40 protein-coding genes and 2 tRNA genes are annotated in these 49,539 nt (G+C 63.1%); 30 read left to right on the forward strand and 12 right to left on the reverse strand.

Annotated elements, in window-relative coordinates:
• The first annotated feature begins 288 nt into the window (after positions 1-288).
• Complete coding sequence (locus ACOQFS_RS06945; protein ID WP_421562172.1) at positions 289-2,757, forward strand: YgiQ family radical SAM protein; 2,469 nt, start codon at positions 289-291, stop codon at positions 2,755-2,757.
• Between the two features lie 55 nt (positions 2,758-2,812).
• Here ACOQFS_RS06945 and ACOQFS_RS06950 read toward each other — a convergent pair whose 3' ends face one another.
• The 3 genes from ACOQFS_RS06950 to ACOQFS_RS06960 all read right to left on the reverse strand — a co-directional run bounded on the left by ACOQFS_RS06950 (position 2,813) and on the right by ACOQFS_RS06960 (position 5,111).
• Positions 2,813-3,322, reverse strand: coding sequence for a hypothetical protein (locus ACOQFS_RS06950; RefSeq protein ID WP_421562173.1), 510 nt, complete (start codon positions 3,320-3,322; stop codon positions 2,813-2,815).
• Positions 3,323-3,566: 244 nt separating this feature from the next.
• Positions 3,567-4,205 carry a DUF1294 domain-containing protein gene (locus ACOQFS_RS06955; RefSeq protein ID WP_421562174.1) on the reverse strand — a complete coding sequence of 213 codons (639 nt, stop codon included), beginning with the start codon at positions 4,203-4,205 and terminating at the stop codon, positions 3,567-3,569.
• Positions 4,206-4,220: 15 nt separating this feature from the next.
• On the reverse strand, positions 4,221-5,111 hold the full coding sequence (locus ACOQFS_RS06960) for a CoA transferase (protein ID WP_421562175.1): 891 nt from the start codon (positions 5,109-5,111) through the stop codon (positions 4,221-4,223).
• Positions 5,112-5,263: 152 nt separating this feature from the next.
• On the opposite strand from ACOQFS_RS06960, the gene ygiD reads away from it, so the two are divergent.
• Positions 5,264-6,169, forward strand: coding sequence for a 4,5-DOPA dioxygenase extradiol (gene ygiD / locus ACOQFS_RS06965; RefSeq protein WP_421562207.1), 906 nt, complete (start codon positions 5,264-5,266; stop codon positions 6,167-6,169).
• Positions 6,170-6,280: 111 nt separating this feature from the next.
• Here ygiD and ACOQFS_RS06970 read toward each other — a convergent pair whose 3' ends face one another.
• On the reverse strand, positions 6,281-7,477 hold the full coding sequence (locus ACOQFS_RS06970; RefSeq protein WP_421562176.1) for an amino acid aminotransferase: 1,197 nt from the start codon (positions 7,475-7,477) through the stop codon (positions 6,281-6,283).
• A gap of 109 nt (positions 7,478-7,586) precedes the next feature.
• Here ACOQFS_RS06970 and uvrB point away from each other — a divergent pair, with 109 nt between their 5' ends.
• From uvrB to ACOQFS_RS07045, 15 genes are all read left to right on the forward strand, one after another.
• On the forward strand, positions 7,587-9,677 hold the full coding sequence (gene uvrB, locus ACOQFS_RS06975) for an excinuclease ABC subunit UvrB (RefSeq protein ID WP_421562177.1): 2,091 nt from the start codon (positions 7,587-7,589) through the stop codon (positions 9,675-9,677).
• Between the two features lie 253 nt (positions 9,678-9,930).
• Positions 9,931-10,467: a Fe-S cluster assembly transcriptional regulator IscR gene (iscR, locus tag ACOQFS_RS06980; RefSeq protein WP_421562178.1), complete on the forward strand. Its 537-nt coding sequence runs from the start codon at positions 9,931-9,933 to the stop codon at positions 10,465-10,467.
• Between the two features lie 131 nt (positions 10,468-10,598).
• Entirely contained in the window at positions 10,599-11,819 is a 1,221-nt protein-coding gene (locus tag ACOQFS_RS06985) for an IscS subfamily cysteine desulfurase (RefSeq protein ID WP_421562179.1), read from the forward strand.
• A 33-nt stretch (positions 11,820-11,852) separates the two neighbouring features.
• Positions 11,853-12,254, forward strand: a complete 402-nt coding sequence (iscU, locus tag ACOQFS_RS06990; RefSeq protein WP_421562180.1) for a Fe-S cluster assembly scaffold IscU — start codon at positions 11,853-11,855, stop codon at positions 12,252-12,254.
• A 33-nt stretch (positions 12,255-12,287) separates the two neighbouring features.
• Positions 12,288-12,611, forward strand: coding sequence for an iron-sulfur cluster assembly protein IscA (gene iscA, locus ACOQFS_RS06995; protein ID WP_015013983.1), 324 nt, complete (start codon positions 12,288-12,290; stop codon positions 12,609-12,611).
• Between the two features lie 139 nt (positions 12,612-12,750).
• Positions 12,751-13,269, forward strand: coding sequence for a Fe-S protein assembly co-chaperone HscB (gene hscB / locus ACOQFS_RS07000; RefSeq protein WP_421562181.1), 519 nt, complete (start codon positions 12,751-12,753; stop codon positions 13,267-13,269).
• 81 nt (positions 13,270-13,350) lie between these two features.
• Positions 13,351-15,225 carry a Fe-S protein assembly chaperone HscA gene (gene hscA, locus ACOQFS_RS07005; RefSeq protein ID WP_421562182.1) on the forward strand — a complete coding sequence of 625 codons (1,875 nt, stop codon included), beginning with the start codon at positions 13,351-13,353 and terminating at the stop codon, positions 15,223-15,225.
• A gap of 42 nt (positions 15,226-15,267) precedes the next feature.
• Entirely contained in the window at positions 15,268-15,606 is a 339-nt protein-coding gene (gene fdx / locus ACOQFS_RS07010; RefSeq protein WP_421562183.1) for an ISC system 2Fe-2S type ferredoxin, read from the forward strand.
• A 27-nt stretch (positions 15,607-15,633) separates the two neighbouring features.
• Complete coding sequence (gene dnaQ, locus ACOQFS_RS07015; protein ID WP_421562184.1) at positions 15,634-16,347, forward strand: DNA polymerase III subunit epsilon; 714 nt, start codon at positions 15,634-15,636, stop codon at positions 16,345-16,347.
• 37 nt (positions 16,348-16,384) lie between these two features.
• Positions 16,385-16,459, forward strand: a tRNA-Val gene (locus tag ACOQFS_RS07020).
• 56 nt (positions 16,460-16,515) lie between these two features.
• Positions 16,516-16,590 (forward strand) — tRNA-Val (locus ACOQFS_RS07025).
• Positions 16,591-16,720: 130 nt separating this feature from the next.
• The gene (locus tag ACOQFS_RS07030) at positions 16,721-17,758 is read left to right on the forward strand and encodes a histone deacetylase family protein (RefSeq protein WP_421562185.1); all 1,038 of its coding nucleotides are present in this window, start codon (positions 16,721-16,723) and stop codon (positions 17,756-17,758) included.
• A 208-nt stretch (positions 17,759-17,966) separates the two neighbouring features.
• On the forward strand, positions 17,967-18,269 hold the full coding sequence (locus ACOQFS_RS07035) for a DUF883 family protein (RefSeq protein ID WP_421562208.1): 303 nt from the start codon (positions 17,967-17,969) through the stop codon (positions 18,267-18,269).
• 69 nt (positions 18,270-18,338) lie between these two features.
• The gene (locus ACOQFS_RS07040) at positions 18,339-18,734 is read left to right on the forward strand and encodes a phage holin family protein (RefSeq protein WP_421562186.1); all 396 of its coding nucleotides are present in this window, start codon (positions 18,339-18,341) and stop codon (positions 18,732-18,734) included.
• A 23-nt stretch (positions 18,735-18,757) separates the two neighbouring features.
• Positions 18,758-19,087 (forward strand): hypothetical protein, encoded by a 330-nt coding sequence (locus ACOQFS_RS07045; protein WP_421562209.1) that lies wholly within the window; start codon positions 18,758-18,760, stop codon positions 19,085-19,087.
• A gap of 86 nt (positions 19,088-19,173) precedes the next feature.
• Here the strand turns inward: ACOQFS_RS07045 and ACOQFS_RS07050 are convergent, their stop codons facing one another.
• Positions 19,174-20,232, reverse strand: a complete 1,059-nt coding sequence (locus ACOQFS_RS07050) for a quinone-dependent dihydroorotate dehydrogenase (RefSeq protein ID WP_421562187.1) — start codon at positions 20,230-20,232, stop codon at positions 19,174-19,176.
• A 37-nt stretch (positions 20,233-20,269) separates the two neighbouring features.
• Here ACOQFS_RS07050 and rpiA point away from each other — a divergent pair, with 37 nt between their 5' ends.
• A complete protein-coding gene (gene rpiA / locus ACOQFS_RS07055; RefSeq protein WP_421562188.1) occupies positions 20,270-20,965 on the forward strand; it encodes a ribose-5-phosphate isomerase RpiA in 696 nt (231 codons plus the stop codon).
• Positions 20,966-21,078: 113 nt separating this feature from the next.
• Here rpiA and ACOQFS_RS07060 read toward each other — a convergent pair whose 3' ends face one another.
• The 5 genes from ACOQFS_RS07060 to ACOQFS_RS07080 form a co-directional block, all read right to left on the reverse strand.
• Entirely contained in the window at positions 21,079-21,735 is a 657-nt protein-coding gene (locus tag ACOQFS_RS07060; RefSeq protein WP_421562189.1) for a DUF4124 domain-containing protein, read from the reverse strand.
• A gap of 19 nt (positions 21,736-21,754) precedes the next feature.
• On the reverse strand, positions 21,755-23,806 hold the full coding sequence (locus ACOQFS_RS07065; protein ID WP_421562190.1) for a M3 family metallopeptidase: 2,052 nt from the start codon (positions 23,804-23,806) through the stop codon (positions 21,755-21,757).
• Positions 23,807-23,882: 76 nt separating this feature from the next.
• Positions 23,883-24,737, reverse strand: coding sequence for a bifunctional methylenetetrahydrofolate dehydrogenase/methenyltetrahydrofolate cyclohydrolase FolD (gene folD / locus ACOQFS_RS07070; RefSeq protein WP_421562191.1), 855 nt, complete (start codon positions 24,735-24,737; stop codon positions 23,883-23,885).
• Between the two features lie 74 nt (positions 24,738-24,811).
• Positions 24,812-25,438, reverse strand: coding sequence for a response regulator transcription factor (locus ACOQFS_RS07075; RefSeq protein ID WP_218295105.1), 627 nt, complete (start codon positions 25,436-25,438; stop codon positions 24,812-24,814).
• On the reverse strand, positions 25,435-27,993 hold the full coding sequence (locus ACOQFS_RS07080) for a PAS domain S-box protein (RefSeq protein ID WP_421562192.1): 2,559 nt from the start codon (positions 27,991-27,993) through the stop codon (positions 25,435-25,437). Before ACOQFS_RS07080 ends, ACOQFS_RS07075 begins: the two co-directional genes overlap by 4 nt.
• Before the next feature lie 169 nt (positions 27,994-28,162).
• Here ACOQFS_RS07080 and aceE point away from each other — a divergent pair, with 169 nt between their 5' ends.
• The 4 genes from aceE (at position 28,163) to ACOQFS_RS07100 (ending at position 35,919) form a co-directional block, all read left to right on the forward strand.
• Complete coding sequence (gene aceE, locus ACOQFS_RS07085) at positions 28,163-30,880, forward strand: pyruvate dehydrogenase (acetyl-transferring), homodimeric type (protein ID WP_421562193.1); 2,718 nt, start codon at positions 28,163-28,165, stop codon at positions 30,878-30,880.
• A gap of 18 nt (positions 30,881-30,898) precedes the next feature.
• Positions 30,899-32,614, forward strand: coding sequence for a dihydrolipoyllysine-residue acetyltransferase (gene aceF, locus ACOQFS_RS07090; protein ID WP_421562194.1), 1,716 nt, complete (start codon positions 30,899-30,901; stop codon positions 32,612-32,614).
• 16 nt (positions 32,615-32,630) lie between these two features.
• Entirely contained in the window at positions 32,631-34,511 is a 1,881-nt protein-coding gene (gene lpdA, locus ACOQFS_RS07095; protein WP_421562195.1) for a dihydrolipoyl dehydrogenase, read from the forward strand.
• A gap of 217 nt (positions 34,512-34,728) precedes the next feature.
• Positions 34,729-35,919 carry a Fic family protein gene (locus ACOQFS_RS07100; protein WP_421562196.1) on the forward strand — a complete coding sequence of 397 codons (1,191 nt, stop codon included), beginning with the start codon at positions 34,729-34,731 and terminating at the stop codon, positions 35,917-35,919.
• 76 nt (positions 35,920-35,995) lie between these two features.
• Here the strand turns inward: ACOQFS_RS07100 and ACOQFS_RS07105 are convergent, their stop codons facing one another.
• Positions 35,996-36,934 (reverse strand): LysR family transcriptional regulator, encoded by a 939-nt coding sequence (locus ACOQFS_RS07105; RefSeq protein ID WP_421562197.1) that lies wholly within the window; start codon positions 36,932-36,934, stop codon positions 35,996-35,998.
• A 156-nt stretch (positions 36,935-37,090) separates the two neighbouring features.
• Here ACOQFS_RS07105 and ACOQFS_RS07110 point away from each other — a divergent pair, with 156 nt between their 5' ends.
• The 8 genes from ACOQFS_RS07110 (at position 37,091) to ACOQFS_RS07145 (ending at position 49,272) form a co-directional block, all read left to right on the forward strand.
• Entirely contained in the window at positions 37,091-37,672 is a 582-nt protein-coding gene (locus tag ACOQFS_RS07110) for a carboxymuconolactone decarboxylase family protein (RefSeq protein WP_421562198.1), read from the forward strand.
• 12 nt (positions 37,673-37,684) lie between these two features.
• Entirely contained in the window at positions 37,685-38,548 is an 864-nt protein-coding gene (locus ACOQFS_RS07115) for an NAD(P)-dependent oxidoreductase (RefSeq protein WP_421562199.1), read from the forward strand.
• Positions 38,549-38,930: 382 nt separating this feature from the next.
• On the forward strand, positions 38,931-42,026 hold the full coding sequence (locus tag ACOQFS_RS07120; protein ID WP_421562200.1) for a type I restriction endonuclease subunit R: 3,096 nt from the start codon (positions 38,931-38,933) through the stop codon (positions 42,024-42,026).
• Entirely contained in the window at positions 42,019-43,257 is a 1,239-nt protein-coding gene (locus ACOQFS_RS07125) for a restriction endonuclease subunit S (protein WP_421562201.1), read from the forward strand. The genes ACOQFS_RS07120 and ACOQFS_RS07125 overlap by 8 nt, the downstream gene beginning before the upstream one ends.
• Complete coding sequence (locus ACOQFS_RS07130; RefSeq protein WP_421562202.1) at positions 43,254-44,444, forward strand: anticodon nuclease; 1,191 nt, start codon at positions 43,254-43,256, stop codon at positions 44,442-44,444. Before ACOQFS_RS07125 ends, ACOQFS_RS07130 begins: the two co-directional genes overlap by 4 nt.
• On the forward strand, positions 44,441-45,451 hold the full coding sequence (locus ACOQFS_RS07135; RefSeq protein WP_421562203.1) for a virulence RhuM family protein: 1,011 nt from the start codon (positions 44,441-44,443) through the stop codon (positions 45,449-45,451). Before ACOQFS_RS07130 ends, ACOQFS_RS07135 begins: the two co-directional genes overlap by 4 nt.
• A complete protein-coding gene (locus ACOQFS_RS07140) occupies positions 45,448-47,055 on the forward strand; it encodes a type I restriction-modification system subunit M (protein ID WP_421562204.1) in 1,608 nt (535 codons plus the stop codon). Before ACOQFS_RS07135 ends, ACOQFS_RS07140 begins: the two co-directional genes overlap by 4 nt.
• 210 nt (positions 47,056-47,265) lie before the next feature.
• Positions 47,266-49,272: a methyl-accepting chemotaxis protein gene (locus tag ACOQFS_RS07145; protein ID WP_421562205.1), complete on the forward strand. Its 2,007-nt coding sequence runs from the start codon at positions 47,266-47,268 to the stop codon at positions 49,270-49,272.
• Positions 49,273-49,285: 13 nt separating this feature from the next.
• Here ACOQFS_RS07145 and ACOQFS_RS07150 read toward each other — a convergent pair.
• Positions 49,286-49,539: hypothetical protein (locus tag ACOQFS_RS07150; protein ID WP_421562206.1), on the reverse strand; the 254-nt coding region annotated here is incomplete at its 5' end.

Below are 49,539 nucleotides of genomic sequence, written 5' to 3' on the forward strand. Positions count from 1 at the left end.
CAGGAGTCTGCGCGGTAGAAGGCATCGAAGCGAAACGCGCGAAAACCGAGGATCGCGGGGTACTACCGACAAGCCCAGGGTGGCGCCCTGGGCACAGGCGGTAGTACCGCGTGAGACCGGTTTATCGTGCGTTGCAGCCGATGCTCCTTCTGCCGCGCAGACTCCTAAGTAGGGGCAAGGGTTTCAAGAGCGACAAATACAGCGTACCCACGTAAAATCGCGGGTTACCCACCACAGACGCGCCCCATGTCGCCCCCTCCGCCCAGGGGCCGGCGCGCCCCCCACTGCATGAACGCCCCCGTCGACGTCTCCTTTTTTGCGCGCGCCGCAAAGCCCTTGACCAGCTACCGTCCGTACTGGGCCAAGCGCTTTGGCACGGCGCCGTTTTTGCCGATGAGCCGCGCCGAAATGGAAAAGCTGGGCTGGGACAGCTGCGACATCATCCTGGTGACGGGCGATGCCTATGTGGACCACCCCAGCTTCGGCATGGCCGTGATCGGCCGCACACTCGAAGCCCAGGGCTTTCGCGTCGGCATCATCGCCCAGCCCGACTGGCAGAGTGCCGAGCCCTTCAAGGCGCTGGGCAAGCCCAACCTGTTCTGGGGCGTGACGGCGGGCAACATGGATTCGATGATCAACCGGTACACCGCCGACCGGAAGATCCGCAGCGACGACGCCTACACCCCCGGCGACGTGGGCGGCAAGCGCCCCGACCGCGCGGCCATCGTCTACAGCCAGCGCTGCCGCGAGGCCTACAAGGACGTGCCCATCATCCTGGGCGGCATCGAAGGCAGCCTGCGCCGCATTGCGCACTACGACTACTGGAGCGACAAGGTGCGCCGCTCCATCGTGGTCGACAGCAAGTGCGACCTGCTGCTCTACGGCAACGCCGAGCGCGCGCTGGTCGAGGTGGCCCACCGCATCGCCGCGCGCGAGCCCGTGGAGAACATCACCGACGTGCGCGGCACCGCCTTTGTGCGCCGGCCCGACGACGAGAGCGGCAAGGGCTGGTTCGAGATTGACTCCACCACCGTGGACGAGCCAGGCCGCGTGGAGCCGCACATCAACCCCTACATGACCACCAGCGAGCAGGCGGCCGCCCAGGGCGCCACCTGCAGCAAGGAAGACGGGGGTGCTACTGAATCAATAGCTATCAGCCCTTTGTCAGTAAGCGCTGAGGGCCAAAAAGGCCCCAATCCTGCCATCCAGCCGATCCAGTTCGTCGCCAACCCCGCGCTCAAGGCCCGGCTCAAGCAGCCCCCGCGCGACAAGACCGTGATCCGCCTGCCCAGCTACGAGCAGGTGAAAAGCGACCCGGTGCTGTACGCCCACGCCAACCGCGTGCTGCACCTCGAAACCAATCCCGGCAACGCCCGCGCCCTGGTGCAGGCCCACGGCGAGGGCGCGACGGCGCGCGACGTGTGGATCAACCCGCCGCCCATCCCGCTGACCACGGCCGAGATGGACCACGTGTTCGACCTGCACTACGCACGCGGACCGCACCCCAGCTACGCCGACGAGAACGGCAGCCACGACGGCGCAACCAAGATCCCTGCGTGGGAGATGATCCGCTTCAGCGTGAACATCATGCGCGGCTGCTTCGGCGGCTGCACCTTCTGCTCCATCACCGAGCACGAAGGCCGCATCATCCAGAGCCGGTCCGAAGATTCCATCATTCAGGAGATCGAGGACATCCGCGACAAGGTGAAAGGCTTCACCGGCACCATCTCTGACCTGGGTGGCCCGACGGCCAACATGTACCGCCTGGGCTGCCGCACGCCCGAGATCGAGGCCGCCTGCCGCAAGCCCAGCTGCGTCTACCCGGGCATCTGCCAGAACCTCACCACCGACCACGGCCCGCTGATCAAGATCTACCGCCGCGGCCGCGCGCTCAAGGGCATCAAGAAGATCCTCATCGGATCGGGCCTGCGCTACGACCTGGCCGTGAAGTCGCCGGAATACGTGAAGGAGCTGGTGCAGCACCACGTGGGTGGCTACCTCAAGATTGCGCCCGAGCACACCGAGCAGGGGCCGCTGTCCAAGATGATGAAGCCGGGCATCGGCAGCTACGACCGCTTCAAGCAGATGTTCGAGAAGTTCAGCGAAGAGGCGGGCAAGAAACAGTTCTTGATTCCGTACTTCATCGCCGCGCACCCCGGCACCAGCGACGAGGACATGATGAACCTCGCCATCTGGCTGAAAAAGAACGGCTTTCGCGCCGACCAGGTGCAGACCTTCTACCCCAGCCCCATGGCCACGGCCACGGCCATGTACCACTCGGGCCGCAACCCGCTCACCCGCGTGCGCCGCCAGATGCGCGACGTGGATGACGAATCCGTGGACATCGTGCGGGGCGAGAAGCGCCGCCGCCTGCACAAGGCGTTTTTGCGCTACCACGACCCGAACAACTGGCCACTGCTGCGCGAGGCGCTCAAGGCCATGGGACGGGCGGACCTGATCGGCAACGGCAAGCACCACCTGATCCCGACCTTCCAGCCGCTGACCGATGGCGGCTACCAGAGTGCGCGCAAGAAAAACAGCACGTCGGGCAAGGGCGGCTCGGGCTTGGGCTATGCCATCAACAAGGACGGCAAGGCGGTGGCGCTGCGCCCGCGCAACCAGGACACACAGGAGCCGAAGGAAGACGTGCGCTTCCGCACCAGCCAGCCCAAGCCGGGGCGCATCCTGACCCAGCACACGGGCCTGCCGCCGAGGGCGACCGGGGGCGGCAAGCCCTCGGCGCGCCGCTCCAAATAACGCGCCCCCGCCTCTTCACCATTCCTCAGGATCGAAGAACGGCGGGGCGCTGGCCCTATGGCGTCTTGCGGCCGGGCTGGTCGCTGGCCGCCGTGGGGTGCTCGCCGCCTTCGGCCGCATGGGTGCCCACAACCACTGACTGCGCGGCTCCATCCGCAGGCTGCGGAATCAGGTCTTCGATGATGAAGGTGCGGTAGTAAAACGCCGTCACGGCGCCGGCCGGTGTGATGGCGTCCACCAGCCGTTCGGGCGTGTCCTTGTCTGCCATTGCAATCAGCAGTCCGTGGTGTCCCTTGCCGGCCAGGTCGGCAATGCGGCGCACCATGTCGCCCTCGGCGCCTACGGAGGGCAGGGGGGCGTCGGCTGTGCCGAGCGTGCGAACGATCTCGGCCAAGATGACGTCGGGGCTGGCATACGAAGTGCCCCCTTCGTGGCCTGCGTTCTGCAGCTTGCTGGCTGCTTCGCGCAGGCAGTCCTCGTCGGGAAAGAGGGCGAACACATGGCCGGTGGGGTAGAAAACGCCACCCATGTTGGTCATGGTGGAATCTAGAACGAGGGGTTTCATGGTCATCTCCCGGTTGTGTTACTGACCTTTCGCATTGAAACGCAAAATGGGCACGACGGGGTGTAGGCCAGCGGGCATTTTTGGCGTCGGCTGGGTGTTCTGGCTTCCGGTGTTCGAATGAAAATGCCTTCCAGCGCTTTTCTGGTATGGGCCGGGTGCTATAAAAAAAGGATTTCGCGCTGCGATGGCAGCTGCTGCGGGGCCTGCAAGCTGGTTCGTCCGCAAGCGGGATCAAAACGATGGGCTACGCGCTCAGCCAGCCGCCCACCCATGCTGCCAACGCCGCGCAGTGGATCACGACCGTGGCCCAGTACACGGCACGGAACTGCACCTTGCGCGATTTGTGCCGCAGCCACTGTTGTGCAAACCAGGCGCCCGGCCAGCCACCCGCCAGGGCGAGCAGGTGCAGATGGCTTTCGCGGGTGCGCCACTGGCCGTTCTCGGCGGCGCTTTTGTCCATGGCGTACGTCGCAAACGTGAGCAGATTGACGGCCACTGCCGCGCCCAGGGCCCACAGCGGCAGCCGGCCCGCCCACACCCCCCAGCCCATCAATGCTGACCAGCCGAGCATCAGCAGGAAGGCGGCCGATTGGCCTGTGGGAACGCTTTTGCGCTGCCGCGCCTGCGGGCGCATGGATCCGGGCGCTGGGTGCGCTTTGCGGGCGTGGGCTCCGCCCTCTACGGGGGGCGCCTTCCCCCGGCGCGCGGACGCTGCAGGTCGTCCTGCGGGAGCCATTGCCGACCGCACTGCCATCGCGCGCGGGCCTTTGCCGCCCTGGTAGTCCCTCACATGAAAGAACACCTCGGCCGCAGTGTCGGGGCTGCGGATGAAGCCGAATGCCCGTTCGGAGTTCCAGCGGATGACCGTTCCCTGTTTCTGCATGGGTGAGATCTGCGTTCAGGGCAGCGTGTGCAGTGGAATGTCCTGTGCCACGGCCAGCGCGTCCAGCTGCGCGCGCGTCTGCGCCTGCAGAAACGCCGCGATCGCCGTGTGGGTGGCTGTGGCACGCATCGCCTGCGGGTGGCCGTCGGCCGGCAGGCCCGCTGCCGCGCACAGGCGCGCGGCAAAGTGCGGCTCCAGCGCGGCCACGGCCACGCGGCCGTCGGCGCAGGGGTAGATGCGGTAACCGGCGTGGGCGCCGCCGACGTCGCCCTCCGGCGTGGTCAGGCCCCAGTCGTGCGGGTGGGCCAGCCAGGCGGTGGCGTCGGCCAATGCGACCTCGATGCACACGCCGCTGCCGGTGTGGGCGCGCTCCAGCAGAGCCTGCAGCACGGCCTCGCTGGCCATCAGCGCGCCGCCCATGTCTGCGTACAGCGTGGGGGGCATTTCCGAGCCCGTGACCAGACCGGCTTCGGCCAGGTACGTCAGGTCGTGGCCGGGCTCCTCGGCCCGCTCACCCGCAGCGCCGACGATGCGCACCAGCGACAGGCGCGGGTATTTCGATTGCAGCGCCTCCCAGGCCAGGCCCAGCTTGGCCAGCGCCGACGGGCGAAAGGAGGTGATGAGCACGTCGGTGCGTTCCAGCTCTGCATGCAGCGCGGCCTGGCCTTCGGGCGTCTTGAGGTGCGCATGCACCACACGGACCCCTTCATGCAGCGTGGCGTAGGCGGGGGGGCTGTAGATGCCCATGGGGTCGGCGCTGGGCATGCCCGCTGCCGGGGGCGGCTCCAGCTTGGTGCACTCCGCTCCCATCCGCGCGCAGCGCATCAGGGCGGCGGGGCCGGGCAGATTGAGTGCGAGGCTCAGGACACGGGTGTTGCGCAAGGGCTGGGGCGGGGTGGCGGGCATGGGCGGGGTTGTCTCCGGAATGTCGTTGTGGGGCAAGGCAGGGCGGGGCGGGGCAGAGCGGGCGCTGGAACTTCGCGGCGCGCCCAGGCTCCGTTCCTGCGTTATACATAATTTGTTACGCTCCCTTTCACGCCATGCAACGCAGAACTTCTTTGGCCGCTCTTGCCGGGCTGGCCACCTTTCCGGGAGCTTTCATGACTTCGTCCATCGGCAGTGCCGCCACGGCCGCTGCGCTGCAGGCGCTCAAGCCCTCGCCCCGCATGCCCGTGCTTTTTGTGGGGCACGGCAGCCCGATGAATGCCATCGAGGACAACGCCTGGCGCCGCAGCTGGCAGGCGATGGGCGCCGAGCTGATGGCGCGTGCCGAGCCGCCGCAGCTCATCCTGTGCGTGTCGGCCCACTGGCTGACGCGCGGCGGCTGGCAGCTGACGGGCATGGCCCGTCCCAAGACGATTCATGACTTCGGCGGCTTTCCGCAGGCGCTGTTCGACCAGCAGTACCCGGCACCCGGCGCGCCGCACGTCGCGCGCAGCCTCGCGGCCCAGCTGAAGTCGCCCGCCACCGGCACGGCCCTGGGGGTGGATGAGGGGGAATGGGGCCTGGACCATGGCACCTGGTCGGTGCTCAAGCCCATGTTCCCCCAGGCGCAGATCCCGGTGATGCAGCTGAGCATGGACTACAGCCGCGCCCCGGCTGAGCACTATGCGCTGGGCCAGCAGCTGAAGGCGCTGCGCGAGCGCGGCGTGCTCATCGTGGGCAGCGGCAACATCGTGCACAACCTGCGCCTCACCCGCCGGGGCACGGCCGCCAACGAGGCTTATGACTGGGCGGCAGAGTTCGACACCGTGGTGCAAGACCAGATCAAGAAGGGCCAGCTTGGCGCCCTGCACGATTTCCTGAAACTCGGCGCGGTGGCCCGGCAGGCCCATCCGACGCACGAGCACTATCTGCCGCTGCTGTATGCCGCCGGTGCCGTCGATTCCAGCGAGATGCCGCGCTTCTTCAACACCGGTTACCAGTCGGCGTCGATCTCGATGCGGTCTGTTCTCTGGGGTTGAACTTCAAAAAAGATAGCTGCTAGCGCTTATGCAGTAAGCGCTAAGGCCCAAATTGAACACAAAAAAGCCGCCCGAGGGCGGCTTTTTTGTGTCAAGTGGGAGCGCCGCGCCTCAGACCACCTTGGCGATGGCCTGGCAGACGTAGTCAATGTTCTTGCTGTTGAGCGCAGCCACGCACATGCGGCCGGTGTCGGTGCCGTACACGCCGAACTCATTGCGCAGGCGCACCATCTGGTCCTTGGACAGGCCCGAATAGCTGAACATGCCGATCTGGGTGGTGATGAAGCTCATGTCCTGCTTCACGCCAGCGGCCTTCAGGCCATCGACCAGCTTCTGGCGCATGGCCTTGATGCGCACGCGCATTTCGGCCAGTTCGCCTTCCCATTGGGCACGCAGCTCAGGGTTGTTCAGCACGGCCGCCACCACGGCGCCGCCGTGGATGGGTGGGTTGGAGTAGTTGGTGCGGATCACGATCTTGAGCTGGCTCAGCACGCGCGAGGCTTCTTCCTTGTCGGCGCACAGCACCGACAGGCCGCCCACGCGCTCGCCATACAGGCTGAAGCTCTTGCTGAAAGACGTGGAAACAAAGAAATTCAGGCCAGCGGCCACAAACTTGCCGATCACGGCGCCGTCTTCGGCGATGCCGTGGCCAAAGCCCTGGTAGGCCATGTCCAGGAAGGGCGTCAGGCCCTTGGCCTTGACGGCGGCGATGACCTGGTCCCACTGCTCGGCCGTGATGTCATAGCCCGTGGGGTTGTGGCAGCAGGCGTGCAGCACGACGATGGTGCCGGGGGCGGCTGCGTTCAGGCTGGCGAGCATGCCGTCGAAGTTCACGCCGCGCTTTTCGGCGTCGTAATAGGCATACGTGCCGACTTCAAAACCGGCATTGGTGAACAGCGCGCGGTGGTTTTCCCAGCTGGGGTCAGAGATCAGTACCTTGGCGTTGGGGCTGACCTTTTTGAGGAAGTCGGCGCCGATCTTCAGGCCGCCGGTGCCGCCGATGGCCTGCACGGTGGCCACACGGCCGGACTTCACGGGTTCGCTGTCGGCACCGAACACCAGGCCCTTGACGGCGTTGTCGTACGCCACGATGCCGTCGATGGGCAGATAGCCACGGGCCGTGGGGGCGGACATCATGGTCTTTTCGGCCGCCTGCACGCACTGCAGCAGGGGCAGCTTGCCGTTGTCGTCGAAATAGACGCCGACGCCCAGGTTGACCTTGTTGGGGTTGGTGTCTGCGGCGAATTGCTCATTGAGACCCAGGATGGGGTCGCGGGGGGCCATTTCGACGGCGGTGAACAGAGACATGAAAATCCTTGGGATAGAGGTTGTCAGTAGCGAGGAATCCGGGTGTGGTGTACCGTGCCGGGTTCCGCCGATTTTAACGGCCCGCCTCTTTCACTCGTTGACTGCACCCATGCCGGATATCACACAGGTCATGACGGAAAAGCAAGACGGCGAATTCGTCCGCTTTCCCGATTCCCCTTTCGAGCTGTTCCAGCCCTACCCACCCGCCGGCGACCAGCCCGAAGCCATCGGCAAGCTGGTGGAGGGGCTGAACGACGGCGAGGCCTTCCAGACCTTGCTGGGCGTGACCGGCTCGGGCAAGACCTTCACCATGGCCAATGTGATCGCCCGCATGGGGCGGCCCGCCATCGTGTTTGCGCCCAACAAGACGCTGGCTGCGCAGCTCTACAGCGAGTTCCGCGAGTTCTTCCCCAAGAATGCGGTGGAGTACTTCGTCAGCTACTACGACTACTACCAGCCTGAGGCCTACGTGCCGCAGCGCGACCTTTTCATCGAGAAGGACAGCGCCATCAACGAGCACATCGAGCAGATGCGCCTGTCGTGTACCAAGAGCCTGATGGAGCGGCGCGACGTGGTCATCGTGGCCACCGTGTCCGCGATCTATGGCATTGGCGAGCCCGAGAGTTACCACCGCATGGTGATGACGCTCAGGGTGGGCGACAAGGCGGGCCAGCGCGACGTGATTGCGCAGCTGATCCGCATGCAGTACCAGCGCAACGAGCAGGACTTTGCGCGCGGCAAGTTCCGCGTGCGGGGCGACACCATCGACGTGTTTCCCGCTGAACATTCCGAACTGGCAATTCGCATCGAGCTGTTTGACGACGAGGTGGAGAGTCTGCAGCTGTTCGACCCGCTCACGGGGCGGATCAAGCAGAAGATTCCTCGCTTCACCGTCTATCCCAGCAGCCACTACGTCACGCCACGCGACAAGGTGCTGGCGGCCGTCGAAACCATCAAGATCGAGCTGGCCGATCGGCTCAAGCAGTTGCTGGATGACGGCAAGCTAGTGGAGGCGCAGCGGCTGGAGCAGCGCACCCGCTTTGACCTGGAAATGCTCAGCGAGGTCGGGCACTGCAAGGGCATCGAAAACTACACGCGCCACCTTTCGGGCGCAGCACCCGGCGACCCGCCCAGCACGCTGACCGACTACATGCCCAAGGACGCGATCATGTTCTTGGACGAAAGCCACCAGATGATCGGCCAGCTCAGCGCCATGTACAACGGCGACCGCGCGCGCAAGACTACGCTGGTGGAGTACGGTTTCCGGCTGCCGTCGGCGCTGGACAACCGCCCGCTCAAGTTTGAGGAGTTCGAGCAGCGCATGCGGCAGGTGATTTTCGTGTCTGCCACGCCGGCGGACTATGAAAAGACCCACGCCGGCCAGGTGGTGGACCAGGTGGTGCGGCCCACCGGGCTGGTGGACCCGGTGGTCGAGGTGCGCCCCGCCACGCACCAGGTGGACGACGTGCTGCAGGAAATCCGCATCCGCACCGAGCAGAACGACCGGGTGCTGATCACCACGCTGACCAAGCGCATGGCGGAGCAACTGACCGACTACCTTACGGACAACGGAGTGAAGGTACGGTATCTGCACAGCGACGTGGACACCGTGGAGCGGGTGGAAATCATCCGCGACCTTCGGTTGGGGGCCTTCGACGTGCTGGTGGGCATCAACCTGCTGCGCGAGGGCCTGGACATTCCCGAGGTCTCGCTGGTGGCCATCCTGGATGCCGACAAGGAAGGCTTTCTGCGGGCCGAGCGCAGCCTGATCCAGACCATTGGGCGTGCAGCGCGCAATCTCAACGGCAAAGCGATTCTCTATGCCGACCGCATCACCGAGTCCATGAAGAAAGCCATGGACGAGACGGAACGGCGTCGCATCAAGCAGATCGCATACAACGAAGCGCACGGGATCACTCCCCGCAGCATTGTCAAGCGGGTAAGAGACCTGATTGACGGTGTCTACAGCGAGAAAGCCGGAAAGGATGCCGAACGCATGGAGCAGGAGGCAATGCGTCGCGCACAGGTCGAGGACATGTCGGAGAAAGACGTCTCGCGCGAGATCAAGCGGCTGGAGAAGCTCATGCTGGAGCATGCGCGGAATCTGGAATTCGAGCAGGCCGCCCGGGTCAGGGACCAGTTGACGCGCTTGAAAGACCAGGCCTTCGGGGCGCACGGGGGCGACTCCATGGTTTTGTAAGGCAGGAGTTGATGAAGGAAAACTATCTGGTCGATAAAAAACCAGTTGGTTTTTTAACCCGACAGAATCGATAGGGATTTGTGTTATACTTGCGCAAAACACTCAACAAAAACAGCCCAACGATGAAGGGCTCCGCAGTAGTCAGGCAAATCATTGGCCGTGCGGAGTAAGGGGCGGAGACGGTGCCCTCGTCGGCCAACAGTCGGCGTAGGCGGTTTCTTCAACGAACAAGCCTTAGCACAAGGAGCTTGCGATGCGTCTCACAACCAAAGGCCGTTTTGCGGTCACCGCCATGATCGATCTGGCCCTGCGTCAGAACAATGGTCCCGTCACCCTCGCTGCCATCAGCCAGCGCCAGCAGATTTCCCTGTCGTACCTGGAACAGCTTTTTGGCAAGCTGCGCCGCCACGAGCTCGTGGAGTCCACGCGCGGTCCGGGCGGTGGTTACACCCTGGCCCGCAAGGCGGCAGACATCACGGTGGCAGACATCATCGTGTCGGTGGATGAGCCCATCGACGCCACGCAGTGCGGCGGCAAGGAAAACTGCCTGGGTGAAGCAGGGCGCTGCATGACCCACGAGCTGTGGGCCTCGCTGAATCAGCGCATGGTGGAGTTTCTTGACTCGGTCACCCTCCAGAAGCTGGTGGACGAGCAGATCGCCAAGGGCGTGCAGATCGAAGACAAGCCGGTGGTCCGGCGCGCCATCTCCACCACTCCGGTGGTCAAGCCGATCCGCGTGAACGCTCCCAACTCGGTGTTCGCGCTGGGTAACGCTTTCGCCAAGTCTTGAACGGGCTGAGGCCCTGACTGGCCCGGTGGGTCAGCTTGGCCGTGAGCTTCTCTTCAGCCAGCCGTCTTGATTTTGTACGTTTAATTTTCCGATTTCGAGTTTGCCAGCCAGCAACCTTCTCTGAGCCAGCCATGGACATGACCCCGCACTTTCCCATCTATCTCGACTATGGCGCCACGACCCCGGTAGATCCGCGTGTTGTGGATGCCATGATTCCCTGGTTGCGCGAACACTTCGGCAACGCGGCGTCGCGCAGCCACGCGTGGGGCTGGGAAGCCGAGGAAGCCGTCGAGAAGGCCCGTGGCCAGGTCGCGGACCTCATTGGCGCAGACCCGCGTGAGATCGTCTGGACCAGCGGCGCCACCGAGTCCATCAATCTGGCCCTGAAGGGCGCGGCCCATTTCTACAAGGGCAAGGGCAAGCACCTCATCACGCTCAAGACCGAGCACAAGGCCGTGCTGGACACCATGCGCGAGCTGGAGCGCCAAGGCTTCGAGGTCACCTATCTGGATGTGCAGGAGGACGGGCTGGTCAACATGGATGCGCTCAAGGCCGCCATCCGCCCGGACACCATCCTGATCAGCGTGCTGTTTGTGAACAACGAAATCGGTGTGATCCAGGACGTTCCGGCGATTGGTGCGATGTGCCGCGAGAAGGGCATCCTGTTCCACGTCGATGCCGCCCAGGCCACCGGCCGCGTTGCCATCGACATGTCCACGCTGCCCGTCGATCTGATGAGCATGACGGCGCACAAGACCTATGGCCCCAAGGGCATTGGCGCGCTGTTTGTGCGCCGCAAGCCGCGTGTGCGCCTGGAAGCGCAGATGCACGGTGGCGGCCATGAGCGCGGCATGCGTTCGGGCACGTTGCCCACGCACCAGATTGTGGGCATGGGCGAAGCGTTCCGCATCGCCAAGGAAGAAATGGCCGAGAGCAATGCAAAGGCGCATGCGCTGCAGCAGCGTCTGCTCGACGGGCTCAAGGACATCGAGCAGGTGTTCATCAATGGCAGCATGGAGCGCCGTGTTCCGCAGAACCTGAACATGAGCTTCAACTATGTCGAAGGCGAGTCGCTCATCATGGGCATCAAGGGCTTGGCGGTGTCGTCCGGCTCGGCATGCACATCGGCCAGCCTGGAGCCCAGCTATGTGCTGCGTGCACTGGGCCGTAGCGACGAACTGGCCCACAGCAGCCTGCGCATGACCATCGGCCGGTTCACCACCGAAGAAGAGATCGACTACGCCATCACCACCATTCGCGAGAACGTCGCCCGCTTGCGCGAGCTGAGCCCTCTGTGGGAGATGTACAAGGATGGCATCGACATCAGCACCATTCAGTGGGCTGCGCACTGATCCCCGTTTACGAAGATTCAAGAGGTACACATCATGGCTTACTCCGACAAAGTGGTAGACCACTACGAAAACCCCCGCAACGTGGGTTCGTTTGACAAGGGTGATGACTCGGTAGGCACCGGCATGGTCGGCGCTCCGGCCTGTGGCGACGTGATGAAGCTGCAGATCAAGGTGAACCCAGCCACCGGCGTGATCGAAGATGCGCGCTTCAAGACCTATGGCTGCGGCTCTGCCATCGCTTCGTCGTCGCTCGTGACCGAATGGGTCAAGGGCAAGACGCTGGATGAAGCAGCCGCTCTCAAGAACAGCGAGATCGCCGAAGAACTGGCGCTTCCGCCCGTGAAGGTGCATTGCTCCATCCTGGCGGAAGACGCGATCAAGGCCGCAGTTCTGGATTACAAGACCAAGCACGCGCAGACCGCACCTGCCGCCTGATTTGTTGATTCACGCATGGATGGATCAAGAGACATGGCCATTACGCTGACAGAAGCCGCTGCCCGGCACGTGAACCGCTACCTGACCCGCCGCGGCAAGGGGTTGGGCGTGCGCCTGGGTGTGAAGACAACGGGCTGCTCGGGGCTTGCGTACAAACTTGAGTACGTGGACGAAAGCGAGCCGGAAGACATCGTTTTCGAGAACCACGGCGTCAAGGTGCTCATCGATCCCAAGAGCCTGGCCTACATCGACGGCACCGAGCTCGACTTTGTGCGCGAAGGACTGAACGAAGGCTTCAAGTTCAACAACCCCAACGAGCGCGACCGCTGCGGGTGCGGAGAGAGCTTCCGCGTCTGAGTGTCTGCCGCCTCCCTTCGCCAAACCGCCATCGCGCAGCGCGCTGGCGGTTTTTTATTGGAAGAGCCGATCGGCAAGGCGAGGGCTCAACATCTTCGTTTCCTCCACGGACCGATATTTCTGGACACTCCCTTCGCCCATGAACCTGCAATCTGACGACTTCGAATTGTTTGGACTGGAGCGCCGCTATGCGCAGGAGCGCAGCACCATTGACGCGCGCTGGAAGGAGTTGCAGCGCGAAGCCCATCCCGACAAGTTTGCGGCGCAGGGCCCGGCGGCGCAGCGCGTGGCGATGCAGTGGTCCGTGCGCATCAACGAGGCTTACCAGCGCCTCAAGGACCCGCAGCGTCGCGCGGCCTATCTGTGCGAGCTGAATGGAGCACCCATTCAGGCCGAAGACAACACAGCCATGCCCGCCGCCTTCCTGATGCAGCAGATGGAGTGGCGTGAGGCGCTGGAAGAGGCGCAAGACGAGGGTGATCTTGACGCGCTCGATACGCTCGTTGAGCAGGCGCGCAGAGCAGCGCTTGCGCAATGCGGACACCTCATCGACGAGCGGGGGGCCTATGCAGAAGCGGCGCGCCAGGTCAGAGCCCTCATGTTCATTGCGCGATTTGCCGAAGGCATCGAACGGCGCCGAGAGCAACTGGGACAATAGCGAGGTTTTGCTTTTCCTTCGGAGTACTCCATTTCCCGCCAATGCGGTCGAGTGCTCCGCCACGTTGAGATCCGAATTTTCATGGCGCTTTTGCAGATTTCCGAACCCGGCCAGTCTCCTAACCCGCACGAGCGGCGCATCGCAGTGGGCATTGACCTGGGCACCACGCACTCGCTGGTTGCCGCAGTGCGCAACGGCGTTGCCGAGTGTCTGCCCGACGCCGAAGGCCGCGTGCTGCTACCTTCAGTGGTGCGCTACCTCGACAATGGCGGGCGCCAGATGGGCTACGACGCCATGGCTGCCCAGGCCATCGATCCGCGCAACACCATTGCCTCGGCCAAGCGCTTCATGGGACGCGGCCTGAAGGATGTGGCCGAAGCGGGCAAGCTGCCCTATGAGTTCGTTGCGCCCTCCGACGACGCAGGGGCCGGCGGCATGGTCAGCATTGCAACGGTGAACGGACCCAAATCGCCGGTCGAGATCAGTGCCGAGATTCTTGCAACGCTGCGCTATCGTGCCGAAGACACCTTCAACGACGACCTGTACGGCGCCGTCATCACGGTACCTGCGTACTTCGATGATGCCCAGCGCCAAGCCACCAAGGATGCTGCCAAGCTGGCGGGCATCCACCTGCTCAGACTGATCAATGAGCCGACTGCGGCTGCCATCGCCTACGGCCTCGACAATGCGAGCGAAGGCGTCTATGCGGTCTACGACCTCGGGGGCGGCACGTTCGACATCTCGATCCTGCGGCTTGCGCAGGGTGTGTTCGAGGTGATCGCCACCGGTGGCGATTCGGCTCTGGGTGGTGATGACTACGATGCCGCACTCGCAGACTGGGTGCTGAACAAGCTCAATCTGCAGGCGGTGTCCTCGGCCGACAAGGCGGCTGTGCGCATGGCGGCACGTGCGTGCAAGGAGGCATTGACTGCTACTGATTTAGTAGCATTCTCTGTAATGCTGGAAAGCGGTAGGGCCGTTTTTGATGTGAGGCGTAGTGATTTTGAGGCGGCCACCGCGGCGCTTACTGCGCGATCCATGGCTGCGGTGCGCCGGGCACTGCGTGACGCCCACCTGACCCGCGACGAGGTGCAAGGGGTGGTGATGGTGGGCGGATCCACCCGCATGCCGCAGGTGCAACGCGCGGTGGCGGAATTTTTCGGCACCGACCCGCTCACCAACCTCAACCCAGACGAGGTCGTTGCGCTGGGTGCCGCCATCCAGGCCAACCAGCTGGCCGGCAACAACACCGCCGGTGACCTGTTGCTGCTGGACGTGATCCCGCTGTCGCTGGGCATCGAAACCATGGGAGGGCTGGTGGAGCGGATTGTGGCTCGCAACGAAACCATTCCCACCGCCAAGGCGCAGGATTTCACCACCTATAAGGATGGGCAGACCGCGCTGGCCATTCACGTGGTGCAGGGCGAGCGGGACCTGGTGCAGGACTGCCGCAGCCTTGCGCGCTTTGAGCTGCGGGGCATTCCACCCATGGCGGCCGGCGCGGCGCGCATTCGCGTGACCTTCACCGTGGATGCCGACGGCCTCCTGAGCGTCAGCGCCAAAGAGCAGGGCAGTGGCGTGGAAGCCCGCATCGACGTGAAGCCGTCGTATGGGCTGTCGGACGATGAGATTGCGCGCATGCTGCAGGACGGCTTCGCGACAGCGTCCCAGGACATGAAGACCCGCGCGCTGGTGGAGGCCCGCGTGGACGCGGACCGCATGCTGCTGGCCACCCAAAGCGCGCTTGATGCCGATGGTGATGTGCTCAGCGCGGAAGAGCGTGCCAGCATTGACCGCTTGATGGCGGCGCTGCGTGCCCAGCGTGAGGCGCAGGACGCTGCAAGCATTGAAGCCGCCACGCAGGCGCTGGCCCAGGGCACCGAGGCCTTTGCGGCACAGCGCATGAACCGCGGCATCCAGCAGGCGCTGGCGGGCAAGAACGTGAAAAACCTGTGAGCCTGCTGCCGCCGCACCCGTAGATCAAGTCAAGAACGCCCCATGCCCGTCATCAAGATCCTTCCCCACCCCGAGTACTGCCCGGCAGGCGCCGAAATCACGGCGCCCGCAGGCACGTCCATCTGCGAAGCCCTGCTCGAGAACGACATCGACATCGAACATGCCTGCGACATGAGCTGTGCATGCACCACCTGCCATGTCATCGTGCGCCAGGGGCTGTCTTCGCTCAACGATGCCGAGGAAGAAGAGGAAGACCTGCTGGATCGTGCGTGGGGCCTTGAGCCGCAATCGCGCCTTTCGTGCCAGGCGATCCTGGCGCAAACGGATTTGACCGTGGAAATCCCCAAGTACACGATCAACCATGCCAAGGAAAACCACTGAGGCAGGTTCACGCCTGCTGTCGTTGATATGACACGCCAAATCGTCCTGGACACCGAAACCACCGGCCTCTCTGCCGAAGGGGGCGACCGCATCATCGAACTCGGATGCGTGGAGCTGCTCAACCGCAAGCTCACCGGCAACAACCTGCATCTGTATTTCAACCCCGGGCGGGACAGCCATGAAGACGCCCTGAAGGTGCATGGCATCAGCAATGAGTTCCTGAGGGACAAGCCAAAGTTTGCCGAGGTGGTGGACGACATCCTGCAGTATCTGCAGGGCGCCGAAATCATCATCCACAACGCCGCTTTCGACGTGGGTTTCCTCAACAAGGAGCTGGAGCTGGTGGGGCGCCCGGGCTTCCGAAACTTTGTCGAGAGCGTGACGGACACCCTGGCGATGGCCAAGGAAATGTATCCGGGCAAGCGCAATTCGCTTGACGCGCTGTGCGACCGCCTGGGCGTGGACAACTCTGGCCGCACGCTGCATGGCGCCTTGCTGGACGCCGAACTGCTCGCCGATGTCTATATCAATCTCACCCGTGGACAGGACGCGCTGCTGATCGCCGATGACGTGCAGGACGTGGCAGGGGGGGTGAAGGTCGCCAGCATTGATCTGCGCAGTCTGGCGCTTCCTGTTTTGAAGGCGAGCGAGCAGGAGCTTGCGGCGCATGCCGACGTGCTCACCCAGATCGACAAAGCGAGCGGTGGCAAAACAATTTGGCGTGCTGCTCAAACCGCTTGAAAAGCTGTGCCATAATAGAAGGCTGTCGCAGCGACAAGGGTGATTAGCTCAGCGGTAGAGCACTGCCTTCACACGGCAGGGGTCACATGTTCGATCCATGTATCACCCACCACGCTTTCGACAGGACCTCGTGCGGTTTCCTTGTACTTTCTACAAGGCGTGCACCCAGGGTGATTAGCTCAGCGGTAGAGCACTGCCTTCACACGGCAGGGGTCACATGTTCGATCCATGTATCACCCACCAAATTTCAAACCCCTTCGGCCTCCGGCCGCAGGGGTTTTTTGCTTTTGGCGCCCAGCCTGATGCGGACACCCGGGTCCTTGCGGGATAAAGTGGTGCGCTCATTGCGCTGGCTTTCAGCCCATTCCCCTCCATGATCACATTTCACAATCCCTTGCACCTGGGGCATGCACCCGTTCACGAGTTTTATCGCGGCGAGCGCGTGCCGTGCTTCGAGAAGCCGCAGCGCGTGGAATACGTGGAAGACGCACTGGGCAAGCGCGGGCACCCGATGTTGGCGCCCGACGTTGACAGTTCAGCTGTGCTTGGGCAGGTTCACGCGCCGCGCTATCTCGCATTCCTGCAGACGGCGTGGTCACAGTGGCTTGCGCTCAACCCTGCGCATTCGGAGCTGCAGCCGTTTCCTTCCGTCTGGCCGGTACGGACGTTGCGCAACGATGTGGAGCCCGAAAATTTCGTGGCCAAGCTCGGCTTGTATTCCATGGACAACGGTACGCCGATGGCTGCAGGTACCTGGGCTGCCGCGAAGGCAGGCGCCGATGCGGCCGCTAGTGCAGCGCTGCGAGTGGCAAGGGGCGAGCGGGCCGCGTTTTGCTGCACGAGGCCACCGGGCCACCATGCGGGGCCAGACTTCATGGGCGGATACTGCTTTCTCAACAACGCGGCGGTGGCTGCGCAATTGATGCGCAACGAAGGCGCCGCCCGTGTGGCGCTGCTGGATGTGGACTACCACCACGGCAATGGCACGCAGAGCATCTTTTACGACCGTGACGACGTGCTATTCGTCAGCCTGCACGGAGATCCGCGAACCGAATACCCCTTCTTCCTGGGGCATGCAGACGAAACCGGACGTGGGCCAGGCGCCGGCTACAACCTGAACCTGCCCATGCCCGCCGGTACGACGGTCGCCGGCTGGATGGAGGCTCTGGAGCAGGCATGCGTGCGGATCGCGCGATACGGTGCAGACGCACTGGTGGTATCGCTCGGGCTCGATGCCTTCGAGGGAGATCCCATCTCGCGTTTTGCCTTGGCTTCTTCCGATTTCACGCGCGTGGGCGTGCGGTTGGGCAGGCTCGGCTTGCCGACGGTGTTCGTGCTGGAAGGGGGCTACGCGGCATCAGAGCTGGGTACGAATGCAGTCAATGTGCTCGATGGATTCGAAGGTGCTTAGCGGTCGGGGCGGCAACCGGCTGCATTAACTTGTTCCTTCGATTCCACGTCTTGCTTGCATCCAGAGTGCGGTGCAGGCAAGATGACTTGCAATCTGTAACGATACGCGTCCCCGTCCTACGGAGCGTCGGCGTTGCTGGTGGCTAAGATGAATGACGGTCCTCTTGCAGCGACCAATCGACCATTTCCATAAACGAAGAAAGGCTTGTATGACTGCTTCTGACACCAACACCACCCAGGGCGAACTGGAAAAGCTGGTTTCTGATTTGCGCGGGCTTCTGGCCAACAAGGATCTCGACACGGTGCCAGAGATCAAGCTGTTGCGCCAGCGCCTGGATGACGGCATGCACCATGTTCGTGATTCCGCGGTGCGTGCTGCACAGGACGCAGCACGCCAGGCCAAGGATGCCGCAATCGCTGCGGACCGCTACGCACACGACGAGCCCTGGCGTGTCGCGGGTGCAGCGCTTGCCGTTGGCGCTCTGGTGGGCTTTTTGCTGGCGCGCCGCTGATCGAATGGCTGCGGCGACCTTGTTGAAGCGCTCGCGCCACCCCATCTACGCTTGTCGAGGGGGTGGGGCATGAACTGGCTTGCGCTGCTGGGGCTTGAATCTCTGGTGAATCGATGGCGCGCAAGCATCATCGAAGGGGCCATTGCCGTTGAAGACCGGATGGAGCTTGCCCGCCTTGAGTGGCAAGACCAAAAGAGACGGCTGCAGCAGTTGCTGGTTCTCACGGTGCTCGTGGGCGGCCTCACCGTTGTGGCGCTGATCATGTTGTCGCTTGCGGTGGTTGTCCATTTTTGGGACACACCCCAGCGCACGCTGGTGGGCTGGCTGGTGGCCGCCGTCTGGACGCTGGGGTGGGTCGCTGCGCTGGCGTCTCTGGTGGCCGTGGCGCAGCGTGCAAGCGATGGATTTGCGCTCACCCGCCGTGAACTGAAGCAGGACTGGCAAGAAATCAAGGAGCGTTTGTGACCCCTGACAACGCAAACTCATCGGTGTCTCAAGGGCTCGCGTCCGGCAGGCCTGCGTTTGCGGCATCGCCGGAACAACAGCAGGTGCTGGAGCGCATCGCCGCGCAGCGCGAGCGCTTGCGCGCTCGGCGCGCCGCACGGGCCCAGTCGCTGGCGCTGGCGGAGGGGCAGTCGTCCCTTCCCGGTGGCGTGGACGAATCCACGCTGTTGCGTGTGGCTGGTTTTGCCCGTGCCCATCCCATCGCGGTGGCTGCGGTCGCAGCCGGGGCGGTGGTCGCAGGACCACGCAGGATCATCCGCTGGGCGGGTGTGGTGCTGCCGTGGGTCCTTCGGCTGCGGCGCAAGGCCATGTAGCTGTTGCGCAGACAAACGCGTAACCGCAACTGCGAAGCCCTGTCATCAGGGCTTCGCTTTTTTGCGGGTAGCAGGCAGATCAGCGATCAGGTCGCACGCATCGCCTTGATGGCCTTGGCAGCCTTGGCGACGAGGGCCGGGCCTTCATAGATGAGGCCTGTGTAGATCTGCACCACGTCGGCACCCGCGCGGATCTTGCTCACCGCATCCTGTGCGCTCATGATGCCTCCCACACCGATGATGGGAAAGTTGCTTCCAAGAGCTGCGCGCAGCTGCCGGATGACCTGGTTGCTGGCTTCCAGCACCGGAGCGCCGCTCAGCCCACCGGCCTCCTCCGAATGCCGCAGTCCCTGCACCGCTGTGCGACCGATGGTCGTGTTGGTAGCGATGACTCCGTCCATGCCATGGCGCTGAAGGGTCGACGCAATCACGGCCACTTGAGCGTCTTCCAGGTCAGGCGCAATCTTCACAAACACCGGGACCCTGCGGCCGTGTCGATCGGCAAGCGTTTCGCGCCGCTGTGCCATCGCGCCCAGCAAGGCGTCCAGCGCTGCGTCGCTCTGCAGAGCCCGCAGGTTCTGCGTGTTGGGCGAGCTGATGTTCACGGTGACGTAGTCCGCGTGCGGGTACACCCCCTCCAGGCACGTGAGGTAGTCGTCCGTGGCTTTCTCAATGGGGGTGGCGGCGTTCTTGCCGATATTGAGGCCGAGAAGCATGCGGTGCTGGCGGGCCTGTCGGCGGAACTGCGCCTGCTGAACGTTGTGCAGGAACGCGTCCAGCCCCTCGTTGTTGAAGCCCAGCCGGTTGATCAGCGCCCGGGCTTCCGGCAGGCGAAACATGCGTGGCTTGGGGTTGCCGGGCTGGCCCTTGGGTGTCACGGTGCCTACTTCCACAAACCCGAAGCCCATGGCGCCCAGCGCATCGATGCAGCGCGCATTCTTATCCAGGCCGGCCGCCATGCCGACGCGGTTCGGAAAAGTGAGTCCTGCCAGGGTGACAGGGTCTTCCACCGTTTCATTGCACCACGCCCACTGCAGGGGCGTGCGTTGCCCGCGTGCGAGCATGTCCATCGTGAGTTCGTGGGCGGCTTCGGCGTCCATGCCGAACAGAAAGGGGCGGGTGAGGGCGTAAGGGATGAGCGACATGGGGAGATAATTCGGGGATCACCCCAGATTTTCTCCCATGACGACGACTCCTTCCGCACTGACACAAGACGAACTCAAGACCCTGGTCGGCCAGGCCGCACTGCAATACGTGGTGCCCGGCGAAATCGTGGGGGTTGGCACCGGCTCCACCGTCAACAAGTTCATCGACGCCTTGGCCACCATCAAGGACCAGATCAAGGGCGCCGTATCCAGCTCGGTTGCCAGCACCGAACGGCTGAAGGCCCTGGGCATACCTGTTCTGGACGCCAATGACGTCCCGGCGCTCTCTGTCTACATCGATGGCGCGGACGAGATCGACGGCCAAGGCCACATGGTCAAGGGTGGGGGCGCAGCCCTCACCCGCGAAAAGATCGTGGCCGCGCTGGCCGCCCGCTTTGTCTGCATCGCCGATGAGTCCAAGCTTGTTTCAGCGCTGGGGCGGTTTCCGCTGCCTGTGGAAGTCATCCCCATGGCCGCCAGCCACATTGCTCGCCGGTTTGAAGCCCTGGGTGCGCAAGCCAGCCTGCGACTGAAGAAGGACGGCGAACCGCTGGTCACCGACAACGGCCAGCACATTCTGGACGTGAAGGGCTTGACCATTGCGGACCCACTGGCATTCGAGTCGGATGTGAACCAGTGGCCCGGGGTGGTGACCGTGGGCGTGTTTGCGCACCAGAAGGCCTCGGTGTGTCTGCTGGGCACGGCGCAGGGCGTGAAGACGCTGACGTACTGATGGTCGGTGCTGCCTTGCAGCTAAAAAAGGGAGTCTTTGAGACTCCCTTTTTTCATTCACCGGGCTGTTCGCCGCCCCATGCGGCGCTTCGGCGATGGTTTGGGTTCAGTGCACTAGAAGCGGATGCCTGCCGGGTTGCTGGGGGTGGGGCCTTCGTTCACCGGTGCGGGCGGGCGCTGCCGCTGGGCCTGGGCGCGCGACGGGGGGGCCGAAGCTGTGGCCGCTGCAGGCGTGGCCGCCTTGCTGACCGCCACCAGCGGGGTGGCGGCGGGCCTGCGGTAATTGGGGGGCAGCTCAGACTGCTTGGGATACCCCGCCGCGTCGAGGTACTGCGTCCATTCGCTGTCGGAGAACCCTGCGAGCTGCTGCTTGCCGATGGTGCCGAAGGGCAGGCTGGAGGCACCGCTCAGACGTTGAAACGCATCGATGTCCTCGTTGGTGGTCACCGTGCGTTCTGTGAACGGGATACCACGCGCGACCAGCATGTTGCGCGCACTGGCGCAGGGCGCGCAATCCGTGCCGGTGTACAGGGTGACGGGATAGCGTGTGGCGGGTTGGCGCAGCGCCAAGGGCAGCTCGGCGTTCGGCGCGGCGGGGCCTGTGCCGGTGGTTTGGGCCTGCTGCGCCGAGGCGTCCGCCGGCGGGCGGTCAGAAAACGTGACCTTGCCGTCAGGGCCGACGATGCGGTAGACGGCTTGTGCCTGTGCAACGCTGCACGCCATGGCCATCAGCATGGACGCGAGCAATGGGGCGGACAGCGGCTTGGGCATGGTGGACGATCTCCTCAGTTCATAGGGGCGCTGCGGCTTCCTCGGCCATGCCCTGGTGGCGCAGCAGCGCGTCCAGGCTGGGCTCGCGGCCGCGGAAGGCGATGAAGGATTCCATGGCTGGGCGGCTGCCACCCGCTTCCAGGATGGACTCGCGGTAGCGGCGACCGGTTTCGGTGCTCGGCAGGCCGTCGCTGCCAGCGGTTTCTTCAAACGCGGCATAGGCGTCGGCGCTCAGCACTTCGGCCCATTTGTAGCTGTAGTAGCCCGCCGCATATCCGCCGGCAAAGATGTGGCTGAAGGTGTGGGCCGTGCGGCTGAACTCGGGCGGTTCCAGCACGGCGACCTCGTTGCGCACCTGGGTCAGCAAGGGCATGAAGTCGTCGGCAGGATCGTGCTCGGTGTGCAGCAGCATGTCGAACAGAGCAAACTCGATCTGGCGCAGGGTCTGCATGCCGCTTTGGAAGTTCTTGGCCGCAATCATCTTCTCGAACAACTCGCGCGGCAGCGGCGCGCCGGTGTCCACGTGGGCCGTCATGTGGCGCAGCACATCCCACTCCCAGCAGAAGTTTTCCATGAACTGGCTCGGCAGTTCCACCGCGTCCCATTCCACCCCACTGATGCCAGAAACATCGCGCTCGTTCACCTGGGTCAGCATGTGGTGCAGACCATGTCCGAACTCGTGGAAGAGGGTGATTACATCGTCGTGTGTCAGCAGCGGCGGCTTGCCGTCGACACCCTCGGCAAAATTGCACACCAGATGGGCGACCGGTGTCTGCAGCCGGCCAGTGTCCGGGCGTTGCCAGCGGGCCCGCACATCGTCCATCCAGGCACCACCGCGCTTGCCGGTGCGCGCGGGCTGGTCCAGATAGAACTGGCCCACCAATTGGCCCTGGCGCTCGATGCGGTAGAACTCCACGGCGGGGTGCCATACGGCCGCCGAGTCGCGGCGGATGGACACCTCGAACAGGGTTTCGATGATCTTGAAAAGCCCGGCCAGCACCTTGGGTGCGGTGAAGTACTGCTTGACCTCCTGCTCGCTGAAGGCGTAGCGCGCTTCCTTGAGCTTTTCGGAAATGTAGGGCCAGTCCCAGGACTGCGGTGACGCAAGGCCCAGATGCTCCTGTGCAAAGGCGCGCAGGTCGGCTACGTCCTTTTGCGCGTAGGGGCGGGCGCGCCGCGCCAGGTCGCGCAAGAAGCCGACGACTTCGGCGGGGGACTTGGCCATCTTGGGCACCACGGACACTTCGCCGAAGTTGGCGTAGCCGAGCAGCCGGGCCTCTTCGCGGCGCAGCGCGAGGATCTCGCCGATCAGCGCCGTGTTGTCGAACTTGCGGGCGTCACCCTCGGCCTGGTCCGAAGCGCGCGTGACGTAGGCACGGTAGAGCTTCTCGCGCAAATCGCTGCGCGCGGCAAACTGCATCACCGGCAGGTAGCACGGCATCTTGAGCGTGAGCTTGTAGCCCGCCTTGCCTTCGGCCTGGGCAGCCGCCAGCGCCGCCTGTTGCACATCGGAAGGCACGCCTTCGAGTTCATCGGCCGATGCGTAGTAGGCAAACGCGTCCGTCGCGTCCAGCGCGTTTTCGCTGAACTTCTGGCTCAGCTCGGCCTGGCGTTCCTGGATCTGGGCGAATCGCTCTTTGGCAGGCCCGGTGAGCTCTGCACCGCTGAGCACGAAATTGCGCACGGCATTCGAATGCGCCTGGCGCTGCTCCGCCGTCAGCGTGGCGGGGTCGATGGCCTTGTACTTGGCATACAGGCGCTCGTCCGCGCCCAGCCGGGTCCAGAACTCGGTGACGCGCGGCAGTGCAGCGTTGTACGCGGCACGCAGCTCGGGCGTGTCGGCGACGCTGTTGAGGTGGCTCACGGCGCCCCAGGCGGTGCCGAGCTGCTCGGTCGCCACATCCAGCACCTGGGCGATGTCTTCCCAGCGGGCAGGGAAGTCGGGCGCGGTGACCGTCTCCAGCGCCTGGTTGGCACGCTCCAGCAGTACGTCCATCGCGGGGGCCACATGCTGCGGCGCGATGCGATCGAACGGAGGGAGGTCGGAGAAGTCGAGAAGGGCGTTGCTCATGCGGAGTCAGATGGCGCCGGGTGGCACAGGTTCAAGTTGCAAAGCAGCCGGGACGGCGTCGCCCAGGGCGCGCTGTTCAGCCAGCGGCCGTGCGCTCGGCGGCTTCGAGAGTGTTCACGAGCAGCATGGTAATGGTCATGGGGCCAACCCCGCCGGGAACGGGGGTGATCCAGCCGGCCACCTCTTTGACGCCGTCAAAGTCGACATCGCCGCACAGCTTGCCCTCGTCGTTGCGGTTCATGCCCACGTCGATCACCACGGCGCCGGGCTTGACCATGTCGGCCGTCAGCACGTTGCGCTTGCCCACGGCGGCCACGATCACGTCGGCCTGCAGCGTCTGCGCCTTCAGATCCTGCGTGGCGCTGTGGCAGATGGTGACGGTGGCGTTCTGCCCCAGCAGCATCAGCGCCATGGGTTTGCCCACGATGTTGCTGCGGCCGATGACCACGGCGTGCTTGCCCTTGAGGCTGTAGCCGATGCTCTCCAGCATCTTCATGCAGCCGTATGGCGTGCAGGGCCAGAAGCCGGGCATGCCGGTCATCAGCGCGCCCGCACTGGCAATGTGAAAGCCGTCCACATCCTTGGCGGGCGAGATCGCTTCGATGACCTTCTGCCCATCGATGTGCTTGGGCAGGGGCAGCTGCACCAGGATGCCGTGGATGGACGGATCGTTGTTGAGCGCCTCGACACGCGCAAGCAGCGCAGCTTCCGTCATGTCGGCGTCGTATTTCTCCAGCACCGAGTGCAGCCCGCTGTCTTCGCAGGCCTTGACCTTGTTGCGCACGTAGACCTGGCTGGCCGGGTTGTCGCCCACCAGCACCACCGCCAGGCCGGGCGTGACGCCGCGGGATTTCAGGGCAGCGGCGCGCTGTGCGACATCGGCACGCAGTTGGCGAGACAGGGCATTGCCGTCGATGAGTTGGGCAGTCATGAAAAGAAAATATCAGTCAAAAATGGCTTCAGCGCTTATCTGGTAAGCGCTTTCAGCTATCAAAAAATGAGCAATCAGGCCTTCGGTGCGTTTTGTCCCAGCGCGATCTTGAGCAGATCGGCCACGGTGTTGGCGTTGAGCTTTTCCATGATGTTGGCGCGGTGCGCCTCCACGGTCTTGATGCTGATGCCCAGGTCGTCGGCGATCTGCTTGTTCAGGCGGCCGGCCACGATGCGTTCGAGCACCTGGGCTTCGCGGCTGGTTAGCTTGGAGAGCAGGGCGTCGCGGCTGGCGGCCTGCTGGTAGCCGGCGAAGGCCTCGCGGGCGTGGTCCAGCATGCGCTCGACCAGGCCCACCAGTTCTTCCTCGTCAAAGGGCTTCTGGATGAAGTCCAGCGCGCCTTTCTTCATGGTGTTCACGGCCATGGGCACGTCGCCGTGGCCGGTGATGAACACGATGGGCAGGGGCGACTTGCGCTCGATGAGCCGGTCCTGCAGCTCCAGGCCCGTCATGCCGCCCATGCGGATGTCCACGATCAGGCAGGCGACCTCGCGCGGGTCGTAGCGCGACAGGAAGGTCTCGGCCGAATCAAAGCAGCGTACCCGGTAGTCCTTGCCTTCCAGCAGCCACTGCAGGGAATCGCGAACTGCCTCATCGTCATCCACAACGTAGACAGTGCCTTTTTTCGGAATCAAGCTCATGCAATGGTCCTTGGGTTTTGAGTATTTGCTACAGAATTTGTAGTGGCATCAGCAGGCTTGGCAAGCGGCAGCCAGAAGGAGAACCTGCAGCCGATGACCTCCGGGCCATTGTAGATGTTCTCCGCCTGCATCCTGCCCTGGTGCGATTCGACGATGCTGCGGCACAGATTGAGGCCCATGCCCATGCCTTCCTGCTTGGTGGAGAAGAAGGCTTCGAACAAACGTTCCAGCACCTCGGGCGCCAGGCCCTTGCCCGTGTCCTGCACCGAAAACTCCACCACCTGGCGGTCATCCACGGTTTTGGGCACCACGCGCAGCTCCACGCTGCGGCCGGCCACAGGTCGGTTGGCGTGCTGGATGGATTCCGCGCCGTTCTTCATCAGGTTCACCAGCACCTGCTCGATCAGGATGGTGTCGGCCATCACGGGCGGCAGGCGTGCGGCCACATAGTGCGTCAGGCGCACGTTGTGGCGGCGCAGTTCGATGTCGGCCAGCTCCACGGCTTCGTTGACCATGGAGTGCACGTCGGCCAGCGCGCGGTTGGGCTCGCTCTTTTTCACGAAGGAGCGGATGCGCTGGATGATCTGGCCCGCACGCTGCGCCTGGTGCGCCGTCTTCTGCAGGGCGGTGAGCAGGGCTTCTTCGGTGAGCTGCCCGCTCTGGATGCGCGAGACCATGCCGCTGCAGTAGTTGTTGATGGCCGTGAGCGGCTGGTTCAGCTCGTGCGCCACGCTCGATGCCATCTCACCCATGGTGATCAGGCGGCTGACCGACTGCGCGCGCTCGGCCTGGCGTTCGGCCTGCTCTTCGGCCAGGCGGCGGGGCGTGATGTCGGTGGCGATCACCATTTGCGCCAGCCGGCCGTCCACCCAGTTCAGGTAGCGCGAGCGCACTTCCAGCCATTTGCCCAGATCGGGCAGGTAGATTTCGGCGTTTTCGGTGCGCGCGCTGGTCAGCGGGTCGGTGGGCAGGCCCATCAGGCCGTCCTCGTCGTCCATGCCCGAATGGTTGGAGCCTGCCACGGGCACCACGCCGGCCTGCGCCACCAGCTGCAGGTGGCCCGTGGTTTGCGAGCCAAACCACTGTCGGTAGAGCTTGTTGGCAAACAGCAGCTCCTCGCTGCCCAGCGGTGCCACGGACACCGACGCGTCCAGCGACTCCAGGACGATGGTGAAGCGCTCGTGCGAAGCCGAGAGCTGCTCGCGGATGCGGTTGGGCTCGGTGATGTCGGTCATCGACGTCATCCAGCCCGTCTGCTGGCCGTGCGCGTCGATCAGCGGCGACACATACAGCCGCGCATCGAACAGCGTGCCGCTCTTGCGCCGCACGCGCACCTGGAATCCGCCGACGATGGTCTTGCCGCTGAGTTCGTCGCGCAGCTTGGCGTGCAGCGCCTCGTGGTCGGACTCGGGCCAGTAGGGGAAGGGCGCCTTCAGCCCCACCAGTTCGGCCTCGCTCCAGCCCGTCATCTGGCAGAAGGCGGCGTTCACGTAGGTGATGCGGCCTTCCAGATCGAGCGCGCGCATGCCCGTGAGGATGGAGTTTTCCATCGCACGGCGGAAGTTCGTCTCCGCCACCAGCGCCTGCTGCGCCTGCATGCGGCGGCGGGTGTGGCGCCAGGTCGCGATCAGCATCCAGGCCGTCATGGCGCTCAAGGTGCCCACCAGCCAGAACAGCCCGCTGCCCACCACGCCCAGCGAGGTGCGATAGGCCTGGGCCTTCAGCACCAGGCCATTGCCCACGGGCGAGACGGGCACTTCGTATTCATTGGCCCGGGGCGTCCAGGGCAGCAGCTGGGTGGCCGGGTTGCGCGGGGCCAGGGGGGTGCCCGCCAGCACCTGGTTCTTGCCGTCCAGCAGGGTCACGGCATAGCGGGCCAGCACCTCGGTGGGGGTGCCATAGCGCAGCAGGCTGTCGATGGAATATTCGCCCAGCACCACGCCGCTGAACTTGCCCTGGTTGTTCAGCGGCACCTGCAGCTGCAGCAGCGGCGCAGAGTCGCCGCTGGTGGCTGCGGGCTGTGAATACACCGGCTGCTGCAGGTCGCGGGCCAGGCCAAAGGTGTCGGCGGTCTCGCCGGGCTTGAGCACTTCGCCGGCGATGCGCAGTTCATTGCTGGCCAGCGTGGGGGCCGCGTGGCTGGCCCGTATGCGGCGGCGCTCGTCGATCCAGGTGATGGCCTGCAGCTCCGGGTATTGGCTGATGAGCGTCTCGGCCCGGCTCACGAAGTCGGCGCGCTCCAGCTCCTGGTTGGACAGATCGCGCGCGATACGCATCAGCTGCTCCTGGCGCTCCAGCAGCCGCAGGCGCACGCGCTGTTGGGCGTATTCCACGTCGCGCCGCAGGGCTTCCTGCTCGCGCTCGGCCTCCTCGGCACGCAAATACCAGAAGGCCGCAATGATGGCCGCCAGAAACATCAGCACGGCGGCCAGCGGCGCCAATGCGGCAAAGCGGTCCTGCCGCGTGGGGGACAAGCCGCGCCACCATTTGCGCCACCAGCGTGCCGGTGCGGAAACGACCGTGTTGGCCGAGGAAGAAGGCAGCTGCGAATCCATCTGCGGAGTGTAGGTGAGCGGTGGTGGCCCCAACGCGCGAGCAACTTATGTGCAGCTGCAGCAATTTACTGCATTATGAAATGAATGGGCACAATTTGAAATTGAGGGTTTTTGTGGGAAACTAGGGGCAACGTACTAAATTGCTGCTACTTCTACAGGAGACACAAGCATGTCAGCACAGCCCGACCCTCAGGCCGGTTTCGGCATTGGCACCGACGCCGACCAGCAAGAAACCCGTGAATGGATGGACGCGCTGTCCGCCGTGATCGACAAGGAGGGGCCGGAGCGCGCCCACTTCCTGCTCGAGCAGCTTCTGGAGCACGCGCGCCAGAACAGCATCGACCTGCCGTTCTCTGCCAACACCGGCTACGTCAACACCATCGAGCCCGAGCAGGAGGCCCACTGCCCCGGCAACATCGCGATCGAAAAGCGCCTGCGCGCCTACATGCGCTGGAATGCCATGGCCATGGTGGTGCGCGCCAACCGCCTGAACCCCGCCGACGGCGGCGACCTGGGCGGCCACATCGGCTCGTTCGCCTCGGTGGCCAGCATGTTCGGCGCCGGGTTCAACCACTTCTGGCACGCGGCCAGCGAAAAGCATGGCGGCGACCTGCTCTACATCCAGGGCCACAGCTCGCCCGGCATCTATGCGCGCGCCTACCTGGAGGGCCGCCTGACCGAAGAGCAGCTCGACAGCTTCCGCCAGGAAGTGGACGGCAAGGGCCTGTCCAGCTACCCCCACCCCAAGCTGATGCCCGAGTTCTGGCAGTTCCCCACGGTGTCCATGGGCCTGGGCCCGCTGATGGCCATCTACCAGGCGCGCTTCCTCAAGTACCTGCACGCCCGAGGCATTGCCGACACCGCCAAGCGCAAGGTGTGGGTGTTCTGCGGCGACGGCGAGATGGATGAACCCGAATCGCTGGGCGCCATCGGCCTGGCCGCGCGCGAAAACCTCGACAACCTCGTGTTCGTCATCAACTGCAATCTGCAGCGCCTGGACGGCCCCGTGCGCGGCAACGGCAAGATCGTGCAGGAGCTGGAGAGCGAATTCCGTGGCGCGGGCTGGAACGTGATCAAGCTGCTGTGGGGCAACGGCTGGGACGAGCTGCTGCGCCGCGACAAGACCGGCAAGCTCAAGCAACTGATGATGGAGACGCTGGACGGCGACTACCAGGCCATGAAGGCCAACGACGGCGCCTTCGTGCGCAAGAACTTCTTCGGCAAATACCCCGAAACGGCCAAGCTCGTCGAGCACATGACCGACGAAGAAGTGTTCGAGCTGCGGCGCGGCGGCCACGAGCCCGCCAAGGTCTACGCCGCCTTCCATGCCGCCAACGAGCACAAGAACCAGCCCACCGTGCTGCTGGTCAAGACCGTCAAGGGCTATGGCATGGGCAAGGCCGGTGAGGGCAAGAACACCGTGCACCAGACCAAGAAGCTCTCGGACGAAGACATCAAGTACATCCGCGACCGCTTCAACATCCCCATCCCCGACAGCCAGCTGGCCGACCTGCCTTACTACAAGCCGGCCGACGACACGCCCGAGATGCAGTACCTGCACGAGCGCCGCAAGGCCCTGGGCGGCTACCTGCCGCAGCGCCGCCCGCAGGCCGATGAAAGCTTCACCGTGCCGTCGCTCGACACCTTCAAGGCCGTGCTTGAGCCCACCGCCGAAGGCCGCGAGATCAGCACCACCCAGGCCTATGTGCGCTTTCTCACGCAGCTGCTGCGCGACCAGGCGCTGGGCCCGCGCGTGGTGCCCATCCTGGTGGACGAGGCCCGCACCTTCGGCATGGAAGGCCTGTTCCGCCAGATCGGCATCTACAACCCCAAGGGCCAGCTGTACACCCCGGTCGACCGCGACCAGGTGATGTACTACAAGGAAGACAAGGCCGGGCAGATCCTGCAGGAAGGCATCAACGAAGCCGGCGGCATGGCCAGCTGGATCGCTGCCGCCACCAGCTACAGCACGAACAACCGGATCATGATCCCGTTCTACGTGTACTACTCGATGTTCGGCTTCCAGCGCATCGGTGATCTGGCCTGGGCGGCGGGCGACATGCAGGCGCGTGGGTTCCTCTTGGGCGGCACCTCGGGCCGCACCACGCTGAACGGCGAAGGCCTGCAGCACGAAGACGGCCACAGCCACATCCTGGCCGGCACCATCCCCAACTGCGTGAGCTACGACCCGACCTTCGCGCACGAAGTCGCGGTGATCATGCACCATGGCCTCAAGCGCATGGTCGAGCGCCAGGAAAACGTCTTCTACTACCTGACGCTGCTGAACGAGAACTACGCCATGCCCGGCCTGCAGCCCGGCACCGAAGACCAGATCATCAAGGGCATGTACCTGTGCAAGCAGGCCCCCGCGCTGGCTGCCGATGCACCCTCGGTGCAGCTGCTGGGCAGCGGCACCATTCTGCGCGAATCGTTCTTTGCCCAAGAGCTGCTTGAAAAGGACTGGGGCGTGGCCGCCGGCATCTGGAGCTGCCCGAGCTTCAACGAACTGGCCCGCGACGGCCAGGACGTGGAGCGCTGGAACCTGCTGCACCCCACCGAAACGCCGCGCACGTCCTTCGTGGCCGAGCAACTCTCCAAGACCACCGGCCCGGTGATCGCGTCCACCGACTACATGAAGAACTACGCGGACCAGATCCGCTCGTTCATTCCTGCCGGCCGTACCTACAAGGTGCTCGGCACCGACGGCTTTGGCCGCAGCGACTTCCGCAGCAAGCTGCGCGAGCACTTCGAGATCAACCGCCACTACATCGTCGTGGCGGCACTCAAGGCGCTGTCCGAAGAAGGCAAGGTGCCGGCGGCCAAGGTCGCCGAAGCCATTGCCAAGTACGGCATCAACGCAGACAAGACCAACCCGCTGTACGCATAACACCCCGGGAGACACACCATGGCATTGGTCAACATTCAGGTCCCGGATATCGGGGATTTCGACGAAGTGGGCGTGATCGAGCTGCTCGTCAAGCCAGGCGACACGGTCAAGGCCGAGCAATCGCTGCTGACGGTGGAATCGGACAAAGCCTCGATGGAAATCCCGTCGAGCCACGCGGGCACCGTGAAGGAAGTGAAGGTCGCCCTGGGCGACAAGGTCAAGCAGGGTTCCATCATCGTCGTGCTGGAAACGGCAGACGCGGTTGCAGAGCAAAAACAGGCTCCAGCGCTTGCTGCGCCTGCGCAGGCAGCTCCTAAAAATGAAGCGTCAGCACCCGCTCCAGTTCCCGCTCCAGCACCGGCAGCTGCAGCCGCACCTGCGGCGCCTGCCGCATCCGGCCCGGTCGAAGTGCGCGTCCCCGACATCGGCGACTTCAAGGACGTCGCCGTCATCGAACTGCTGGTCAAAGTGGGCGACACCATCAAGGTCGAGCAGTCCCTCTTCACCGTCGAGTCCGACAAGGCCTCTATGGAGATCCCGTCGCCCGCCGCCGGCGTGCTCAAGGAACTCAAGGTCAAGATCGGCGACACCGTGAACATCGGCGACCTGGTCGCCGTGCTGGAAGGCGCCGCAGCCCCCGCTGCCTCCTCACCCGCACCGGCCGCTGCGCCGGCTCCCCAGGCGGCTCCCGCGCCTGCTGCAGCAGCGCCCGCAACTGCGCAAACTGCAGCCGCCGCTCCAGCTCCTGCCACGGCGCCCGTCCCCGCGCACCAGCCTGGCACCCCCACCGCCGGCCTGCCCCACGCATCCCCCTCGGTGCGCAAGTTCGCCCGCGAACTGGGCGTGCCGCTGGGCGAAGTCAAGGGCACCGGCCCCAAGGGCCGCATCACGCAAGACGACGTGGCCGCCTTCACCAAACAGGTGATGGCAGGCGCGGTGCAGACCCAGGCCCAGGCGGCCAAGGCTCCCGCAGGTGGTGGTGGCGGCGGCTCCGGCGTTGGCCTCGACCTGCTGCCCTGGCCCAAGGTCGACTTCACCAAGTTCGGCCCTGTCGAGCGCAAGGACCTCTCGCGCATCAAGAAGATCAGCGGCGCCAACCTGCACCGCAACTGGGTCGTCATCCCCCACGTCACCAACCACGAAGACGCGGACATCACCGACCTGGAAGCCTTCCGCGTCCAGTTCAACAAGGAGAACGAAAAGAGCGGCGTCAAGGTCACCATGCTCGCCTTCATGATCAAGGCCGCCGTGGCCGCGCTCAAGAAGTTTCCCGAGTTCAACAGCTCGCTCGACGGCGACCAGCTGGTGATGAAGAACTACTTCCACATCGGCTTTGCGGCCGACACGCCCAACGGCCTCGTCGTGCCCGTCATCCGCGACGCCGACAAGAAAGGCATCGTGCAGATCAGCCAGGAAATGGGCGACCTCGCCAAGAAGGCGCGCGACGGCAAACTCGGCCCGGCCGACATGACCGGTGGCTGCTTCTCCATCAGCTCGCTGGGTGGCATTGGCGGGCGTTACTTCACGCCCATCATCAACGCGCCCGAAGTCGCCATCATGGGCGTGTGCAAGAGCAGCATCGAGCCCCAGTGGGACGGCAAGCAATTCGCCCCGCGCCTCATGCTGCCCCTGTCGCTCAGCTGGGACCACCGCGTGATCGACGGCGCCGCCGCAGCGCGCTTCAACGTCTACTTTGCCTCGCTGCTGGCGGACTTCCGCCGCATCGTGATGTAACGCGAGGGAACGACCCATGGCAATCATCGACATCCAGGTGCCCGACATCGGCGACTTCGACGAGGTCGGCGTCATCGAAGTGCTGGTCCGACCCGGCGACACCATCAAGGCCGAGCAGAGCCTGATCACCGTGGAGTCCGACAAGGCCTCCATGGAGATCCCCTCCAGCCACGCCGGCGTGGTCAAAGAGCTGAAAGTGAAGCTCGGCGACAAGGTCGCCCAGGGCCACGTCGTGCTCACGCTCGAAACATCGGACGCCGCCGCCCCGGGGCCTGCACCCGCACCGGCACCGGCAGCCACTGCGGCAGCTGCAGCACAGGCAGCACCAGCAAAATCTGAACAAAAACAGGCCCCAGCGCTTGCTGCAAAAGCCCCGGCAGCTCCTAAAATAGAAGCATCCAGCTTCAGCGGCACGGCCGACTTGGACTGCGACGTGCTCGTGCTCGGCGGCGGCCCCGGCGGCTACAGCGCCGCCTTCCGCGCGGCCGACCTGGGCCTCAAGGTCGTCATCGTCGAGCGCTACGCCACCCTGGGCGGCGTGTGCCTGAACGTGGGCTGCATCCCGTCCAAGGCTTTGCTGCATGTGGCAGCCGTCATGGACGAAGTCAGCCATATGGCCGACCTGGGCGTGGACTTTGGCGCGCCTGCCGTCAACATCGACAAGCTGCGCGGCCACAAAGAGAAGGTCATCGGCAAGCTCACCGGCGGCCTGGCCGCCATGGCCAAGATGCGCAAGGTGACCACCGTGCGTGGCTATGGAGCCTTTGTGGGCGCCAACCACCTCGAAGTGGAGGAAACCACCGGCACCGGCCAAGAGAAGACCGGCAGCAAGAAGGTCATCGCCTTCAAGAAGGCCATCATCGCCGCCGGCAGCCAGGCCGTGCGCCTGCCCTTCATGCCCGACGACCCGCGCGTGGTCGATTCCACCGGCGCGCTGGCGCTGAAGGAAGTGCCCAAGCGCATGCTCATCCTGGGCGGCGGCATCATCGGCCTGGAAATGGGCACCGTGTACAGCACGCTGGGCGCGCGCCTCGATGTGGTGGAAATGATGGACGGCCTGATGCAGGGCGCCGACCGCGACCTGGTCAAGATCTGGCAGAAGATGAACGCTAAGCGCTTCGACAACATCATGTTGAAGACGAAAACCGTCGGTGCCGAGGCCACCCCCGAAGGCATCAAGGTCACGTTCGCACCAGCGGAAGAGGGCGGCACTGCGCCAGCACCGCAAACCTACGACCTGGTCCTGCAGGCCGTGGGCCGCACGCCCAACGGCAAGAAGATCGCCGCCGAAAAGGCCGGTGTGGCCGTCACCGACCGTGGCTTCATCAACGTCGACATCCAGATGCGCACCAACGTGCCGCACATCTTCGCCATCGGCGACATCGTGGGTCAACCCATGCTGGCGCACAAGGCGGTGCATGAGGCGCATGTGGCGGCCGAAGTCATCGCGGGCGAACTGCAAGGCAACAAGGAACTGGCCGCCGCCGCCTTCAACGCCCGCGTGATCCCGAGCGTGGCCTACACCGACCCCGAAGTGGCCTGGGTGGGCCTGACCGAAGACCAGGCCAAGGCGCAAGGCATCAAGGTCAAAAAGGGCCTGTTCCCCTGGACGGCCTCCGGCCGCGCCATCGCCAACGGCCGCGACGAAGGCGTCACCAAACTGCTGTTTGATGACTCGCCCGAGGCCCACGGCCACGGCAAGATCCTCGGCGGCGGCATGGTGGGCACGCATGCGGGCGACATGATTGGTGAGATCGCTCTTGCCATCGAGATGGGCGCAGACGCGGTGGACATCGGCAAGACCATCCACCCGCACCCCACGCTGGGCGAGAGCATCGGCATGGCGGCGGAGATTGCGCATGGCAGTTGCACGGATGTGCCGCCGCAGAAGAAGTAGCCTGAGAGCGCTCCTGGGTTGCTATTGATTCAGTAGCTGGCCGCGCAGATTCCGAAAGGGCTGCGCGGCTTTTCTTTTGAACTTCCGAACTGTGCTGAAGGAGACCGGGCAGCGCAATGAGGTCGGCAAAAATGTTGGCAAAAATCTTGGAGTAAGTTGATAAATTATGAATTAAATCAAGTATTTACAACGATTTCAAAGTTGGCAAAATCGGACTATGTACACGGCGCCCCATCAATTCGAGCCCTTGCTTCCATCCGATGCGCGCATGGAGCCTCTGTTGGCCAAAGCGCACGATGTGTCCCGCGCTGCCACCTTGCTGGCAGGCACCCGGGTGCCGCCCGAGCTGCGCACCTTGCTGCGCAGCATGAACTCGTACTACACCAACCGCATTGAGGGCCAGCACACGCGCCCCCGCGAGATCGACCAAGCGCTGCGCAAAGACTTCTCCAAGGACGCCAAACTGGCCGCCAAACAGCGCATGGCGGTTGCTCACATTGAGGCAGAAGTGGCGCTGGAGCAGCAATACGTGGGGGACGAGGGGGCGCGCGCCCTGTATTCCGTGGAAGCAGTGCAGACCCTGCACAAAGCGCTCTTTGGCCGCCTTCCCGCTGGTGATCTGTTGACTGACGAGGGAGAGCCGGTCGTGCCGGGTGAGCTGCGAAAGCGCGAGGTCCAGGTGGGCCAGCACGTGGCGCCAGCGTGTGCCAGCCTGGGCCCATTCCTGGAGCGCTGGTCCGGCTTTTACCGCAGGGTTCGCAGGGGCGAGGCTGCCCTAGTGGGCATGGCCTGTGCGCACCAGCGCCTGGGCTGGGTGCACCCGTTTGTGGACGGCAACGGCCGTGTCATGCGGCTGCATACGCACACGCTGCTGAGTGCATGGGGATACACCGGAGGGCTGTGGTCGCCCTTGCGCGGATTTGCCCGGAGCACGGAGCGCTATTACGCCCTCCTTGCCGATGCCGACAGCCTGCGGCGCGGGGACCTCGATGGCCGGGGCAATTTGAGCGAGCAGGCGCTGGTTGCCTGGGCCAATTACGTTCTGGAGGTGTGCCAGGACCAAGTGAGTTTCATGCAGGGCATGCTCGACTTCCACGCTCTCAAAGATCGCATCGAGGCCTGCCTGGTTTTTGAAGCCACCGTGGAAAAGTCCGGCGTGCGGCAAGAGTCATTGCGCGGCCTGCACTACCTGTTCTTGAGTGGTGAGGAGATGGCGCGCGGCGACTTCAAGGCCATGCTGGGGATCAGCGACCGGGCGGCCACCGACGCGCTGGGGGCGCTGGTCAGGCGCGGGCTGCTGAGGTCCGATTCACCACAGGGCAAGGTGCGCTTTGGCTTGCCGCAACATGCGCTGCGCTTTCTGTTCCCGCGTTTGTGGCCCGAGGCGGAGGCCGATGCTGGGGCGTAATCTGGCTATAAAGTTTATAGCTGTATAGAAAGGCTGCATAAGCGCAGAGTGGCTTTTTGATGCCGCAGTCCGCTGATTACGCCGCGCCCCTCGCGGGCCCGTGGGCATGCACTCCAGCGCCCTCCCGAAGTTTCTCGCGCAGGAAATCTGCCATCGCGCGCACCTTGCTCGGCAGATAGGTGCGGCTGGGGTAGACGAGCCACGCAGCCGTATCGAAGGTGGTGGCGGTGGCTGCGTAGCCTGGCAGCAGCGGCACCAGACGCCCTGTGGCGACCGCGTCGGCCACCAGCCAGTCTGGCAGCAGGGCCGGTCCCAGGCCGGCGACAGCGGCTGCCAGCAGTGCGCTGGCGGGCGCCAGTGTCAGGTGGCCCTGGATGGCGATGCGCTCCTCGTTGCCCTCGGGGTCGCGAAACGTCCAGTGCGTGCGGTATGCCCGCAGGTTGAACCGCAGCACCGGGTGCTGGGACAGGTCGGCAGGGCGCACAACAGGCGGATGCCGTTCTGCATAGCCGGGGCTGGCATACACGCCGTAGCGTGTGTCCATGAGCTTTGACACCACCACGTCGCCCTCGATGGTCGGCGCCAGCCGCACGGCCAGGTCCACGCGCTCGGCGACCAGGTCTACGTTCGTGTCGGTGAACAGGCACTCGACCTGCAGGCCCGGAAAGCGGGCATGAAACTCGCCGAGCAGGGGAATGATGCACACCTGCCCGAACGTGACCGAGGCGGTCAGGCGCAGCACACCCTGCGGCGCCCGGCTGACCTGTGCGGCGGCGTCGCGCGCATGCTCCAGCTCGTCCAGCAAGGGCTCCAGCCGCGACAGATAGATTTCTCCCGCTTCGGTCAGCGTCATCGATCGGGTGCTGCGCTGCAACAACCGCAGGCCCAGCCCAGTCTCCAGGTCCGCAATGGCGCGCGACACGGAGGACGGGTCCACGTCGAGCTCCTTGGCCACTGCGGCAAAACTGCCGCGTCGGGCCACCGCCACAAAGAGGTGCAGGCTGTCGGTGTTCATTCGTGCATTATCTGCACGTGAATGCTGAATGAATGCGTCTGTATCCGTTATTTGTTCATCAATAGAGTCCGGTTTCAGGTCGCCCGCAATGGGTGGGCGGCCATCCAACCAGTGCTTCGGCTGGGCTGTTGCGCTGTCGCTATTGAGAAAGAAACCATGACCATCTTCACGTCCTACACCCTCGACAACGCCCCGGAAGCCTCCCGGGCGAAACTGGCCGAGGTGGCCCAGGCCTGGGGCTTTGTGCCCCGGTTGCACGGCAATCTGGCCGAAAGCCCCCTGGCACTTCTCGCGTACGACACGCTGTTCGGCCTGGTGGCGGCCCATGCCACCCTCACGCCCATCGAGCAGCAGGTGGCCTACCAGGCCGTCAATGTGCTGCACGAGTGCGAGTACTGCACCGCCGGGCACACCTATTTGTCGCGCGCCGTGAAGATGGATGAAGCCGCAATCGCCGCTCTGCGCAACCGCACGCCCATCCCAGACCCAAAACTGCAGGCCTTGCGGGTTTTCACCGAAGCGGTCGTGCGGGAGCGGGGCGGGGTGGACGGCGCCGCCGTGGATGCCTTCATCGCTGCCGGCTTCAGCAAGGCCCAGGTGCTGGAAGTCGTGACGATTGCGGCGACCAAGACCATCTCCAACTACACCAACCACCTGACCAAGACCCCGAAAGAAGACTTCATGGCCGACCCCGCACTCGGCTGGGTCGCTCCGCGCAACCGCGCCCTTGCAGGTTGAGGCATGCACGCCATGCAACACATTGCATTTCTGGGACTGGGTGCCATGGGCACCCGCATGGCCACGCAGCTCGTCAAGGCAGGCCACCGCGTCACCGTGTGGAACCGGAACCCTGCCAAGGCGGCGCCGCTGCTTACGGTGGGCGCCGCGCTGGCGGCGACTCCGCGCGACGCAGCCCAAGGCGCGGACATCGTGATCTCCATGGTCACCGACGACGCGGCCGCGCGCGCTGTCTGGCTGGATGGGGCGACGGGGGCGGTGGCCGGCTTGCGGCCCGGCGCTATCGCGGTGGAATGTTCCACCGTCACGCCGGGCTGGGTACGGCAGCTTGCCGAAGCGGCGCAAAGCCGCAGCGCGCAAATGCTGGATGCCCCGGTGGCAGGGTCCCGGCCCCAGGCCGAAGTCGCTCAACTGATCCTGATGGTGGGGGGCGAGGCCGACACGCTGGAGCAGGCCCGCCCTGTGCTCGGCGCCATGGCGGCCAAGGTGCTGCACGTGGGGGCCATCGGCCAGGGCGCGGTGCTGAAACTCGCTGCCAACGCCTTGTTTGCCGCGCAGTTGCTCAGTCTGGCCGAACTGCTGGGCTTTCTCGCCCGCAATGGCTGCCCGGCAGCGCAGGCGGCGGATCTGCTGGCGGAGTTCCCCATCGTGGCGGCGCCCGTTGCCGGGGCCGCCAGGATGATGGCGGCCGGCAACACGACGCCCTTGTTCACCATCGACCTGATCGAGAAAGACTTGGCCTACCTGCTCGACACCGGCCGGGTCAGCGGGGCCGACCTGCCTGGCGCCAGCGCGGCGCGCGCGGCGTTTCAACGCGCGCAGCAGCGAAGTCTTGGCAGCGCCCATGTGAGCGGCATCGCGGCCGTGTTCGCGTGAAATGGGTCTTCCGGGGGTGAACTGTTGCGGGCATTTGCCGGTTGCTTCGCGCCCCCTTGTCAGCCCATGCGGGTGTTCGCCCGTGTAGGCTTAGCACGCCAGGGCTTTGAGAATACCAACCGCAGGGGAGCGGAGCTCTCGGGGTTTGCGGCGCCGCCAGTGGCGCCTCTGCGGGGCAGCGCAGGGGTGTTGGCTATCAAAATAATAGCTGCCAGCGCTTATCTATAAAGCGCTGGAGGCTGTTTTTATTCAATTTTTCAGCTGCGCCTTCGACGATGGATTGAAGTGGCGTGTGGGTCGATGCGAACCGGTCACAATCCCAAGTGCCTTGAAGCCGCAGGGCACCCCTGCCAGTCCAGCCAGACATTGCCACCGCTCCACCATGCCGCCCACCAACTCCAGCTACGCCCCGGCACCCGTCACACTCAGCCCCGCCGTCAAAGAGGAGCAGATTGAATACGGCTTCATCGGCAAGCTCCAGGCCCTCAAATACGAATACCGCTCCGACATTCGCGACCGCGCTGCGCTGGAGCGCAACTTCCGCGAGAAGTTCGAGGCCTTGAACCGCGTGCACCTGACCGATGGCGAATTTGCCCGCCTGCTGGACGACATCGTCACCCCCGATGTCTTCACTGGAGCCCGCACACTGCGCAGCATCAACGCCTTTACCCGCGAAGACGGCACGCCGCTGAACTACACCCTGGTCAACCTCAAAGACTGGTGCAAGAACACTTTCGAGGTCGTCAACCAGCTGCGCATCAACACCGACAACAGCCACCACCGGTATGACGTGCTCATCCTCATCAACGGCGTGCCGTGTGTGCAGGTGGAGCTGAAAACGCTCACCATCAACCCCCGCCGGGCCATGGAGCAGATCGTTGACTACAAAAACGATCCCGGCAACGGCTACACCAAAACGCTGCTGAGCTTTTTGCAGCTCTTCATCGTCAGCAACCGCACCAACACCTACTACTTCGCCAACAACAACGCTCGGCACTTTGCGTTCAATGCAGACGAGCGGTTTTTGCCCATCTACCAGTTTGCGGACGAGCTCAACAATAAGGTCACCCAGCTCGATGAGTTTGCCGACAAGTTCCTGGGCAAATGCACCCTGGGCCAAACCATCAGCCGCTACATGGTGCTGGTGGCGTCGGAGCAAAAGCTCTTGATGATGCGGCCCTACCAAGTCTATGCCGTCAAACGTATCGTCGAGTGCATTCATCAAAACAACGGCAACGGCTACATCTGGCACACCACGGGCAGCGGCAAAACGCTCACTTCCTTCAAAGCGTCCACCCTGCTCAAAGACAACCCCGATGTGGAGAAATGCCTCTTCGTGGTGGACCGCAAAGACCTGGACCGCCAGACCCGCGAGGAATTCAACCGTTTCCAAGAAGGCTGCGTAGAAGAAAACACCAACACCGCCACGCTGGTGCGCCGCCTGTTGTCTGACAACCTTGCCGACAAGGTCATCGTCACCACCATCCAAAAGCTGGGCCTGGCGCTGGATGAAAACAGCAAGCGCAACAAGCAGCAAAAGAAAGACGGCAAGGCCACCTACAAAGAGCAACTGGCACCGCTGGCCAGTAAGCGCATCGTCTTCATCTTTGACGAATGCCACCGCTCGCAGTTTGGCGACAACCACCAGGCCATCAAAGAGTTCTTCCCCAAGGCGCAACTGTTTGGCTTTACCGGCACGCCCATTTTTGAGGCCAACTCCAGCCGCACGCAGATTGAGGACGAGCAGGCTTCCATGAAGACCACGGAAGACCTGTTCCAAAAACAACTCCACGCCTACACCATCACCCACGCCATTGAAGACGCCAACGTGCTGCGCTTTCATGTGGACTACTACAAGCCCGAGGGTAAAAACCCACCCAAGCCCGGCGAGGCCCTGGCCAAAAAGGCCGTGATCGAAGCCATTTTGGCTAAGCACGACACCGCCACCGCTCACCGCCGCTTCAACGCCGTGCTGGCCACCGCCAGCATCAACGACGCCATCGAATACCACCGTCTGTTTGACGAGATTCAACAAGCCAGGCAGGCCGCAGCCCCCACCTTTGTGCCACTCAACATCGCCTGCGTGTTCTCGCCCCCGGCAGAGGGCGATGCCGATGTGCGGCAGATTCAAGAAGACTTGCCCCAAGAAAAAGAAGACAACCAGGTGGACCCCGAGGGCAAAAAAGCCGCCCTCAAAGCCATCCTGGCCAGCTACAACGCCCGCTATGGCACCAACCATTCCATCAGCGAGTTCGACCTGTACTACCAAGGCGTACAAAAGCGCATCAAAGACCACCAGTGGCCCGACGCAGACCTGCGCAAGGCCTTTCCGGCGGCCCCGCACCACAAAATCGACATCACCATCGTGGTGGACATGCTGCTCACCGGGTTTGACAGCAAATACCTCAACACCCTGTATGTGGACAAAAACCTCAAGCACCACGGCTTGATCCAGGCGTTTTCGCGCACCAACCGCGTGCTCAACGGCACCAAGCCCTACGGCAACATCCTCGACTTTCGCCAACAGCAAGCCAATGTCGATGCCGCCATTGCCCTGTTTTCAGGCGAAAAAACGGGCGACCAAGCGCGCGAGATCTGGTTGGTAGACAAAGCCCCGGTCGTCATCCAAAAGCTGGACGCCGCCGTGCAAAAACTGGCCGACTTCATGCAAAGCCAGGGCCTGGCCTGCACGCCCGAGGCCGTTCACAGCTTGAAGGGCGACGACGCCCGCGCCGCCTTCATCCAAAACTTCAAAGAAGTGCAGCGCCTGAAAACCCAGCTGGACCAGTACACCGACCTGACCGAGGACAACGCCAAAGCCATCGACCACATCCTGCCCGCCGAGCAATTGCAAGCCTTTCGCGGTGCCTACCTCGAAACCGCCCAGCGCCTCAAAGCGCAACAGGCCCAGCATGACAAAGGCGGCGAAGGGCAGGGTGGCGCCACCGATGCGGTGGACCAGCTCGACTTTGAATTTGTGCTGTTTGCCAGCAGCGTGATCGACTACGACTACATCATGGGCCTCATGTCCCGCTTCTCACAGCAAGGGCTACAAGGCGGCGGCAAGCAGAAGATGACCAAAGACGAGCTGCTGGGCTTGATCTTGTCCGACGCCAAATTCATGAACGAGCGCGAAGACATCGCTGCCTACATCCACACCCTGAAGGCGGGCGAGGGCCTGAGCGAGGCCGCTATCCGCGAGGGCTACACAAAATTCAAGAAAGAAAAAGACAGCGCCGAGCTGGCCGACATGGCCACTCGCCACCAACTGGCCCCCGCCGCGCTGCAAACCTTTGTGGACGGCATCTTGCAGCGCATGATTTTTGATGGCGAGGCGCTCAGCGATTTGATGGCCCCGCTGGACTTGGGCTGGAAGGCCCGGGCGCAGGCAGAAACGGCGTTGATGAAAGAGCTAGTGCCGCTGCTGCAAAAGCGGGCGCAGGGGCGGGATATTTCGGGGTTGAGTGCGTATGAGTAATAAGCAAACAGAGCCGCTGGCGCCCAAGCTGCGGTTTCCCGATTTTCGGGGTTCGTCGAGCTGGCAAATTAGGAATTTGGGCCAGGCGTGTCACATGCAGGCTGGGAAGTTCGTACCTGCAGCGGAGATTCACGATAAATACATGCAGGGTCTTTTTCCTTGCTATGGCGGGAATGGTCTACGCGGATACACAGCCACATTTACCCACAACGGAAAGTATTCACTTATCGGACGTCAGGGGGCACTTTGCGGAAATATCAAGCAGGGAATCGGTCAGTTCCACGCCACTGAACACGCCATTGTTGTGACCCAGAAGAAGGGCACGACTGGCGATTGGTTGTTTTTTGTGCTTGATTTGATGAACTTGAACCGCTTCGCAACCGGTCAGGCGCAACCAGGGTTATCAGTTGATGTTTTGGAAAAGTTGCCTATTGCCGTTCCAAATGAGGAGGCAGAACAACAAAAAATCGCCGACTGCCTGAGTTCCTTGGACGAACTGATCGCCGCGCAAGCCCGCAAAGTGGATGCGCTCAAGACCCATAAAATAGGGCTGATGCAACATCTTTTCCCCCGCGAAGGCGAAACCCAACCACGTCTGCGGTTTCCTGAGTTTCTAAATTCAGGAGAGTGGGAGTGGGTCGAGCTGGGAGAAAAGGTTGATCTTCTATCGGGCTATCCTTTCGATGGCTCCGATATTTCTCAAGACAGCAGCGGAATCCCCTTGCTTCGCGGCATCAACGTGACGGAAGGCAGAATTCGCCACAACTCTGAGATCGACAGGTATTACATCGGATCGATAGAAGGGCTCGAAAAGTACAGACTCCAGGTCAACGATTTGGTAATTGGAATGGACGGGTCGAAGGTAGGTAAGAATTCGGCGTTGGTTTCAGAAAATGATGTGGGTGCTTTGCTCATCCAGCGAGTGGCCCGTTTGAGAGCAAAGAAGGTACCGCTAATTGAATTCATTTTTCAGCGAGTTCATTCGCCCTCCTTCCACGCCTATGTGGATCGAATAAATACTAGTTCGGGCATTCCACACATCAGTGCGAAGCAGATCAAAGAGTTCCGCATTTGTTTCCCGTCGGACGAAGAGCAACAACGCATCGTCGACTGTCTTAGCTCACTCGACACTCTCATCAACACCGCCACCCAAGAACTCGAAACCTTCAAGACCCACAAAAAAGGCCTGATGCAGCAGCTTTTCCCTTCGGCAGAGGCGCTTGAGGCATGAGCGAGAAACCGAAGATTCATCGCTTCACCAGCCTGAGGGGGCTTGCTACCCGGCTGCGAGATGACCTCAACAGCGGAAATCAAGACTTTGTGCTGCTCTATGCCTACAACGGCACGGGCAAAACCCGGCTGTCCATGGAGTTCAAAGACGCAGGCAAGCGCAAAAACAAGGGCCAACCTGACACTTTGTATTTCAACGCCTTTACCGAAGACTTGTTTTCTTGGGACAACGACCTAGAGGAAGACAAAGAGCGGCGGCTACACATCAACGCAGACTCCAAATTCTTCAAGGGGCTGAAAGATTTGGCGCTGGACGAGCGAATTGGTTACTACCTGGGCCGCTACGCTGATTTTCTTTTTGATATTGATTACGACCGGTGGACGATCAGCTTTCGCAAGGGTGAGGATACTCGCCATATCAAGGTTTCGCGTGGTGAAGAAAATATCTTCATCTGGTGTATGTTCATGGCCATTTGCGAACGGGTGATTGACGGGCTGGAAACCTATGCGTGGGTCAAATACCTCTACATTGACGACCCCATTACTTCGCTGGACGACAACAACGCCATCGCTGTAGCCAGCGATTTGGCCAAGCTGCTGCGCAAGGCCAAAGGTAGAACTCGACCAGAGGCCGTGGCGGCTGATGGGCCTGGGGGTGTGGAGAATGCACCACGCTTGGTGCCCGCGCCCATCAAGGCTGTGGTGTCATCGCACCATGCGCTGTTCTTCAATGTGGTGTGCAACGAGCTAAAGAAGGACACGCACAAAAAATACCTGCTGCAGCGGCCTGAACGCGGCACCGTTTACACGCTGCGTGCGACGGACGACACGCCGTTTTTTCACCATGTATCGATATTGGCCGAGTTACAGAAGGCTGCGCAGAGCGGCAAGCTATATACCTACCACTTCAATATGCTGCGCAGCATTTTGGAGAAAACAGCGACCTTTTTTGGCCGGGATGATTTCTCTGCCTGCATCCACGGGCTGGAGGATGCGGATTTGTTCTCGCGTGCGCTCAATTTGCTCAGCCATGGCAAGTACGACATTTACCAGCCTTCGGAGATGGTGGACGACAACAAGAAGCTGTTCAAAGAAATTCTTCAGGCATTTCTGGGGCGCTATGAGTTCGCGCTGCCAGAGATGTTTGGACAGCCTGCCCAAAGAGCTGCTGTGCCCCAGACGCCATGAATAATCTGATTCTTTACACCACCGACGATGGCAAGAGCCAAATCCAACTGCGGGCTGACCTAGGTACGGTTTGGCTCACCCAGTTAGAGATGGCCGAGCTGTTTGACGCCACCAAACAGAACATCTCGCTGCATCTCAAAAACATCATTGAGGACGGCGAATTGGACGCGGCGGTAACTATCAAGGAATCCTTGACAGTTCAAACCGAGGGCACGCGCCAGGTGCAGCGGCCTGTCACGCTCTATAGCCTCGACGCCATCCTGGCCGTGGGCTACCGCGTGCGTTCGCCGCGTGGCGTGCAGTTCCGCCGCTGGGCGTCCACGGTGCTCAAGGAGTATTTGGTCAAGGGCTTTGTGATGGACGACGAGCGCCTGAAGAACCCGGACGGTCGCCCAGACTACTTTGACGAGATGCTGGCGCGCATCCGGGACATTCGGGCCTCGGAAAAGCGCTTTTACCAAAAGGTGCGCGACCTGTTTGCCCTGGCGGCAGACTACGAAAAATCGGATGAAGCCACGCAGACCTTTTTTGCCACGGTGCAAAACCTGCTGCTGTATGCAGTGACGCAAAAAACGGCGGCAGAACTCATCGTGAGCCGCGCCAACCCTGCCGACCCGCATTCCGGCCTGCTGACCTGGAAGGGCGCTCAGGTGCGCAAGCAGGACATTGTGGTGGCCAAAAATTACCTGACCGAAGACGAGGTGGACACCCTGAACCGGCTGGTGGTCATCTTCCTTGAAACGGCAGAGCTGCGCGCCAAGCGGCAAACCATCACCAGCATGGGTTTTTGGCGCGAGAACGTGGGGCAGATCATCGTGTCCAACGGATTCCCGCTGCTTACCGGGGCTGGCACCGTGAGCCATGCCCGCATGGAGCAAAAGCTGGAGCCGCTGTATCTGGACTTTGACCAGCGCCGCAAGGCTGAAGAAGCGCGTGCTGCGGACGCGCAGGATGAAGCCGACCTCAAGTCGCTGGAAAACACCATCAAAAATCGCCCTAAAAAATGACTGAACAAAACCAAACCAAGCTGGGCAAAACGCTGTGGGCGATTGCCGACCAACTGCGCGGTGCCATGGACGCGGACGATTTCCGCGACTACATGCTGTCGTTTCTGTTTCTGCGCTACCTGTCAGACAACTACGAGGCAGCGGCCAAAAAGGAATTGGGCAGCGACTACCCCGCACAGATTGACAGTTCGGTATCGACCCCCTTGCAGCTTTGGTACGAGGGCAACCTGGACGATGTGCCCGAATTTGAAAAGCAGATGCGCCGCAAGGTGCATTACGTGATTGAGCCGCAGCATCTGTGGAGCAGCATTGCCAACATGGCAAGGACGCAAGATGCCGAGTTGCTGCACACCTTGCAAGCGGGGTTCAAATACATCGAAACCGAATCGTTTCAGAGCACGTTTCAGGGCTTGTTCTCTGAGATTGACTTGGCCTCGCCCAAGCTGGGCAAAAGCTACACAGAGCGCAATGCCAAGCTGTGCGCCATCATCCAGAAGATCGCCGATGGGCTGGCAGAGTTCTCCAAGGAGATGGACGCGCTGGGCGATGCGTATGAGTACCTGATTGGCCAGTTTGCGGCAGGCTCGGGCAAGAAGGCGGGCGAGTTTTATACGCCGCAGCAAATCTCGGACATCCTCTCGTCCATCGTCACGCTGGACAGCCAGGAGCCGCGCACGGGCGTGAAGCAGCGCTTGGAAAGCGTGATGGACTTTGCCTGTGGCTCGGGCTCGCTGCTTTTGAACGTGCGCAAGCGCATGGGGCCGCATGGCATTGGCAAGATTTACGGGCAAGAGAAGAACATCACCACCTACAACCTGGCGCGCATGAACATGCTGCTGCACGGGGTGAAGGACACAGAGTTTGAAATCTTCCACGGCGACACGCTGGCTAACGACTGGGACATGCTGCGCGAGCTGAACCCGGCCAAAAAGCCCGCGTTTGATGCCATCGTGGCGAACCCGCCGTTCAGCTACCGCTGGGAGCCCAACGAGGCCATGGCGGACGATGTGCGCTTTAAAAGCCACGGCCTGGCACCCAAGTCAGCCGCCGACTTTGCCTTTTTGCTGCACGGCTTTCACTTCCTGAAGGACGAGGGCGTGATGGCCATCATCCTGCCGCACGGGGTGCTGTTCCGGGGCGGGGCGGAGGAGCGCATTCGCAAGAAGCTGCTGTTGGATGGCCACATCGACACGGTGATTGGGCTGCCGTCCAACTTGTTCTATTCCACTGGCATTCCGGTGTGCATCTTGGTGCTGAAGAAGTGCAAAAAGCCGGACGATGTGCTGTTCATCAACGCCGCCGAGCACTTTGCCAAGGGCAAGCGCCAGAACCAGCTCACCGATGAGCACATCGCCAAGATCATCCACACCTACCAGTACCGCGATGAGGAAGCCCGCTATTCACGCCGGGTGGAGATGGCGGAGATTGAAAAGAACGATTTCAATCTGAACATCTCTCGCTACATCAGCACGGCGGTGGGGGAGGCGGAGATTGACCTGGAGGCGACCCACGGAGAGTTGGTGGAGATTGAGAAAGCGATTGCGGTGGCGAAGGCCAAACACAACGAGTTCTTGAAAGAACTGGGCTTGAAGCTGCTGCCGTAGGGCGCGCGTCAGTGGTTTGAGAGTTGTGCTGTCTGGTGCTTCGCCATGACTGCCGGCAAACACTTCCGGCCCGCTGTTGGAGACTACTTGCTGTGGGGCCGGCGCCAAGATGGAGTCGCGTAAGCGTCTCTGCGTGTGTGACTTTTTGTTACTTCAGGCATCAAGTTTGCTTAGGTTTCATCACGAATCACTCCTTTGGTGAGACCCTGCATGAAACCCAAAGCCTCGCTAGGTGCACATTTCTTCGTCTGGGGCCTTGTCTGCGCGTCCAGCTTTGTGGTGCTGGCGGCCAGCGCCTGGAGCTTGCACGGTGATCTGCAGGCGGCGCCCGGCGCCTCCGAAGCTGCCTGGCAGCGCTTGATGTGGCTTTTGCTGGTGGCGGCGGTGCTGGTCGGCGTTGCCCTGATGCGTCTGCACCGGTCGGTGGCCCGGCAGTTGGGGGTTAGCCCCCACGCATTGAGTGAACACATCGCCCATCTGAGCGCTGGCAGGTTGACGCCCTCCACGTGGACGCCTGCCAGCGATTCAAACAGTGCTCTGGCGGCGCTGCATGATCTGCGCAACGCGCTCGCCGAAAAAATCGGGCAGGTCCGGCAAGAGGCCGAAACGGTCGCCCATGAATCGGTCACGTTCTCATCCAACAACCTGAATCTGGCCTCCAACATGTCGCAGCAGACCGAGTTGCTGCAACAGAGCCGGTCGCACATCGGTAGCCTGCTCGATACCGTGCAGCAGGCGGGCAGCAAGACGGCAGATTCTCAAAAATCGGTGCGTTTTGCATCCGACATTGCGACCCAGGGCAATGCGGTGGTCGGCAAGATGACCCACACCATGGATGCGCTGAGCGAATCCTCGGGGAAGATCGAGGAGATCATCGGCGTCATCGACGGCATTGCATTCCAGACCAATATCCTGGCGCTCAATGCTGCGGTGGAGGCGGCGCGGGCGGGCGAGCAGGGCAGGGGCTTTGCAGTGGTGGCATCCGAGGTACGCACGCTGGCCCAGCGCTCCGCCAGTGCGGCCAAAGAAATCAAGACGCTGATCGCGGGCTCGGTGGAAAAGATTTCGCAGTCGGCCAAGCTGGCGGATCAGGTGGCCAATTCGATGGACGAGATCAACGCCAGCTCGCAGCAAGTCACCCACATGATGGAAGAGATCGCCGCCGTCACCCAGCAGCAACAGCGCGACATTTCCCAGCTGAGCAGCTCGCTGGACCACCTGGACGCCGTGACCGGGCGCTACGCCGAGCTTCTGCACCGTGCCAGCGTCGATGCGGAAACCCTGCAGACCCGCGCCGACCGGCTGCGTTACGCGGCGGCGGCGTTCCACGTGCCCGGTCTTCCGGGTGCCGATGCGCTGCCGGACCTGCCCATTGCGCGCGCCAGCGAGAAGCAAGTGGCGCGCCCTGCAGCCGCCTCCCTGCGCGTTCGGCAAGGGCCCGGCGCGTCGGCCGCGAAGTCGGCGCAGCTGGCGCACAGCGTTCAGCTCATCGTCGGCACGGCCCACGAACCTCCGCTGAACTACACCGATGCCGCCCACAAGCACGATGCGAGCGGTGCGGACGTCAAGGGCTTTTCGCCCGACGTGGTGCGCGAGATTCTGGCCCGCACCGGGCACCAGGCAGAGGTCCGCATCACGTCGTGGGAGCGCAGCTATGCCGCGCTGCAGACCGAGCCCAATGCCGTGCTGTTCACCATGGCCCGCACCCCCAGCCGCGAAAGCCAGTTCCACTGGGTCGGCCCGCTGGTCCACAGCAATGCGGTTCTGTACGTCAAGAAAGGCAGCGGCATCAGCGTCAAGAGCCTGTATGAGGCGCGCAAGCTGCCCAGCATCGCGGTCATCAAGGGGGATTCCAAAGAGGAGTTCCTCAAAGGCAAGGACTTCCACAACCTCGATTACTCGCCCGACTGGGCGAGCGCCTTCCGCAAGCTGCTGGACGGCAAGGTCGCCGCGTTGGTCATGACCGACATGGACCTGCCCACCACCGCCAGCGATGCGGGCCTGAACCCGGCCGACTTCGAGCCGGTGTATGAACTCTTCGTCAACCGCCTTTACATCGGCATGTCCAAGCGCACCGATCAGGCGGTGGTGCGCAGTTGGCAGGAAGCGCTGGACGCCATGAAGCGCGACGGCAGCTTCAACCGCCTGGCCCAGCAGTGGTCACGGCATTGGGGTGCGCAATGGGTGGTGCGCGACGGGGCCGTGCAGGCGCAGTGACTTGTCCCCGGGTTCACCACAGACGCCTCCCATCCATCGGGCATGCTGCGGCGGTAGAGGTCTTGCAGTCAATGCTATGGTAGTAATAGCTGTCATCGCTTATGGAATAAGCGCTTGAGCCTAAAAGTACTTGAGGTTTTCCCCGATGCGGCAGATGCGCGATATCTAAGAGCCTATATGGACGCCCCGAATAAGCCAAGCCCTCACTCACTGCTGCCAAGAAGGTGAAGATTGCACCCGTATATTCGGACTTACTGTGGCCGGGGC

Origin of the sequence: Paracidovorax sp. MALMAid1276, from assembly GCF_049198005.1 — a bacterium.
Taxonomy (GTDB): Bacteria; Pseudomonadota; Gammaproteobacteria; order Burkholderiales; family Burkholderiaceae_C; genus Acidovorax.

Coding starts and splice junctions, on each gene's coding strand:
- ACOQFS_RS06945 (WP_421562172.1), top strand. CDS start 289: ATGAACGCCCCCGTCGACGTCTCCTTTTTTGCGCGCGCCGCAAAGCCC.
- ACOQFS_RS06950 (WP_421562173.1), bottom strand. CDS start 3,322: ATGAAACCCCTCGTTCTAGATTCCACCATGACCAACATGGGTGGCGTT.
- ACOQFS_RS06955 (WP_421562174.1), bottom strand. CDS start 4,205: ATGCAGAAACAGGGAACGGTCATCCGCTGGAACTCCGAACGGGCATTC.
- ACOQFS_RS06960 (WP_421562175.1), bottom strand. CDS start 5,111: ATGCCCGCCACCCCGCCCCAGCCCTTGCGCAACACCCGTGTCCTGAGC.
- ACOQFS_RS06970 (WP_421562176.1), bottom strand. CDS start 7,477: ATGTCTCTGTTCACCGCCGTCGAAATGGCCCCCCGCGACCCCATCCTG.
- uvrB (WP_421562177.1), top strand. CDS start 7,587: ATGCCGGATATCACACAGGTCATGACGGAAAAGCAAGACGGCGAATTC.
- iscR (WP_421562178.1), top strand. CDS start 9,931: ATGCGTCTCACAACCAAAGGCCGTTTTGCGGTCACCGCCATGATCGAT.
- ACOQFS_RS06985 (WP_421562179.1), top strand. CDS start 10,599: ATGGACATGACCCCGCACTTTCCCATCTATCTCGACTATGGCGCCACG.
- iscU (WP_421562180.1), top strand. CDS start 11,853: ATGGCTTACTCCGACAAAGTGGTAGACCACTACGAAAACCCCCGCAAC.
- iscA (WP_015013983.1), top strand. CDS start 12,288: ATGGCCATTACGCTGACAGAAGCCGCTGCCCGGCACGTGAACCGCTAC.
- hscB (WP_421562181.1), top strand. CDS start 12,751: ATGAACCTGCAATCTGACGACTTCGAATTGTTTGGACTGGAGCGCCGC.
- hscA (WP_421562182.1), top strand. CDS start 13,351: ATGGCGCTTTTGCAGATTTCCGAACCCGGCCAGTCTCCTAACCCGCAC.
- fdx (WP_421562183.1), top strand. CDS start 15,268: ATGCCCGTCATCAAGATCCTTCCCCACCCCGAGTACTGCCCGGCAGGC.
- dnaQ (WP_421562184.1), top strand. CDS start 15,634: ATGACACGCCAAATCGTCCTGGACACCGAAACCACCGGCCTCTCTGCC.
- ACOQFS_RS07030 (WP_421562185.1), top strand. CDS start 16,721: ATGATCACATTTCACAATCCCTTGCACCTGGGGCATGCACCCGTTCAC.
- ACOQFS_RS07035 (WP_421562208.1), top strand. CDS start 17,967: ATGACTGCTTCTGACACCAACACCACCCAGGGCGAACTGGAAAAGCTG.
- ACOQFS_RS07040 (WP_421562186.1), top strand. CDS start 18,339: ATGAACTGGCTTGCGCTGCTGGGGCTTGAATCTCTGGTGAATCGATGG.
- ACOQFS_RS07050 (WP_421562187.1), bottom strand. CDS start 20,232: ATGTCGCTCATCCCTTACGCCCTCACCCGCCCCTTTCTGTTCGGCATG.
- rpiA (WP_421562188.1), top strand. CDS start 20,270: ATGACGACGACTCCTTCCGCACTGACACAAGACGAACTCAAGACCCTG.
- ACOQFS_RS07060 (WP_421562189.1), bottom strand. CDS start 21,735: ATGCCCAAGCCGCTGTCCGCCCCATTGCTCGCGTCCATGCTGATGGCC.
- ACOQFS_RS07065 (WP_421562190.1), bottom strand. CDS start 23,806: ATGAGCAACGCCCTTCTCGACTTCTCCGACCTCCCTCCGTTCGATCGC.
- folD (WP_421562191.1), bottom strand. CDS start 24,737: ATGACTGCCCAACTCATCGACGGCAATGCCCTGTCTCGCCAACTGCGT.
- ACOQFS_RS07075 (WP_218295105.1), bottom strand. CDS start 25,438: ATGAGCTTGATTCCGAAAAAAGGCACTGTCTACGTTGTGGATGACGAT.
- ACOQFS_RS07080 (WP_421562192.1), bottom strand. CDS start 27,993: ATGGATTCGCAGCTGCCTTCTTCCTCGGCCAACACGGTCGTTTCCGCA.
- aceE (WP_421562193.1), top strand. CDS start 28,163: ATGTCAGCACAGCCCGACCCTCAGGCCGGTTTCGGCATTGGCACCGAC.
- aceF (WP_421562194.1), top strand. CDS start 30,899: ATGGCATTGGTCAACATTCAGGTCCCGGATATCGGGGATTTCGACGAA.
- lpdA (WP_421562195.1), top strand. CDS start 32,631: ATGGCAATCATCGACATCCAGGTGCCCGACATCGGCGACTTCGACGAG.
- ACOQFS_RS07100 (WP_421562196.1), top strand. CDS start 34,729: ATGTACACGGCGCCCCATCAATTCGAGCCCTTGCTTCCATCCGATGCG.
- ACOQFS_RS07105 (WP_421562197.1), bottom strand. CDS start 36,934: ATGAACACCGACAGCCTGCACCTCTTTGTGGCGGTGGCCCGACGCGGC.
- ACOQFS_RS07110 (WP_421562198.1), top strand. CDS start 37,091: ATGACCATCTTCACGTCCTACACCCTCGACAACGCCCCGGAAGCCTCC.
- ACOQFS_RS07115 (WP_421562199.1), top strand. CDS start 37,685: ATGCAACACATTGCATTTCTGGGACTGGGTGCCATGGGCACCCGCATG.
- ACOQFS_RS07120 (WP_421562200.1), top strand. CDS start 38,931: ATGCCGCCCACCAACTCCAGCTACGCCCCGGCACCCGTCACACTCAGC.
- ACOQFS_RS07125 (WP_421562201.1), top strand. CDS start 42,019: ATGAGTAATAAGCAAACAGAGCCGCTGGCGCCCAAGCTGCGGTTTCCC.
- ACOQFS_RS07130 (WP_421562202.1), top strand. CDS start 43,254: ATGAGCGAGAAACCGAAGATTCATCGCTTCACCAGCCTGAGGGGGCTT.
- ACOQFS_RS07135 (WP_421562203.1), top strand. CDS start 44,441: ATGAATAATCTGATTCTTTACACCACCGACGATGGCAAGAGCCAAATC.
- ACOQFS_RS07140 (WP_421562204.1), top strand. CDS start 45,448: ATGACTGAACAAAACCAAACCAAGCTGGGCAAAACGCTGTGGGCGATT.
- ACOQFS_RS07145 (WP_421562205.1), top strand. CDS start 47,266: ATGAAACCCAAAGCCTCGCTAGGTGCACATTTCTTCGTCTGGGGCCTT.